Below are 57671 nucleotides of genomic sequence, written 5' to 3' on the forward strand. Positions count from 1 at the left end.
GCCAACCTCCGTCGTCTGGAACGACACCCGCATCAACATCGTCGACACGCCGGGCCACGCCGACTTCGGCGGCGAGGTCGAGCGCATCCTGTCGATGGTCGACGGTGTGGTGCTTCTGGTGGACGCCGCCGAAGGCCCGATGCCCCAGACCAAATTCGTGACCTCCAAGGCGTTAAAACTGGGCCTGCGCCCGATCGTCGTGCTGAACAAGGTCGACAAGCCGGATGCCGAACCTGATCGCGCGCTGGATGAGTGTTTCGACCTTTTCGCCAGCCTCGACGCCACCGACGAACAGCTCGAATTCCCGCATATGTATGCCTCTGGCCGCTCCGGCTGGGCGGATGCCGAACTTGACGGGCCGCGCAAAGACCTCTCTGCACTGTTCGACCTGATCCTTGATCACGTCCCCGCGCCGAAGCAGATCGAAAACGCCGACAAGCCCTTCACGATGCTGGCCACGACGCTCGGCGGTGACCCGTTCCTGGGCCGCCTGCTGACCGGTCGTGTCGAAACCGGCACCCTGAAAGCGGGCCAAACCGTTAAGGCTATGTCGCGCGACGGCACCCAGATCGAGACTTTCCGCGCCACCAAAATCCTTGCCTTCCGCGGGCTGGAACAGACCGCTATCGACGTGGCCGAAGCCGGTGACATCGTCTCCATCGCGGGCATGGCCAAGGCCACCGTGGCCGATACGCTGGCCGATCCTTCGGTGAACGAAGCGATCCCGGCGCAGCCGATCGACCCGCCCACCATCACCGTCACCTTCGGCATCAACGACAGCCCACTTGCAGGCCGTGACGGCAAGAAGGTGCAATCCCGCGTGATCCGCGAGCGTCTGCTGAAAGAGGCGGAAAGCAACGTGGCGATCAAAATCTCCGACACGCCGGGCGGTGAGGCTTTCGAAGTCGCAGGCCGCGGCGAATTGCAGATGGGCGTTCTGATCGAGAACATGCGCCGTGAGGGGTTCGAGCTGTCGATCTCCCGCCCGCAGGTGCTGTTCCAAGAGATCGACGGCGTGCGCCATGAGCCGATCGAAGAAGCCACCATCGACGTGGATGACGAATACTCCGGCGCGGTGATCGAGAAAATCACCGGCACCCGCAAGGGCGAACTGGTCGAGATGAAACCAGCCGGCGCCGGCAAGACCCGGATCATCGCCCATGTCCCCTCGCGCGGGCTCATCGGCTATCACGGTGAATTCCTGACCGATACCCGCGGCACCGGCGTGTTGAACCGCGTCTTCCACGGCTGGGCGCCGCACAAGGGTCCGATCCCGGGCCGCCGCGCGGGCGTGCTGATCTCGATGGAGAACGGCACCTCGGTCGCTTACGCGCTGTGGAACCTCGAAGAGCGCGGCAAGATGATGATCGGCGCGCAGGCGGACGTCTACACCGGCATGATCATCGGCGAGCACAGCCGCGACAACGATCTGGAAGTGAACCCGCTGAAGGGCAAGAAGCTGACCAACGTGCGAGCCTCGGGCACCGATGACGCGGTGCGCCTGACCCCGCCGATGACGCTGAGCCTTGAAGAGGCGATTGCCTATATCGACGACGACGAGCTGGTCGAAGTGACCCCGAACGCCGTGCGCCTGCGTAAGCGTTACCTCGACCCGCATGAGCGCAAGCGGATGGCAAAAGCCAGCTAAGCTACGGTAAATCAAAACAAAACGGCAGCGCATTTTACGATGCGCTGCCGTTTTCATATCCGGGGCTCGGAGACCTCGCGGCGTTAAGTATCGCTTTCCTCGCGATCGATATGCCCACGCCTCGCCAAACTCAACGCCGCAATCAGGCAAAGGATGGCCCAAGCCCCGCCGCCAAGCCAGCCCGCCGCCACATCCGTCGGCCAATGCACCCCCATATAGACCCGGCTGATCCCAACGAGCAGCGTGAGCAGGACGGCAACCGCCAGCGTATAGACCTTGAGCGCCCAGCGTTTCTGCGCCCGCGCCACCATCGCGCCAAGGGTAAGGTAAGCCACCGCCGCCATCATCGAATGCCCCGAGGGGAAGCTTGCCGTATGCACGAGTGAGCCATGCGGCACGAGGTCAGGGCGCGGACGGTCGAAAAACTCCTTGGCGATGCTGCTCAGCACGATGCCCCCGCCAACGGTGGCGAGGATGTAAAGCGCGGTCGACCACCGCCGTTGCAGCAGGAAAAAAAGCGAGACGACGACGGTCGTCAGTACCAGCACCGCGACCCCGCCCAACGCCGTCAAATCGCGGCCAATTTCCTCCACCCACCACGGGCCGATGGGATCGGACAGGTCGCCGGGCGTGCGCAAGAACAACAGGATGTCACGGTCAAGGCTGCTGGTGCTGCCTTCGACGACCTCTTCAGTCAGTTCGGCCAATGTCCAAACGGCTGTGATCGAAAGCCCCATCAGAGCCAATGTCGTCACCTCCACATGGCGGCGGCACCATTGGGCGAAAGCGGATAGTCGGTCGAAGTTCATGAGGGATCAACCACCCTCCCCTTAGAAGGTTCCGCCCCGGCAATGCAAGACGCCCCGCCTGTCATTCAGGCGGGGCGTTTCAGGATCATTCGTCGGTTTCGACGATCATTAGTTCACGCTCGGAGGCTCCGCGCGCATGGCTCAACGCCGCTTGATAAGCATCGGAATGGTAACATTTTTCGGCTGTTTCGACATCGGGGAAACGCGCCACCACGTTGCGCGGTCGCTCTTTACCCTCAAGCTGAACGAACCGCCCGCCGCGGGCGATGAACTTACCGCCATGTGCCGCAATGGCCTCGGTGGCGCCGGCGGCGTATTTCTTATACGCCTCCTCATCGGTGACGGTAACATGTGCAATCCAAAGTGCGCCCATGGGCCTTATCCTTTCAAGATGTTCTCAGCCGCGGCAATCGCCGCCTCGGCATTCTCCGCCGAAGCGCCGCCCCCCTGCGCCATGTCGGGACGGCCACCGCCGCCCTTACCGCCCAGTTCGGCCACCGCCGCTTTCACCATGTCGACCGCCGAGAGACGATCTGTCAAATCCTTCGTCACACCGCCTGCGACTGCGGCCTTGCCGCCGGTGTCGGCGATCAACAAAACCGCGCCTGAGCCGAGCTTGGCCTTATGTTCATCCACCAGACCCGGCAGGTCTTTGCCCGTGATTCCGCTCAGCACTTGGCCTACGAATTTCACGCCGCTCACCTCGCGCGCTTCGGGCGCAGCCGCGCCGCCGCCCGACATCGCTAATTCACGACGCAGTTGCGCCACTTCGTTGGTCAAGCTGCGACGTTCGTCCAACAATGCACGCACCCGTTCCGGCACGTCACTGGCCGAGGTTTTCAACTCCGCCGCGACCCGGCTCAGCGCCGCCTCCTGTTCGCGCAGCCATGCCAAAGCCTCGGTCCCGGTCAGCGCTTCGATCCGGCGGATGCCCGCGCTGCTCGCGCTATCTCCCAAAAGGACGAAGGCGCCGATATCGCCTGTCTGCCGCACATGGGTGCCGCCGCAAAGCTCCAGCGAATAGGTTGACTTGTCGCTGCCCTTGCCGGACCCTTCCAACTGCCCCATCGAGACGACACGCACCTCGTCGCCATATTTCTCACCAAAGAGCGCCTGCGCCCCCATGGCGCGCGCATCGTCCGGCGTCATAATCCGGGTCTCAACCGGCGTGTTTTGGCGGATGTAATCATTCACCTCACGCTCGACTTGGCTCAACTCTTCCTGCGTCAACCCCTTGGCATGGGAGAAGTCAAACCGCAGACGATCATGCGCATTCAGCGAACCGCGCTGCGAGACATGGTCCCCAAGCGCGTTGCGCAGGGCCTCATGCAGCAAGTGCGTGGCCGAGTGGTTGGCGCGGATGGCACTGCGCCGCAAACGATCCACCTCAAGAACAGCGGTCTGCCCCGGCTTCACCTCGCCTTCGACCACATGGCCGAAATGCACGAAAACGCCCGCCGATTTCCGCGTATCGGTCACGTTCACGATACCGGTCTGCGTCCGGATCACGCCGGTATCGCCGACCTGCCCGCCGCTTTCCGCATAAAACGGTGTCTGGTTCAGCGCGACCTGCACGTCGCTGCCCACTGCGGCTGTTTCGACCTGATCACTGCCCTGCACCAAGGCGACGATCTGCCCCTCAGCACTTTCGGTGTCATAGCCCAAAAACTCGGTCACGCCGCTTTTGTCGGCCACATCGAACCAAACGGTAGCATCCGCAGCCTCGCCGGAGCCGGCCCAAGCCGCACGGGCCTTGGCCTTCTGCGCCGCCATCGCCTTGTCGAACCCCTCGGTATCGACCGCACGGCCCTTCTCGCGCAGCGCATCCTGCGTCAGATCAAGTGGGAAGCCATATGTATCATAAAGTTTAAATGCCGCCTCCCCCGGCAGGGTCGCCCCCTCGGGCAAACCGCTCAACTCATCATCCAGCAGCTTCAGACCGCGATCCAGCGTTTGGCGGAAACGGGTTTCCTCCAACAGCAAAGTCTCACGGATAAGCGATTGCGCCTGCCCCAACTCAGGGTAAGCCGCGCCCATCTGCTGCACCAAGGATGGTACCAGCTGATGCATTAAAGGATCCTTAACGCCGAGCAGATGCGCATGGCGCATGGCGCGCCGCATGATCCGGCGCAGCACATATCCACGGCCCTCGTTGGAAGGCATTACCCCATCGGCAATCAGGAAGGAGGTCGACCGCAGGTGATCCGCGATCACCCGGTGATGGGTCTTGCCCGGCCCGTCGGGATCGGTCGAAGACGCATGGGCGCTCGCCTCGATCAGGTTGCGCATGAGGTCGGTGGCATAGTTGTCATTCGTGCCCTGCAACAACGCGGCCACCCGTTCGATCCCCATCCCGGTATCGATCGACTGGTTGGGCAGCGGCTGGCGCGTGCCGTCTTCGAACTGCTCGTATTGCATGAAAACGAGGTTCCAGATCTCGACGAAACGGTCACCGTCTTCCTCGGGCGATCCCGGAGGGCCACCCCAAATGTGATCGCCGTGATCATAGAAAATCTCGGTACAGGGCCCGCAGGGGCCGGTGGGTCCAGCGGACCAGAAGTTATCATCCGTCGCGATGCGAATGATGCGCTCATCCGGCAGTCCGGTATGCGCCTTCCAGATCTTAACCGCCTCTTCATCGGTATGGTACACTGTGACCAAAAGGCGGTTCGGGTCGATGCCGAACTCCTTGGTCAGCAGGTCCCAAGCAAAGGGGATCGCTTCGGCCTTGAAGTAATCGCCAAAGCTGAAATTTCCGAGCATCTCGAAAAACGTGTGATGCCGCGCGGTATAGCCGACATTGTCGAGGTCATTGTGCTTGCCGCCCGCCCGCACACATTTCTGCGCCGATGTGGCACGGCTGTAATCGCGCGTCTCGACCCCGGTGAAGAGGTTCTTGAACTGAACCATACCGGCCGCGGTGAACATCAATGTCGGGTCGTTGCGCGGCACCAGCGGGCTGGAGGGCACGATCTGATGCCCCTGCGCATCGAAATAATTCAGAAAAGTTGAGCGAATTTCATTCAGCGTCTTCATGGCGAGGCCTTCCGGGGCAGATTTGATCGGTCCCAAATACCCCTCAGCCCCGGCGCTGTCCACCGTTCCCGCTCATGAAAAAGGGGCGCAGCCTTTGGCCACGCCCCTTCGTAAATTCAAATTGTCAAAGCAGGTTAAGCTTCGAGAATATCCGCGTCGTCACCGCCGGAGCCTTCGAAGTCCAACCCGTGGGCCGCGCGGATCTTATCTTCGATCTCCGACGCCATGGCAGTGTTCTGTTTCAGGAAGTTCTTAGCGTTCTCACGCCCCTGCCCGATCCGCTCATCCCCATAGCTGAACCACGAGCCGGATTTATCGACCACACCGGCCTTCACCCCAAGGTCCAGCAACTCGCCCATTTTGGAGATGCCTTCGCCATACATGATATCGAATTCGACCTGTTTGAAAGGCGGCGCGACCTTGTTCTTGACGATCTTGACCTTCGTCGCGTTGCCAACAACCTCGTCTCGGTCCTTCAGGGCGCCGATCCGGCGGATGTCGAGACGGACGGAGGAGTAGAATTTCAGCGCGTTACCGCCAGTGGTGGTCTCAGGAGAGCCGAACATCACGCCGATCTTCATCCGGATTTGGTTGATAAAGATAACCATACAATTGGACCGGCTGATTGACCCGGTGAGTTTGCGCATCGCCTGGCTCATCAAACGGGCCTGAACACCGACATTGCTGTCGCCCATCTCACCTTCAAGCTCAGATTTCGGCGTCAGGGCCGCGACGGAGTCGACGATCACCATATTGACCGCGCCAGAGCGTACCAGCGTATCGGTGATCTCAAGCGCCTGTTCACCCGTGTCGGGCTGGGAGATCAACAGCTCGTCGATGTCCACGCCAAGCTTTTTCGCATATTGCGGATCAAGTGCATGTTCCGCGTCGACAAAGGCGCAAACGCCCCCCGCCTTCTGCTGCTCTGCCACGCAGTGCAGGGTCAGAGTTGTCTTACCCGAGGATTCCGGGCCATAAATCTCAATGATACGCCCCATCGGCAAGCCGCCGATGCCAAGCGCAATATCAAGGCCAAGCGAGCCTGTGGAGCTGGCTTTGATATCCTGGATCGCCCCTTCGGCCCCCAGTTTCATAATCGACCCTTTGCCGAACTGACGTTCGATCTGGGCCAGCGCGCTGTCGAGCGCCTTTTGCTTTTCTGCGGTTTTCTTGCTGTCCATCGTCAAAAGATCTGCCGTTGCCATTAGGTTCATTCCTTAGTGTCACAGTGGCGCCCCGGCGGCAATCGCCTGCGCGCTGCGCCGCTTATGTTCCTCTAATGTTCCATATGAGGGTAAATGTGGAACATTTCAATGACTTTGTTTGTCCTTTATGTTTTGGCGAGAATGGTAAAGAAATGGTTTACCCGAACCAGAAAGGGCCGCCTGCAGCCCAAGGTAAGACGCAATTGATTGTTTTTTTTAAAGAACGGCTGGCTTTTCTGTCGGTCCCAAAGACCGGAACCACGGCCTATGAGAAAGCACTGGCGCCGCGGGCGGACATGGTGATTTCCGATCCGCCCATGCTGAAGCATGCGCCTGTTTATCGCTATAATCGTTTCATTCGGCCAATGTTTCTAAAGGTTTGCGATGCCGAGCTTGAGCTGATGGCAGTGATGCGCGAACCGATCTCTTGGCTGGGCAGTTGGTATCGCTATCGGCAGCGCCCCTTCATGAAGGGCAAGCCGAACAACACCTTCGGGATCACTTTCGACGAATTCGTTCTCGCCTATATGAAGGGCGACAAGCCGGGCTTCGCCGATGTGGGGAGCCAGCTGAAGTTCATGGAGACCCAACCGAACGGCACCGGGATCACTCACCATTTCCGCTATGAAGATCAGACGCGGCTCCGTCGCTTTTTGGAAGAGCGGCTCGACGTGACGCTGACCTTGGGGCAGGAGAATGTCTCTCCCAAGATGGAGCTGGCGCTTTCCCCGAATGTGGAAAAACGCTTTCGCCGTAAGTTCGCGGCGGAGTTTGAGCTTTACGAGTCGATTACATAACCCTGCCCCAGGCGATGCTTAATGTAGCTGATTGTGGACCGTTGTGGTCAGGTCGGTGAGAGAGAAGGGTTTGGGCAGGAAGACAGAATTCGGAATTTTCGACTGTTCCTGACCGAAGTTATCCTCCGCATAGCCGGAGACGAAAACAACCCGCACATCCGGGCGTTGTTTGAGCGCTTGGCGCACCCAGCTTGGCCCATCCATGCCGGGCATAACGACGTCTGTTACGAATACATCGATATCCAAATCCTTATCTTCGAGCATCTTTAACGCGGCTTCGGCGGATTCGGCTTCGAGCACCGTGTAGCCGCGGAGCCGTAATGCGCGGCTTGCGAAGGCGCGCACGGGCGCTTCATCCTCCACCAGAAGGATCACCCCGTCGGACCGCTGAAGCGGGCTTTGATCCGGCGATGCCGGGGGCTTTTTCGCGACCGCAGTGGGCTGGCCCTCCAGCACGGGGAAGTAGAGGGTAAAACATGTGCCCCTGCCCAACTCACTGTCGATAAAGATGAAACCGCCCGTTTGTTTGACGATACCATAGGCAGTGGAGAGGCCAAGGCCGGTGCCCTCGCCGGTTCGCTTGGTGGTGAAGAACGGCTCGAACACCTTTTGCAGCTTATCCTTCGGAATGCCCGTGCCATCGTCATGCACCTGCACCGTGACGTAGCGGCCTGCTGGCACGCTGACCCGATCTCTTTCAAGTGGTTGGTCGAGGGCCGTCACCTCGGTCACGATACGGATCTCGCCCCCGGCGGGCATGGCATCGCGGGCGTTGACGACAAGGTTCATCAAAACCTGCTCCAACTGGCGTTTATCCGCCCGGATCGGCGCAAGTACCGGGTCATGACTGAGGGTCAGCGTTACTTTTTCGCCCACCAGTCGGTTCAGCAAATGCGTGAGATCGGCGAGGGTATCGCGCATGTCGAGCGTCTCTGGCCGGAGGGTTTGTTTGCGCGAAAAGGCGAGGAGTTGCCCCACAAGCGCGGCCGCCCGGTTGGCGTTCTGGTTGATCTGCACCAGATCGCTGAAATCCGGGTCTCCCTGATCGTGCCGCAGCAAGAGGAGGTCACAATGCCCAGAAATTGCCGTCAAAAGGTTGTTGAAGTCATGCGCGACGCCCCTGGCCAACTGCCCGATGGCTTGCATTTTCTGGCTCTGCACGAATTGTGCCTCGAGCGATTTGAGTTCGGTCGCGTCCTGCAGCACCGCGATGAGGGCCGCCTCGCCTGCTTCGGATATGCGGTTGAGTGAGACCTGAACGAAGACCTCCTGATCCGTTCGGGTAAGCCTGAGGAATTCCGACTTCTGAACTAACCGCCCCGCCAGACTGTCTTGCAGCCAGTCCGAGATCGAGCGGCCGAGCCCCTCCATCAGATGCGAAAGATGACTGTCGCGCCGCAGCGACACGCCAAGCAATTTCCCCGCCATACGGTTGAAGGCCAATACCGTTCCATCGGGGCGCAGTTTGATCATCGGCACGGGGAGGTCTTGAAAGGTTTCCCAGCCTAATTCATTGGGAGAGGCAGCCCCTTCGGGCGGCGGCAGAAGATAGAGCGCGCGGCGGTTCGCACCGGCTTCAACCTCGGCCACCAGTACCTGCCGGTTTCCTTCCGCGGTGGCGATTTCAGTCACGGTTCCGGGGGTTAGTGGTAGGGAATTAAACAATCGGTCCAGTGACTTCACCCGTTCCCCGACTAGCATGCGCGCTGCTTCATTCATGAAAAGGATCGTCCCGCCGCGGCCCAGCATGACCATTGGCAAGGCCATGCTTTCGTGCGTACTGCGGGGGCCCTCGCGGGTGGCCACGCTTTCAATCCGCCAAAGCAGGCGGTCGGCTGATAACTGGTGCACCGATAGGCGCATGGGGCCGGACCGGGTAATCACCTCTTCCCGCGCGTTGCCGCTGGCGGTGGCGCGTGATTGCAGGCGGTAGAGAAGGCCCACGGGATTGGCGAAATGCGCTCGTAAGGCCTGCGCGAGGGTTTCTTCGCCGCCCTCGCCGAACTGCTTCAGAGCCGCCTCATTGCGGTAAATGACTTGCCGATCGGAGGTGGCGATGAAACTGGGTGCGGCGTCTTTTGCGATGAAGTCCGCGACTCCATCCGCGCTGACCCGATTCCGGCCCCTATCCCATAGAAGAAAGACGATGTAACCAGTTGAAATAAAAACCAATGTGGCCGACGAGGCGGCAAGGGCAAGCTGCAACGTCGCATCGGTGCTGCGCAGCGCAAGCGCGCCAGCGGCAATGGCCGTCACTACAAGCAGCCAAAGCCGCCTGAGCCCCGCCTGCCCCCCAATCCCTGAATGCCCAACGCCCTGCTGCACGCACATCCCCTAACAACCGAATCATACGACTATTACGTGCGACAGAGGTTAAGCAGGCTTTAACCGAAATCGGTTTGCACGCATTGGTTGATTATGGGTAAATTTACTCGCGCGTCAACTGTGCTGAGAAGAAACCGTCGCCATCGGGAGTTACCTCATAGCGATCCATGCGGGCGACTCGCCACTCGGGATGGCGGGCCAAGAAGGCTTCGACCCGCGCCTCGTTCTCTTCGCGAAACAGGGAGCAGGTGGCATAGGCCAAGACTCCGCCGCGTGCTGTAAGTCCTGCTGCGGTATCGAGAATCTGGTCCTGAATGGTGGTCAGCTCGGTCAAGCGCTCGGGGGTCAGGGTCCATTTCCCCTCCGCCGCGCGGCGCCATGCGCCCGAGCCGGAACAGGGCGCATCGCAGAGGACGAGATCATAGGGGGCGCCCGCTTTGGCCTCTTCTGTATCGGCTAGGGAAATCGCGACGCCCGCGCGATCGGCGCGGGGGGGAAGGTCGCTCATTCTGCGGGGGTCTATGTCGTGTGCCGTGATCTCACGCGCGGAGTCCATGGCCAGCGCAAGCGCTTTGCCGCCGCCGCCGGCGCAGTAATCAAGCACCCGGCCCCCTTGCGGCAGAGCGGCGACGACAGCTTGGCTCGCTGCGTCTTGCAATTCGACGTAACCGTCGGTGAAGGCGGCGGAATTTCGGATGCGGCGCGCGCCTTCGGTCACGGTCAGCGCGGCTTCGGCAAGCGGGTTTGCGCGGGTTTGGACACCCTCTTCGGCCAGCAGTTCTTGCGCGGCGGGCACGGCGATCCGCGCCGTGTTGACCCGCAGGCAGATCGGCCCGCGCTCTTGAAGCGCGAGGGCCGCGGCATCCGCATTCTCCCCAAGCGCCGTATCGAACAGGGGGAGCAGCCAGTCGGGCAGGTTCAGCCGCGTTGCGCGATCCTCGGGCGCTGGCGGGAAGGCCCGTTCAGCCTCGGTCAGCGGCGCGGGCGCATGGCCCGCCCCTGAGAAGAGCGCGTCAAGGTCGCCCCCCTGCCCGTGCAGCACACCGATCATCAGCGCGCGGCCCGTCTCCCCCTTGCCATAATGCGCCGCGCTGCGTTTCTGGCGCAGCACGTCGAACACGTGATCGCGCACGGCGGCACGGTCTTTGGAGCCCGCGAAACGGCTCTGACGCGCCCATCGGGTCAGCGCTTGTTCGGCGGCCAGCCCCCCGGCAATTGCGTCCAGAACTTCTATCGCAGCGGATACGCGCGCGCCGGGGGTCATGGCATTTTCCTTTTGCAAAGAACGGGCCGCGGGCCGTTGCTTTATGGGTTAACCGATACGGTAGTTCGGGCTTTCGCGGGTGATCTGCACGTCATGCACATGGCTTTCCTTCAGTCCCGCGCCGGTGATCTTCACGAAGTTGCAGTTGCGGCGCATCTCATCGACGGTGGCGCAACCGGTATAGCCCATGGCCGCGCGCAGACCGCCGACCAATTGGTGCAGCACATTGCCCGCGCTGCCCTTGTAAGGCACCTGACCTTCGATCCCCTCGGGCACCAGTTTGTCAGAGGCGGCGTCTTTCTGAAAATACCGGTCTGCCGAGCCGCGCGCCATGGCGCCCATGCTGCCCATGCCACGGTAGCTCTTAAAGCTACGCCCTTGATAAAGAACGACTTCGCCGGGGCTTTCGTCCGTCCCGGCGATCATGCTGCCGACCATGGCGCAGGAGGCACCGGCGGCAATCGCCTTGGCGAAATCGCCGGAGAACTTGATGCCGCCATCGGCGATGATCGGCACGTCTCCCGCAGCGGCCACGCAGTCCATGATCGCGGTCAGTTGCGGCACGCCCACGCCCGCCACCATCCGCGTCGTGCAGATGGAGCCCGGCCCGATGCCGACCTTGACCGCATCGGCGCCTGCGTCGATGAGCGCCCGGGTGGCATCGCCGGTGGCCACATTGCCCGCGACGACCTGCACATCGCCGAACTGTTTCTTGGCCCGGGTCACCGCATGGGCCACGCCTTCGGAATGGCCATGGGCGGTGTCGATCACGATCATATCGACGCCCGCATCGACCAGCGCCTCGGAGCGCTCGAAGCCCGCGTCGCCCACTGTCGTCGCCGCGGCGACACGCAAGCGGCCCAGATCATCTTTGCAGGCGGTGGGGTTCAGCACGGCCTGTTCGGTGTCGCGCAGGGTCAGCAGCCCGGTGAGCTTGCCTTCGGCATCCGTCACCAACAGTTTCTCGATCCGGCGCGATTTCATCAGGCTAATCGCCTCGTCCCGGTCCGCAGGCTCTTGCAGGATCGCCAGCCGTTCAGAAGTCATCATCACCGACACCGGCGTGCGGTCGTCAGAGGCAAAACGCATGTCGCGGTTGGTGACGATGCCCAGCACGCGGCCATTTTCGTCTACAACCGGGAAGCCGGTCACGCGGTAGCGTTCTTGCAGGTCCTTGGCATCCGCCAGGGTCTGGTCGGGACGCAGGGTGATCGGGTTGTAAACGATGCCGGATTCAAAGCGTTTCACCCGACGCACTTCGCGGGCCTGTTCTTCGATCGTGAGGTTGCGGTGCACCACCCCCATGCCCCCGGCCTGCGCCAGCGCGATGGCCATGCGGCTTTCGGTCACCGTATCCATGGCCGAGCTGAGCAGCGGGATATTGAGCGCGATGCTCTGCGTGACGCGGGTTCGCGTATCTGCGGTGGACGGCAACACAGAAGACGCTGCGGGAACCAGCAGGACGTCATCAAAGGTCAGGGCCTCACGAATCTCCATTTAACACCTCGGGTCTGGATGGGTTCATTTGGCGGTTTCCTATTTCACGGATGGCCGGGATTGGAAAGACCTATTCCCCCGCGTAAGGCGTGGACACGGAATGCCGCGCGCGCGGCATGAATTGCCGCCCCGCATCTTTCCCCCGCCGCGCGGAACGCTATGGTGACACAAAGAAACAAAGGACGGCCCCGATGAGCAGTGACCCCCTCGTGATTTTCACGCCCTCCGGCAAGAGAGGGCGCTTTCCCAAAGGCACCCCGGTGCTGACCGCCGCGCGGCAGTTGGGTGTCGATCTTGACTCGGTCTGCGGCGGGCGCGGCATCTGTTCGAAATGTCAGGTCTCGCCGGGCTATGGGCAGTTCTCGAAACATGGGGTGACCGTCGCGCCCGATGCGCTGAGCCCATGGAACGCGGTGGAAGAACGCTATGACGAGAAGCGCGGCTTGAAGGAGGGCCGCCGTCTAGGCTGTCAGGCCACGGTGGAGGGCGATGTGGTGATCGACGTGCCGCCGGAGAGCCAAGTTCACAAACAGGTCGTGCGCAAACGCGCCGAGGCGCGGGAGATCGTGCTGAACCCGTCCGTCAAACTCTTCTACGTCGAAGTGACGGAGCCCGACATGCACGAACCCTCGGGCGATCTGGAACGTCTCAGGGCTGCGCTCGCCGAGCAGTGGAAGCTGGAGAAAGTCACCGCCGATCTGCACATCCTGCAAATGATGCAGCCGGTTCTGCGCAAGGGCGATTGGAAGGTCACGGTCGCCGTCCATCTGGGCGATCAGGAGAATGCCGCGCGGATCATGAACATCTGGCCGGGGTATTACGAGGGCACTGTCTATGGTCTGGCGGTCGACCTCGGCTCCACCACCATCGCGGCGCATCTTTGCGATCTGCAAACCGGTGAGGTCATGGCCTCTTCCGGTGTGATGAACCCGCAGATCCGTTTCGGCGAAGACCTGATGAGCCGCGTCAGCTATTCCATGATGAACCCAGACGGCGCGCAGGAGATGACCCGCGCGGTGCGCGAGGGGATGGCTGCGCTTTTCACCCAGATCGCCGCCGAGGGGAATGTCGCGCCCGATCTGATCGTCGACGCGGTCTTCGTCTGCAACCCGGTGATGCACCACCTGCTGCTGGGCATCGACCCCTTCGAGTTGGGCCAAGCGCCCTTCGCGCTTGCAACCTCCGGCGCGCTGCGTCTGCGGGCCGAGGATTTGGACCTGAACATCCACCCCTCCGCCCGCGTCTACCTGCTGCCCTGCATCGCGGGCCATGTCGGCGCGGATGCCGCCGCCGTCGCCCTGTCGGAGACGCCTGAGAAGTCCGACGAGTTGATGCTGGTGGTCGATGTGGGCACTAATGCGGAAATCCTGCTGGGCAACAAGGAAAAGGTGCTGGCCTGTTCCTCTCCCACCGGGCCCGCTTTCGAGGGTGCACAGATCAGCTCGGGCCAGCGCGCGGCTCCGGGGGCGATCGAGCGGGTCGAGATTGACCCGGAAACCAAGGTGGCCCGGTTCAAGGTGATCGGCTGTGATCTCTGGTCCGACGAGGACGGCTTTGAAGAGGCGGTGGCGAGCACCGGCGTCACGGGCATCTGCGGCTCCGGCATTATCGAAATGGTCGCCGAGATGCGCATTCACGGCATCGTCGACGCGCCGGGTCTGATTGGCAGTGCTGCGCAGACGGGCTCCGCCTCGGTCTTTGCCGATGGGCGCACCAACAGCTATCTGGTCTATGACGGCACCGAAAAGGGCGGGCCCAAGATCACGGTGACCAACCGCGACATTCGCGAAATCCAGATGGCCAAGGCCGCGCTCTATTCCGGCGCGCGGCTGCTGATGGACAAATTCGGCGTCGACAAGGTTGACCGCGTGGTGTTGGCGGGGGCCTTTGGGGCGCATATCAGCCCCAAACACGCGATGGTGCTGGGCATGATCCCCGACGCGCCGCTCGACAAAGTCACCAGCGCGGGCAATGCCGCAGGCACCGGCGCCCGGATCGCCCTGCTCAATACCGAGGCCCGGGCCGAGATCGAGGCGACCGTGGGCGCGATCCACAAGATCGAAACCGCCGTCGAACCGCGCTTTCAAGAGCATTTCGTCAATGCTTCTGCCATCCCCAACGCGGTAGAGCCTTTCCCCATCCTCAACAGCCTCGTCGCCCTGCCGGAGGTGACCTTCAACACCGGCGGCAGCGGCGAAAGCGAACGCGGCGGCCGTCGGCGCAGAAGAAAGGCGACGTGATGACTGCCTCGGGCAACAGCGATCAGGTCGAATTCTGGAGCGCCTCTGCGGGGCAGAGATGGGCCGCGCGGCAGGCTGAGTTGGACATTCTGATGCAGCCTGTGCTGGATGGCGTGCTGGCGCGCGCCGAACTGGCGCCGGGGCTGAGGGTGCTCGACATCGGCTGCGGCGCGGGGGCGGGCTGTCTCGCCGCCGCCGAGGCGGTGGGCGATGCAGGCGCGGTGCTGGGGGTCGATGTCTCTGCCCCGCTGCTCGACCTCGCGCGGCAACGGGCCGCCGCCCTGCCCCATGTCGCCTTTCACCACGGTGATGCAACGACGCTAGCGCTTTCCCCTCCCTATGATCGGCTGATCTCGCGCTTTGGCGTGATGTTCTTTGCCGATCCGGTGCTCAGCTTCACGCGCATGGCCGCGCAACTCAGCCCCGGCGCGAAGCTCAGCTTTGCCGCTTGGGGCCAAATCCCCGAGAACCCTTTCTTTACCCTGCCCGCCCGCGCGGCCCGGGCCACCATCGGCGCCATGCCGAAAAGCGATCCCGACGGCCCCGGACCTTTCGCCTTTCGCGACCCTGAACGCGTGGTATCGATCCTCGCCGAGGCAGGCTTTGTCGATATCGCCTGCAAGGTGACACGGCTTGACCTCACCCCCGCGGGCACGGTCGATGACCTTGCCCAGCAGATGTGCGACATCGGCCCGGCCAGCGGCGCAATTAATCATTTCGAGGCGGACCCAGCACAGGTCGCGGAACTTCGGCAGACCATCGCCGAAGCCCTGCGTCCCTATGCGGAAGACGGCCCCCTGCGCCTGCCTGCCGAAATCAATTTCGTCACCGCGACGAAACCCTGACTTGACCTTCCCCCGCGCGCCGATTATCTCACCCTCAGCGCGCGGGTATGGTGAAAAGGTATCACGGCAGCTTCCCAAGCTTTAGTTACGAGTTCGATTCTCGTTACCCGCTCCACGCTCCCCCCTCCGCCTTTGTGATCCCGCCACATGGCCCCACACAGGCCGCGCAGGGTTCCCCAATGTCACACCCATGAAAAGCCTAATCTGGTCCGAATTTCGCCATGATTGCCCGCAAAAGTAGCAATCAACAGGGAAGTAACTTACGCGCAAATGGCCCAACGATGTCGGATGCGCATTGAGGCAAAGGAAAAAAGCGTGGCAAACGCGTTTCGGGACTACGCGACATCCAAGGCGTATATCATCGTCAATTTCATCGTGCTGTGCTGCGTCGCCGGCATCAGCTATTCGATCGTCAAACTGGATTACGAACAGCATATCGCCAGCATCCGCCAGGACGCGCGGCAGACGCTGCATGAAGTCAGCAATCAGGTGCAGCATCAGTTCCAAGAGACCATTCTGGTCACTAAGAACATCGAGAATATCCTGCTCTCCGGCGAAGCCTTCAAAGACAAAAAGATCGAACTGCTGGTCAAGGAGTTGCGCGACCGGAACCCCGGCATTCAGGCCTTCGCCCTCGCCCCGGACCTCAAGATCACCCATAGCTATCCCAAGACCCAGAATGGCGAGACGATTGGCCTGGAATACAAGAACATCCCGACGCAGCTTTCCGGCGTCGCCAATGCCTACCGCCGCCAAAGCCCGACCATCGAAGGGCCGCTGAACCTTGTTCAAGGCGGCAAGGGCTATATCATGCACTACCCGGTGTTCGAGCGCCCCATCGGCCTTGGCGCGCCGCGCTTTTGGGGGGTGATGTCCATCGTCTTTCAGCCCGACCGGCTGTTCGAGCCGCATCAAAACCCGCATCAGGCCGCCGACTACATCTATAGCCTCCGCGCCTTCCCCACGGGCGTCATGCCGCCTGAGATTGAGCCTGCGGCGGTCGACCCCACAGCGCCTGTGCGCACCCGGTTCGAGCTTTTGGGCAAGACATGGGAGGCGACGGCCAGCCCCGCCAACGGTCTGCCCCCCTATGCCCCGCAAAGCCCCTACCTCGTAGCCTTCGCCCTGATCGCGACCATCGCGCTGATGGCGGGCCTCTGGGCCTTCCGCCGGGTCACGCTGAAAAAGCAGGAAGCCCATGCGCTTTTGGCTGAGGGCATTGGATCGATCCAAGAGGGGTTCATCGCCTTTGACGAGAAAGAACGCCTTGTCACCGTCAACAGCAAGTTTCTGGAGTATCACCCTGAAATCGCTGACCTTCTGATCCCCGGCAAAACCATCGAAGAGCTCTTGCGCCATTGGGTCGGCCGCCATCAGCACCCTGAGCAGGTCGAGGAGCGTGAGGCATGGATTGCCAAACGCCTCGCCCGGTTCCGCAACCCGACCGGCGCCTTCATTCTGGAAGTCTCAGATAACTTCTGGCTCAAAGTCACGGAATCGCGCACGCCGCATGGCTATACTGTGGGCATCTGGACCGATGTGACGGCCGAGAAACGCGCGCTCGACGCGGCCAAGGCGGCGGACCGCGAAAAGACCGAATTCCTGAACAACGTCAGCCATGAGCTGCGCACGCCGTTGACCGTGATCTCGGGCCGGGCGACCTTCTTGCAACATGCCGAGAAGCTGCCCCAAGCCCGGCGTTTGCAGACCGCGCTGAACAACAGCGCCAATGCCACGCCCGACATTCGCCACAGCGTCGATGAGTTCCAAAACTTCGTCTCTGACCAAGCGGGCGGCATCGCGGGGTCGTCAAAACATATGCTGCGCCTTGTCGAAGACCTGTTGGATTGGACCAAGGTCGCGCGCGGCAAGATGGAGCTTGATCTTCAAGAGGTTGAGACCAGCGAGATCGCCCTTTCCGTCGCCGATGACCTGCGCCCGGATGCCGAGGCCAAGGGGCTGACGCTGACCTATGAGGACAATGGCACGGCCCTCGCCAATGCCGATCCGGTGCGCCTGCGCCAGATCCTTTACAACCTGATTTCAAACGCGATCAAATTCACCCGCAGCGGCAATATTCATCTGCAGATGCAGCAGGATGACGAAGAGATCACCTTCTCGGTCTCCGACACGGGCTGCGGTATTTCCGAGGACAATCTCGAGCGGGTTTTCCTGCGGTTTCAGCAGGTTGACGGCTCAATGTCGCGTGAGAATGGCGGCTTGGGATTGGGCCTTGCGATTGCCGAGCAACTGGCCAGCCTGCATGGCGGCAGCCTGTCGCTGGAAAGCAAAGTCGACGTGGGCAGCACCTTCCGGCTGACCCTGCCCCGGCCCGTGGCTGATAGTGAGATGCGCCGTTCGGCCTGATGGCAAAACGCCCCGGCCCAAAGCGGACCGGGGCGGATTACCTTAGCTCTCGCCCTGCGTCAGCACATCGCCAAAACGGTCCCGCAGATCGCGTTTCAGCACTTTGCCCGTCGCGTTGCGCGGCAGTGCCTCGGCGAAGACCACCCTGTCGGGCACCTGCCATTTGGCGATCTGATCCTCGAAAACCTTAAGGATATCCGCCTCTGACGGATCGGCCCCTTCGGCCTTCACCGCGACCAGGACCGGGCGCTCATCCCATTTGGGATGGGTGGCCCCGATGACGGCGGCGTCGGCCAGTTCGGGATGGGCGATGGCGATATTCTCTAACTCGACCGAACTGATCCATTCGCCACCCGACTTGATGATATCCTTTGCGCGGTCCCGAATGGTGATATAGCCGTCGGCGTCCATCGTCGCGATATCGCCTGTGTCGAACCAGCCATCGCGCAGGGTGCTGTCCCGGTCGGATTGGTAATAGGCATCCAAAATCCAATGCCCGCGGGTGACCAGCGCGCCTTGGGTCTCGCCGTCATGGGGCAGCGGCTTGCCTGCGTCGTCCCAGATCTCAAGCTCAACACCAAAGACCGGGCGGCCTTGGTTCTCGCGCAGCTTGTGCTGGGCGTCCTCGGGCAATTCACCGTGTTTCGCCAAGGGCTTGTTGACGCTTCCCACCGGCGACATCTCGGTCATGCCCCAAGCGTGAATGGTCTCCACCCCATAGTCTTCGCGGAACGCCTTGATCATCGACGGCGGACAGGCCGAACCGCCGACCACGGTACGCTCTAGGCTGGGCAGTTCGCTGCCGGATTTCTTTGCCGCCGCCAAGAGCCCTTGCCAGATCGTCGGCACGCCAAGCGCCAAGGAAACGCGGTAATTGTCGATCAGCCCCACCAGCGAGGCACCATCGAGGTTCGGCCCCGGCAGCACCATCCGCGCGCCGGTCATGGCGCTGGCATAGGGGCAGCCCCAAGCATTGACATGGAACATCGGCACCACGGCCATCACGATGTCCCGCGCGGAGATCGCGATGCTGTCGGCCATGTTGATGCCAAAGGAATGCAACACGGTCGAGCGGTGGGAATAGAGCACGCCCTTGGGATTGCCCGTGGTGCCAGAGGTGTAGCAAAGGCTCGACGCCGTGTTCTCATCCAGATCGGGCCAGTCGAACCCGGCATCGCCCGAAGCCACCAATTCGTCGTAGAAAATCAGCCCCGGCAGCGCCTCGGCTGCCTCGGCATCGGGGCCGGACATCAGGACGAGATGCTTGAGATGCTCAAGCTTGTCGCGGATCGCGGCGACGAGCGGGACGAAGGTCTTGTCGATGAAGAGCACCTCATCCGCGGCATGATTGAGGATATAGACCAGTTGATCGGCAAAAAGCCGCGGGTTGATCGTATGGCAGACAAAGCCCGCGCCGGAGGTGCCGAAATAGATTTCCAGATGCCGCCGATTGTTCCATGCGATGGTCCCGCAACGCGCCTGCGGCGACAGCCCCAGATCGGTCAAGGCCGCGCCCAAACGCCGCGCATTCTCGGCCACCTGTCCCCAATTGGTTTCCTCGACCCCGCCGGTGGTCGAGACCGAGATAATCTCGCCCTCGGGGTGATAGCGTTCGGCATGAGAAATCAGGCATGAGATCAGCAGCGGCTGCGTCATCATCTGGCCAAGCATAGGGGGTCCTCCAATCATTTGCTTTGAGACTGTCCAAAGGTCAGGGCAGTTGCAAGCCTTCCCCTCCGGCAAGTCGTAAGAGCGCTCACGGACAGGACGACGGCACCGCGCAGGCGGCTATCGCCCGCGCGGTGCCTCGTTCAGTTCGAAGGGCAGCCCCTAGCCGCGATGCTGGTGGATATAGCCGATCAGCCCTGCGGTAGAGCCGTCTTTCCCCTCGGCAGAAACCTCGCCTTCGACCAGCGGTTGGAGCGATTTAGCCAGTTCCTTGCCCAGTTCCACGCCCCATTGATCGAAAGAGTTAATGCCGAGGATCACCCCTTCGACAAAAACGCGATGCTCATAAAGCGCGATGATCTGGCCCAGCGTGAAGGGATCAAGCGTTTCATAGGCCAGCGTGGTCGAGGGCCGGTTGCCGGGGAAGACACGGTGGCGGGCTTGCCGTTCAAGCGCGTCGCCCGAAAGCCCCGCGTCGCGCATGATGGCGCGCGCTTCGACCAAAGACCGCCCGCGCATCAGCGCCTCGGATTGGGCGAGGCAATTGGCGATCAGCAGATCGTGGTGATGCTGCAACTCCGGCTCATGCCCCTTGGCCGCCACCAGAAACTCGCAAGGGATCACCCGCGTGCCTTGGTGGATCAACTGATAGAAAGCGTGCTGCCCATTGGTGCCCGCCGCGCCCCAGACCACCGGGCCAGTGTGGCGCGGGCTGTCGGTGCCGTCCATCTGCACGCCTTTGCCGTTCGATTCCATCTCAAGCTGTTGCAGGTAATCGGGCAGCATCTCAAGCCGTTGGTCATAGGGCAGCACCGCGCGGGTGGCATGGCCGCAGATTTGGTTGTGCCAGATGCCCACCAGCGCCAGAAGGATCGGCATATTCTCAGCCGGATCAGCGGCGCAGAAATGGCGGTCCATCTCCTGCGCGCCGCGCAGGAAGCTGTCGAAAGCCTTCGGGCCAATGGCGATCATCAGCGAGAGCCCAATCGGCCCCCAGACGGAATAGCGCCCGCCGACCCAATCCTCGAAACCGAAGACGCCAGCCGGGTCGATCCCAAACTCGGCGGTCTTGTCATCTGCGGTGCTGAGCGCGGCGAATTGCGTCGCCGGATCGCCGCCGTGCTCCTGCATCCACGCCCGCGCCGTGCGCGCGTTGGTCATGGTCTCGATGGTGGTGAAGGTCTTGGAGGCGACGATCACCAGCGTTTTCTCGGCATTTAGGCCCCGCAGCGTATCCGCGATATGCGCCCCATCGACGTTGGAGACGAAGTGGCAGCGCGGCCCATCGTGATAGGGTGTCAGCGCGCGGGTCGCCATGGCGGGGCCAAGGTCGGAGCCGCCGATGCCGATGTTGACCACATCCGTAATGTCGCCGCCGCGCACCTGATCGGCAAAGCTGCGCATCCGCGCCAGCGTGTCGCGCACCTGCGGCATCACATCCTCGCCCGCGACTTCTACCGGCCCGCCATCGAGATTGCGCAGCGCAGTGTGCAGCACCGCGCGGCCTTCGGTCTCATTGATCGGCGCGCCCGCGAACATCGCATCGCGGCGTTCGGTGACCTTGGCGTTTTCGACCAGTTGCAGCAGCGCCGCGCGGGTCTCGGCGTCGATATTCGTCTTGGCGTAGTCGAACAGCATATGTTGCGTGCGCAGCGAGAAGTCCTCGGCCCGATTGGGATCATCGAACAGTGCCGTGATCTTGCGGTCCGCCACGGTGTTCTGCCGCTCTTGAAGGTCTTGCCAAATGTTCATCATGCCGCCCAGTAAACTTCGATTTCATCCAGCACCGCTGCAATCGGCGCCTCTTCGGGGGAAAGCCCCTGCGCGCGCTCAAGGGCCGCGCGTTTCTCATCCCCGAAAATCACGAGATGTTTGTTCAGCGCCCCGTCGAGCACATGCGCCGGCAGCGTGACCCGCGCAGTGGGCTGGCCCTCGGGATAGACCGGGCACAAAAGCGGGGCATCGGCGGCCAAAGCGTCAGGCAGGCTGGGGTCGCCGGGGAAAAGCGAGGCGGTGTGCATGTCGTCGCCCATGCCAAGCAGCAGGACAGAGATCGGCACATGATCCGTCAGACTGGGGGCCACCACCTCTGCCCCCTCGCCCGGAGAAAGCCCGGGGCGGAAAAAGGGGATGAACTGCGCCGCTGCGGCACGGTCGTTCAGCAAATGCTCGCGCACCAGACGCGCGTTCGACAGCGGGTCATCCACGTCCACCCAACGCTCATCGGTCAGCATCACATCCACCCGGCTCCAATCCAGATCGGTCGCGCTGAGCATCTCAAAGATCGGCCCGGGGGTAGAGCCGCCCGGCACCGCGAAAGACACGCGGTCATTGCCCGAAAGTGCCGATTTCAACTTGCCCGCCAGTTTGTTGGCGACATTCATCACCAGCATTTCGCGGTCCGCATATTCGATGATGTTCATGGGGATACCTTTCGCCATTCACGGCCATCGCGCCGCATCATTTCTGTCGCATCCGTCGGCCCCGCCGAGCCGCTGTCATAGGGTTTGGGCACGTCGTGACGCGCCTCCCAGCCTTGGATGATCGGATCGGTCCAGGCCCAGGCGGCCTCGACCTCGTCGTCGCGCATGAACAATGTCTGGTTGCCCCGGATCACGTCCATGATAAGCCGCTCATAGGCATCGACCTGATCGCCCCCATCGGGGCCAAGCGCTTCGGCAAAGGTCATGTCGAGCGGCACATCGACCAGACGCATGCCCCCCGGCCCGGGTTCCTTGATCGTCACGCCAAGGGTGATGCCCTCGTTCGGCTGCAAGCGGATCGACAGCACGTTGCGATGACGGCCAGCGTCTTCGGCAAAGATGGAATGCGGCGTGTCTTTGAAAACCACCGTGATCTCGCTCGACCGCGCCACCATGCGCTTGCCGGTGCGCAGATAAAACGGCGTGCCATGCCAACGCCAGTTGCTGATATGGGCCTTCAGCGCCACGAAACTCTCGGTCCGCGACCGTGGGTTGCCGACGGCATCGCGGTAGCTGGGGGCATCTTCTTCATTGCCCCCTTCAGCCTCATACTGTCCGCGCACGAGGTGATGCGGCAGCACCGGATCAATCGCGCGGATCACTTTCAGCTTTTCATCGCGCACCGCATCGGGATCAAAACGCGCGGGAGGCTCCATCGCGATCAGGCACAAGAGTTGCATCAGGTGGTTCTGCACCATGTCCCGCATCGCGCCGGATTTGTCGTAATACTCCCCACGGCCGCCGACGCCAACCGTCTCGGCCACGGTGATCTGGATGTGGTCGACGTATTGGCGGTTCCACAACGGCTCGAACAGCATATTGCCAAAGCGCACCGCCATGAGGTTCTGCACCGTCTCTTTGCCGAGATAGTGATCGATCCGGTAGATCTGTTGTTCTTTGAAATAGGTGGCCAGCGTCGCGTTGAGGGCGCGCGCACTCTCCAGATCGCGGCCAAAGGGTTTTTCCACGACAATGCGACATTCTTCGCCCGCCATGCCCCATTGCTGCAACCGTTCGGCCAGATCGCCGAAAAGCCCCGGCGCGACAGAGAAATAATAGACCTCGATCCGGTCCTTGCCGGACATCAGCCCCTGCAGCTCGGCCCAGCCGGTCTCTCCGCGTGCGTCGATGGCGACATAGTCAAGCTTGGCCAGAAAGGCATCGAGGTTGTCACAGGCGTCTTTCCCGCCGAACTCTTCAATCGCTTCGGCCACCATCTCGCGGTAGCCTGCGCCGTCCATCTCGGTGCGCGCAGCGCCGATGATCCGCGCCTCTTCGGGCATTTGTCCCGCACAGTAACGGCGATAAAGACCCGGCAAAATCTTGCGCCGGGCCAGATCGCCGGTGCCGCCAAAGATGACAAGATCGAAGGGGTCGACAGGGATAACACGCGAAACCATTGATTAATCCTTGTCCGGGCAGAGTGGCAGAGTTAGCGCAAACATACTTATTTTTCCCTACATCACAAGACTGTGCGCCCCGGTGCTTGGACTTTTAGGGTGCGCCGCAATAGCTTACCACAACAGGAACACACGGGATCACGCAAGGAACAATCATGAAAGATATTGCGCAAGCAAACGAGGGCAAGTTCCAGAACCCGGCGGTCACCGCCAAGGGGGAACCCCGCGCCACCGTGGCCCTGCGCGGGGCGGAAACGCTTTGGTTCAACACAGGCACCCTGTGCAACATCGAATGCGTGAACTGCTACATCGCCTCTAGCCCCAAGAACGACGCGCTGGTCTATATCACCGCGGATGAGGTGCGCGACTATCTCGACCAAATCGAGGAGCGTAGCTGGCCGGTGCGCGAGATTGCCTTCACCGGCGGCGAGCCCTTCATGAACCCCCAGATGATCGAGATCACCGAAGCCTCGCTAGAGCGCGGATACGAGGTGTTGATCCTGACCAACGCCATGCGTCCGATGATGCGCAAATCGGTGCAAAAGGGGCTGTTGCGGCTGCGCGATGCCTATCCCGGCAAGATGACCTTCCGCATCTCCGTCGACCATTATCGCCGCGATCTGCACGACGCGGAACGCGGCGAAGGCGCTTTCGACAAGACCCTGACCGGCATGGAATGGCTCCGCGATAACGGCTTTCGCATGGCCGTGGCGGGGCGGTCGATCTTTGCCGACAGCGATGCCGACAGCCGCGCGGGCTATGCCGCCTTCTATGCCGAACACGGCTTTGACATCGACGCGCAGGACCCCGCCATGACCGTTCTCTTCCCCGAGATGGACGAGGCCGTGGAGGTGCCCGAAATCACCACCGCCTGCTGGGGCATCTTGGACAAGTCCCCTGACGCGGTGATGTGCGCCTCCTCCCGTATGGTGGTCAAACGCAAGGGGGCCGAGAAACCCGCCGTGCTGGCCTGTACGCTCTTGCCCTACGACCCTGAGTTTGAACTCGGCACCACATTGGCCGAGGCAGAGCGCGACGTGGCGCTGAATCACCCGCATTGCGCGAAGTTCTGCGTGTTGGGCGGGGCAAGCTGTTCGGCCTGACGCCCTGCCCTTTGCCCTGCGGGCTCAATGCAGCGTGAACTCCCCCACTTGGTTTTGCCATTCGCCGGTGCCGATCAGCTTGCGGTGGGTGAAGCGGACCGAATGCAGCGGCCCGTCCAACTCCGCGCGCCAGAATTCGACGAACTCGAACAGGCGCGGATGGTCCGGTGCGATGTCGTAATCCTGCCAGATATAACTGTTCAGCACATGGCTATAATCGGGCATGTGGTAAAAGAACTCTGCCGTGGTCAGCCCGTAACCTTTCAGCATCAATTCGGTTTCACTGCGGGGCATGTTGCGCCTCCCTTGCTGCCTCTGTAGAACAAGTTTGCGCGGTCAGAATTACTTTTCAATGAAAACAGTGTGTTGGCACTTCGCCCCAAGTGCTGCTAGTGCGTTTCGGCCACAGCCATTGCACCTGATATGCCCCGTCTGCTATAGAAAACCCCAAGATATAGAACCATAAAAATGGTGGGCAAGATACGTGACCGATACGCCGGATACCCCTGAAAACGCAGACGAAAAGCCCATCTTTCACGGGCCGTCGGTGACCATCGAACACGAGATGCGCACGTCCTATCTGGACTACGCAATGAGCGTGATCGTCAGCCGCGCGATTCCCGACCTGCGCGACGGTCTGAAACCGGTGCACCGCCGCATCCTCTACGCGATGCATGAGACCGGCAACACGCATGACAAACCCTACCGCAAATCCGCCCGTCCCGTGGGCGACGTGATGGGCCAGTACCACCCCCATGGCGACAGCGCGATCTATGACGCGCTGGTTCGGATGGCGCAGGATTTCTCCATGTCGCTGCCGCTCTTGGACGGTCAGGGCAACTTCGGCTCGATGGACGGCGATAACCCGGCGGCCATGCGCTATACCGAAGTGCGCATGGACAAGCCCGCCGCCTATCTTCTGGCCGATATCGACAAAGAGACCGTCGATTTCCAAGACAACTACGACGGCAAGCAACAGGAACCCACGGTTCTGCCCGCGCGCTTCCCGAACATGTTGGTCAACGGCGCGGGCGGCATCGCCGTCGGTATGGCGACAAACATCCCGCCGCATAACCTTGGCGAGGTGGTTGATGCCTGCCTCGCGCTGATCGACGATCCGGACCTGACTTCGGAACAGCTCATCGAATACGTCCCCGGCCCCGACTTTCCCACTGGCGGCATCATGCTGGGCCGCTCCGGCGCACGCAAAGCCTACCTTGAGGGCCGCGGCAGCGTGGTGATCCGCGCCAAGACCCGGGTCGAGGAAATCCGCAAAGACCGCTGGGCCATCGTCATCGACGAGATCCCCTATCAGGTCAACAAAGCCACGATGATCGAAAAGATCGCCGAACAGGTTCGCGAGAAGAAGATCGAGGGCATCGCCCACGTTCAGGATGAGAGCGACCGCAACGGCGTGCGTGTGGTGATCGAGCTCAAACGCGACGCCACCGCCGAAGTGGTGATGAACCAGCTTTACCGCTTCACCCCGATGCAGACATATTTCGGCTGCAACATGCTGGCGCTGAACGGCGGCCGGCCTGAGCAGCTCACTTTGCGCAAATTCCTGAGCTACTTCATCGACTTCCGCGAAGATGTCGTGGCGCGCCGCACGGCCTACTTGCTGCGCAAGGCGCGCGAGCGCAGCCACATCCTTTGTGGTCTCGCGGTCGCGGTCACCAATATCGACGAAGTCGTCGCCACCATCCGCTCCTCCGCCGACGCCGCCGAGGCGCGCGAGAAGCTGATGACCCGCCGCTGGCCCGCCGAGGACATCCTGCCCTATATCGCGCTCATCGACGACCCGACCCATACGGCGAACGAAGACGGCACCTACAACCTTTCCGAAGCGCAGGCCCGCGCCATTCTGGAACTGCGCCTACAGCGTCTGACGCAGATCGGCGTCAAGGAAGTGACCGACGAGCTGGAAGAGCTGGCAGGCAAGATCAAGGAATACCTTGAGATTCTGGGCAGTCGCGAGCGCATCCTCGGCATCATCTCGGACGAGTTGCGCGAGGTGCGCGAGCAATTCGCCGTGCCACGTCGGACCGAGATCGTCGACTGGTCGGGCGACATGGACGACGAAGACCTGATCGCCCGCGAGGAAATGGTCGTGACTGTGACTTCCGGCGGCTACATCAAGCGCACGCCCTTGGCCGACTTCCGCGCGCAGCGCCGCGGCGGCAAGGGTGTCTCAGGCATGCAGACCAAGGAAGAGGATGTCGTCACCAACCTCTTCGTCGCCAACACCCATACCCAGCTTCTCTTCTTCACCACCGATGGCATGGTCTACAAGCTGAAGACATGGCGCCTGCCGCAGGGCGCGCGCACCGCCAAGGGCAAGGCCATCGTGAATATCCTGCCCATCCCCACCGGCGTCTCCATCGCGGCGATCATGCCGGTGGACCGGGATGAGAAGGAATGGGACGACCTGCAGGTGATCTTTGCCACCTCCGCCGGCACCGTGCGGCGCAACAAGCTGTCGGATTTCACCAACGTGAAGTCCAACGGCAAGATCGCCATGAAGTTTGAGGGCGAGCATGAGGGCACCACGCTGATCAACGCGCGCATCGCCTCGAACGACGATGACGTGATGCTGGTCACCGACGCGGGCCGCGCGATCCGCTTCCCGGCGACCGACGTGCGGGTGTTCAACTCGCGCAACTCCGTCGGCGTGCGCGGCATCCGTCTGGGCGAAGGCGACAACCTCGTCTCCATGTCCGTGATCCGGCATTTCGAAGCGAATTCGGAAGAGCGTGTCGCCTACCTCAAACAGCGCCGCCTGATGGCGGGGCTGACCGATGAGGACAGCAGCGATGACGAGGAAGAGCAGGTTCAAGCCGGACAGCTCAGCACCGAACGCTATGCCGAAATGTCCGCCGCCGAGGATCTGATCCTGACGATCACCGCCAAGGGCGCGGGCAAGGTTTCCTCGGCCCATGACTACCCTGTGCGGGGCCGCGGCGGCATGGGCGTGACGGCTTGGACCAAGGCCATGGCCCACGGTCCCATCGTCGCCTGCTTCCCGGTCGAGATGTCCGATCAGGTGATGCTGGCGACCTCCAAGGGCCAGTCGATCCGCGTGCCGGTCGAAGGCATCTCCTTCCGCTCGCGCAGCGCAGGTGGTGTCAAAGTGTTCAGCACCGGCAAGAACGAGGAAGTCGTCAGCGTGGCTTGGATCGCCGATCAGGGCAACGAAGAGGACGAAGCCGAGGGTGACAGCGCCGCCGAATGATCGGCGCCCCCCCTGCCCCATGCATATGCTTTGGGGCGGGGGCTTTTTACCAAAACATCATCGAACAACAAAAAATCCCCCGCGCCATCAGCGCGGGGGATTTTCTAATCTTAAACTTCCGTTAGGAAATTAGTTGGTAGTAGTGGTCGAAGAAGAGGAACCGGATGCCGCGACTGCAACCAGAACCAGAGCAGCACCAGCTGCCGCCGCGCCGCCACCAAGACCAGCACCAGCAGCAAAGAGCCCTGCACCATCTGCAGCGGCAGGCACGCAAACGCGCGCAGTGTTGCCGTCTACGGTGACCGGATCAGGCTTACAGTTATAGACCACACCATTGGCACCTTGAACCTGAAGCGAATAGACCGCATCGTCAGACGCCCCAAGAACAGCCGCTTGAGAAGTGGTTTGGGCGAAAGCAGCACCCGAAAGAGCGATAGTTGCCGCCACCGTTGCAAGAATTTTCATGTCTAGGTACTCCTATATCTCGTCAAAAATTAAACTCACCGCAGCATCGCATATAATCTTATCCGGCGCAAAGGCGAAATATTAAGCTATGGTTAGGATTTATAGCGATGCCCGTTGTTTAAGCAACATCCAAAATGGCGAATTGTTCCCCATCTCGGATGCCTAAATTCCATACAGTTCCGTGAACTTGTTTTCTAGGTAGGTCAGCAACGGTGCCTCGGTCGGCGGCTTCCCGCAAGCGCGGGTGATTACCTCACGCGGCTCGTAAAGGCCCCCATGCTTTTGCACGTTTTCACGTAGCCAACCGGTGGCTGTGCTCGTATCTCCCCGTTCCAAGGCTTCGTCGAGATCGGGTACGGCCTCCCGCAGTGCCTCGTGCAGGCATCCCGCATAGACGTTGCCGAGGCTGTAGGTCGGGAAATAGCCCAGAAGCCCGACCGACCAATGCACGTCCTGCAAGACGCCGTTTGACGGGCGGTCGACCGGATAGCCGAAATCAGCCTCGAAGCGATCGTTCCACGCCACTTCCAACCCGTCGACCTCCAAGTCGCCCGACATCAGCGCCCGTTCTAGATCGAAACGCAGCAGAACATGGAGGTTGTACTGAAGCTCATCCGCCTCGGTCCGTATGAAACCGTCGGACACGCGGTTGACGATCCGGTAGAAGGTCTCGGCATCCGGTACGCCGAACTCGCCATAGACCGCCGTCATCTCACCAAAGAGCCACCCGGTGAAGGCACGGCTGCGGCCGATTTGGTTTTCGTAGATGCGGCTTTGGCTTTCATGCACCCCCATCGACACGCCCCGGCCCAAAGGCGTCAGCAGATAGGCGCTGTCGATCCCCTGCTCATAGGCCGCATGGCCGACCTCATGCACGGTGGAATAAAAGCAATTGAACGGGTCGAGGGCATTGGTTCGCGTGGTGATCCGCACGTCCAGCCCCGACCCGGAGGAAAAGGGATGCACCGCCTTGTCGATGCGCCCGGTGGCCAGATCATAGCCAAAGCGCCGCGCCAGCTTGGCGGTCAGCGTCATCTGCGCCGCTTCGTCAAAGGCACCCTCCAACACCGGCGGCGCTTCGGCTTCGCGGACGGCGGCGCGCAGTTCGGAGAGTTTTGGCCGCAGCGCGCCAAACATAGCTTCGAGGTCCGCCGCCGTGGTGCCGGGCTCGTAATCCTCCAGCATCGCGTCATAAACCCCGATCCCGCGCCCTTCGGCCAGCGCGGCCCCCTCTTCGCGTTTGAGCGCGATCACTTCTTTCAGAGTGGGGGCGAAGGCCGCGAAGTCATCAGCGGCGCGGGCTTCGGCCCAAGTGCCTTGGGCGGCGGAGGTGACGCGGGCGATACGCGCCGCCAAATCGGCGGGTACGCGGGTGGCGCGGTCAAAATCGCGTTTGATGTGGCGCAGGTTCGCCTGCCCGACCGCGTCCAACGCCGCGGGCTCGATCTGGGCCAGCCAATCAGCGATGCGCGGGTCGATGCGGCGGGCGTGGAGGACGCTTTCCATCGCCGCCATCTCCTCGGCCCGCTGCGGGGCCGCGCCCCGAGGCATGACCGTTTCCTGATCCCAGCCCAAACGGCCTGCGACCTGCGCCAGCGCCTCGGTGTCGCGCTGAAAAGCCATCAAATCATCATATGCAGTCATGTCTCAGCCTCTCAGCGATGTGGCGACGGGATAGGCCGCGAGGAAGCGCGCGCGCAGGATCAGCACCCAAAGCAGCACGGCCAGCGCCTGATGCGCGAGCGCCAGATGCACGGGCGCGGCATAGAGCACGGTGGTGATGCCCAGAACCACTTGCAAAGACAGCGCCGCCATCACGGCGTTGAAAGCAAAACGCGTGCGGGCATGGGCCGAGCGGCGACCGCGCAGCCAGACGACCACCCCGAAAGCAAAGAGCAGATAGCCCGCCATCCGGTGCATGAATTGCACCAACCCCGGATTCTCAAAAAAATTCCGCCATGTCGGCGTGATGTCGAATGCCTCGGGCGGGAAGAACTGCCCCTGCATCAGCGGCCAGTCGACGAAGTAGCGCCCCGCGTCGATTCCTGCGACCAAGGCGCCCAGCAGGATCTGCAATGCGGCGAAATGCAACAGACCCGTTGCCATGCCGAATTGCTTGGCCTCCTTGGCGCGGCGGGCCTGAATCAGATCGCGTTCGCTGCGACCCAGCAGGAGCACATACCAAGTGATGAAACCGAGGATGACAAAGGCCAGCCCCAGATGCGTCGCCAAACGGTAGGAGGCCACATCCGTCACCCCCTGCCCGCTGGTCACGCCGGAGGCGACCATCCACCAGCCAATCGCCCCCTGCGCGCCGCCCAAAGCGCCGATAAAGAGCAGCCGTTTGGTCCAGCCGACAGGGATTTGTCGACGCAGGAGGAAGTAGAGAAAGCCCAAGACCCAGACGAGGCCGATCACCCGGCCAAGCTGCCGATGCCCCCATTCCCACCAGTAGATGCTTTTGAAATCAGAGAGTTCCATCCAGGAGTTCTGGACCTGAAACTCGTCGATCTGCTTGTATTTCTCGAATTCTGACTGCCAGTCGGCCTCGTTCATCGGCGGCAAGGCACCGGTCACCGGGCGCCATTCCGTGATGCTGAGGCCGGAGTCAGTGAGCCGCGTCAGCCCACCCACGGCGATCATGACAAAGACCAGCGCAAAGAGGATCATCAGCCAGACCCGGATCGGCCCGCGCGCGCCGCCCCGGCCCTTGTCGATCGTGCCGGTTTGCACCGGTGCACGGCTGGGTTGGTCGGTGCCGACCTCTTCGAACAGTTTGCGTTTCTCCGCCATGGCGCGCCTCTTTTTCCGTTTGGATAGAGTGGTATGACATGGGCAGAGAAAGGTCTAGCGGGGTGGGTTATGTTGCCGCATGCGCCGCCAACCCCGGCCCGGAATCAAGCCGAAGGCGCCGGGCCATCGCCTGCCCGCCCCACGGGTAGGCGATTTGGCAAGGACAGGCGCGACACTGCGGCAAAGCATTGATGCTGCACCATAAAGTGGCAGAAAAACCTTCAGGATCGCCACCCCACGGGCAGCCGATGGCCCTCAGTTCCTCAGCCCTTCTCCTTCCAGCGGACCATTTGCCGCAGGATGCCGTGCAACATCTGCACATCCGCCCGCGTCAACGGCATCCGCGACCACATGTTGCGAAGGTTAAGCTTCATAGAGGCGACCTTATGCTCGGGGAAGAAGAACCCGGCCTCGGTCAACTGTTCCTCGTAATGCCGCGCCAAATGGTCAACCTCGGCGCCCTTGGCCCAATCGGTGCCCGCCATCTCGACGACCTCATGGGTCACCTCGCCCTGCGCCCGCATCCATTCGTAAGACATCAACAGCACGCATTGCGCGAGATTGAGAGAGGCGAACTTCGGATTCACCGGGACCGAGACAATGGCATTGGCCTGCGCGATATCCTCATTCTCAAGCCCTGCCCGCTCGGGTCCGAACAGCACCGCAACCCGTTGGCCCGCCGCGATTTTCTCTGCCGCCAGCCGCATCGCGGCTTCGGGGCTGCAGACCGGTTTCGTCAGATCGCGACTACGCGCCGTGGTGGCAAAGGTGAAATCGCAATCGCCAAGCGCGTCGGGCAGATCGGCGCAATGCTGTGCCTCGTCCAACAGCCGCCCCGCCCCCGAGGCCATGGCCACGGCGGATTGGCTCGGCCAGCCGTCGCGTGGGGCCACGACCCGCATGTGATCGAGGCCAAAATTCCACATCGCGCGCGCCGCAGCGCCGATGTTCTCGCCCATCTGGGGGCGGACAAGCACGATGGCCGGGATCGGCGCGGGCTGAACGGGGGAGGATGATGTCTCTGTCATGCGCGCCTCATAGCCCCTGCGCCTGCGCACCGCAAGAAAGCCCGCGCGACGCACGCATATCCGTTTTCTTTTGCAACGCCCTGCGCTAGTCAGGCTCCCAGACCCGATTAAGGACAGTGACCATGGACGCGCCAGAACAGCCGCAGATTTACCTTATTACCCCGCCCGAAGTTGAGCTGAGCCAATTCCCCGCGCAACTCGCCGCCGTGCTCGACGCCCATCCGGTCGCCTGTGTGCGCATGGCGCTTTCGACCCGGGATGAAGACCGCCTCGCCCGCGCCGGTGATGCGCTGCGCGAAGTGACCCATGCGCGCGACGTGGCCTTGGTGATCTCGGATCATCTGCTGCTGGTCGAAAAGCTCGGCCTTGACGGTGTGCACCTTAGCGATGCCGCCCGCACCGTGCGCCATGCCCGCAAAGAGCTGGGCGATGATGCCATCGTCGGCGCCTTCTGCGGCACATCGCGGCATGAGGGGATGGCGGCAGGCGAAGCCGGGGCAGACTACATCAGCTTTGGCCCGACCCAAGCCAGTGCGCTCGGCGATGGAAGCTTTGCCGAGGCCGATCTGTTCCAGTGGTGGTCCGAAGTCATCGAAGTGCCTGTCGTCGCCGAAGGCGCGCTTGACATCAACATGATCCGCGACCTCGCCCCCCGGACTGACTTTTTCGGCATCGGGACCGAGATTTGGGACAAGGACGATCCGGTGGCCGAACTCGCAACCCTGATCGCCGCCATGCAGGGCTAAGCGGCCCTTGGGGCAGCCCGGTCAAGGGCTGCCCGCTCGCTTACAGAAACACCCGTTCGATGAACCAATAGGCCCCGACCGCCGCGATGACGCAGGAGGCGGGGACCGCGATGACGCGGCGATACCAATCGCGCTTCATCGCCCAGCCGACCAGCACGAAGGCGATGGCGATCACCGCAAGCTGGCCCAGTTCCACCCCGATATTAAAGCCAATAAGCGCCGGAACGAATTGCCCCGCAGGCAGGCCAAAGTCCCCCAGCACCGAGGCAAAGCCGAGCCCGTGCAGCAGGCCGAAGCCAAAGATCACCAAGGGCCGCCAACGGTTCAGCGCGGAGTGAAAGATATTCTCGACCGCGACATAGGTGATCGAGGCGGCGATCAGCGGCTCGACGATGGCACCGGGCACGTTAACCCAGCCCAAAGCGCCAAGCGCCAGCGTGACCGTATGGGCCAGCGTGAAGGCGGTGACCTGCCAGATCAAAGGCCGCAGACGGGTCGACAGAAAGAACAGGCCCAAGACGAATAGGATGTGATCCAACCCTTTGGGCAGGATGTGGTCGAACCCAACCGGGATGTAGCTGACGAAAACCTGCCAGCCGCTTTCAGCATCGCCGCCCCCAAGGGCGATTTCGGGGCTGGTCTCACCGCCCGACAGATAGCCGGTATAGGGCGCCTCCACCCCTTGCTGGCGCAGCACCAGCGCGCCCGCGCCATCCGGCCATGTCACTTGCACCTCTTCGGCGCCTGCCGGCACCGCGCCCTCTAGTCGCCATTGACTGTCGCGCGGCAGTTCGGCGTCGACCCCTTCGGGCACTTCGAGTGTCACACTCTCCAACGGCACGGCGGCGCCATCGACGCTGAGCAGCGGCAGGCTGTTCCAGTTGAGCAAAAGCTCGGGCGCGCGGTCGGCGATGCGCGCGGCGGGCAGGCTGCGCAGCGCATCGTAATCGCCCGCATTCTCGGCATTGTCGGTGTCTTCGACGGTATCGAGGTCGATGCCCGCCAAGAGCGCTTCGAGGTTGACCTCCAGCGCCAGCACCGCCCGTCCGTCGACCACGGTCAGATCCGCGATGGTAGGTTTGACCTCATGCGCCTGTGCACCCGCGCCTGCCGAAAGCAGTACCGCGCTTGACAACAGCCACAGCAACGCCAGCTTGGTTCTTAACAAAATGAAAGTTCGCTTCATGAAACTGTCCCAGTTGTCCGCTATTATTTTCAGTATCTTATCGGCAGTGCCTGCCTTTGCACATGAATACTGGCTGTCGCCGGTGAACTATCAAGTGGAAAGCGGTGAAAAGATCGCGGCGCATTTTCGCAATGGTGAGGAATTTACCGGCGCGACTTTCCCCTATCTGCCCAACCGGCTCACACATTTCGAGGTCAAAATCGGCGGGAAAGAGGTCCCGCTATCGCCGCGCGCGGGCGACAGCCCTGCCCTGACGCTCCCCGCGCCCGAGGGTGACGCGCTGGTCGTGGCGGTGGCCGAAACGACGCCCTCCAAAGTCACCTATGAGGACTTCGACAAGTTCCTCCGGTTCGCCAAGCATAAGGATTTCCCCGAGGCTGAGAGCGATCACCGCGCGAACGGATGGTCGACCGATAAGGTTGTCGAAAGCTACACCCGCCACGTCAAAACCCTGATCGCCCTCGGCGCGGGCACGGGGCAGGATGCGCCCACCGGCATGGCGACGGAGTTCGTGGCGCTGACGAATCCCTATGACGCAGATTTCGCGGGTGAGATGAAGGTGGCACTCCTCTATCAAGGCGCCCCTCGCGCCAACGCGCAAATCGAAGTGTTCGACCGCGCTCCAGATGACAGCGTGACCATCACCCTTCACCGCACCGATGCGGCGGGCGAAGCACTGGTTCCGGTCACGGCGGGGCATGAATACCTCTTTGACGCGGTGGTGCTGCGCGCGGCAGCAGAGGCGCAAGCGAGCGCGGGCTACGACCCCGATCAACCGGTCTGGGAAACGCTCTGGGCGGCGCTGACATTCGCGGTGCCACAATAACGCCGCTTGCGCGTGGGGAGATTTGGCGGCTAGAAGCGCCGCATGACCAAGACAGCTGACATCCTTTGCATCGGCTCCGTCCTTTGGGACGTGATCGGCCGCTCTGAAAACGCCATGCGCCAAGGCTCTGACATGCCGGGGCGGATCAGCCGCCTGCCCGGCGGCGTGGCCCTGAACATAGGCATGGCGCTGGCGCGCTTTGGGCTGACGCCCGCGCTGCTCTCTGCCGTGGGGCGCGATGCCGAAGGGGATGAGTTGATCGCCGCCTGCGCCCTGCGCGGGCTGATCACCGATCACGTCTACCGCTCGGACGATCTGCCAACCGACCGTTACATGGCCGTCGAAGGGTCCAACGGGTTGATCGCCGCGATTGCCGATGCCCATTCGCTGGAGGCTGCGGGCGACAAGATCCTGCGCCCGCTGGAGGATGGCAGCCTGCCCAGCCCCTATGAAGGGGCCGTGGCGCTGGACGGCAACCTGACCGTCGAACTGCTGGCCCGCATGGCGCAAAGCCCGCTGTTGGCAAAGGCCGACCTGCGCGTCGCGCCCGCCTCTCCCGGCAAGGCGCTGCGGCTCACACCTTTCCTCAAGGCCGGGCGCGGTACGCTTTATGTGAACCTTGAAGAGGCCGGGCTGCTCTGCCAGTCGAGCTTTGACGATTCCCCCACCGCCGCCCGCGCCCTACTGGCCCGTGGCGCACGCCGCGCCGTGGTGACCGACGGCGGCAACCCCGCCACCGTGGGCCAAGGCGACGAGATCATCACCCTCACCCCGCCGCAGGTGCATGTCGCCCGGGTCACGGGTGCAGGCGATACATTCATGGCGGCCCATGTGGCCGCTGAACTTGGCGGTGCCGTTGCGCAATCCGCCCTCAAGGCAGCACTTGATGCCGCCGCCCTTTACGTTTCCGGAGAGACCAAGATATGACCACCGCCACATCCGCCCTGCCCCTGACCTTCAGCGCCGAGGTGGCCAAGGCCCGCGAAAACGCCGCGCCGATCGTGGCCTTGGAAAGCACCATCATCACTCATGGCATGCCCTATCCGCAAAACCTCGAAGTGGCGCGGCAGGTCGAACAGGACATCCGCGACGCAGGGGCCGTTCCCGCCACCATCGCCGTGATCCGTGGCGCGCTGCACATCGGTCTGGACGATGACCAACTGAGCGATTTGGCCCAGGCCAAGGATGTGGCCAAACTGTCGCGCGCCGATATGGCCGTCTGCATCGCCTCGGGCGGGACAGGTGCCACCACCGTCGCCGCCACCATGATCGCCGCCAATCTAGCGGGCATCGAAGTCTTCGCCACCGGCGGCATCGGCGGCGTGCATAAGGGCGCGGAAGACAGCTTTGACATCTCCGCCGACCTCATGGAACTGGCCCAAACCCCCGTCACCGTCATCGCGGCGGGCGCCAAGGCGATCCTCGACGTGCCGAAGACGCTGGAAGTGCTGGAAACCCAAGGCGTGCCGGTCATCACTGTGGGCCAAGACAGCTTCCCCGCCTTCTGGAGCGCAGGCTCGGACCTGCAATCGCCGCTGCGCCTTGATGATGCCGCAGCCCTTGCCAAAGCCCACCGCACCCGCGCCGCCATGGGCCTGCCCGGTGGCCAGTTGGTGGCCAACCCGATCCCCGCGGCAGAGGAAATCCCCGCCGCCGAACTCGCCCCGATCATCGCGCAGGCCCAGTCCGAGGCCGATGCCCAAGGGGTCCACGGCAAGGGCGTGACCCCCTTCTTGCTGCAACGCATCTTCGAGCTGACCGAGGGCCGCTCGCTGACCGCCAATATCGCGCTGGTGCGCAACAATGCCCGGCTGGGGGCCAAGATCGCCGCAAACCTCGTCAACCTGCCGCGTTAAAGGCGAAAAACACCGGGGAGCCATTGCCGGGCCGGGGCATACGCCTTAGCTATGTTGCGATTAACTCTTCGGAAAACGGCGCAGATGAACACACCTTTTGATCCCGACCCAACGCAGGTCCGGCGCAGCCTTGTCGCAAGGCTGCGCGCGTCTTTCCTGACCGGTCTGGTCGTGATTGCGCCTGTCGGGCTGACCATTTGGCTGATCTGGAGCGTGGTCGGCTGGATCGACGGTTTCGTGCTGCCATTGGTGCCCAAAGCCTACCATCCCGACCGGCTGCTCCAAGATTTCTTGGGCCTCGACCCGTCGATGCAGTTCAACGTGCGCGGCCTTGGGGTGGTGATCTTTCTGATCTTCACCGTCATGGTGGGCTGGGCCGCGAAAGGGCTGATTGGCCGTTCGATGATCCGCTTCGCCGAAAGTCTGGTGGAACGCACCCCCGTCGTGCGGACGATCTATTCCGGCATCAAACAGATTTCCGAGACGATCTTCGCCCAGTCCGAGCGGAGCTTTGAGACTGCCTGCCTGATCGAATACCCCCGGCGCGGCATCTGGGCGCTTGGCTTCATCTCGACCGAGGCGAAGGGAGAGGTCTTGGCCCGCACCAATGCGGGGGGCGAGATGCTCTCGGTCTTCCTGCCGACCACGCCGAACCCCACTTCGGGCTTCTTGCTGTTCCTGCCACGCGAGGATGTGATCGAACTTGACATGAGCGTCGAAGACGCGGCGAAGCTGGTGATCTCTGCCGGGCTGGTCTATCCGCCGCGCCCCGGTGCCGATCTGCCCGAGGCGCTGGCGCTGTCGGACCCTGAAAACTCAGCCGAACATCGCGGGTAGATCGACGCTGCTGCGCTGGTTCAGATCGTCGAAGTGCTCCTCTAGAAACCGGTCCGCCGCCGCCACGCCTGCCTCATGCAGCGCCCGGATCACCGCCGGGTTGGGCATCAGTTTCGTCGCCACCGACAGCTGCGCCATCAGCGCGTCATCGGCGATCATATGCATGTGCACCCGCTTCATCCGTCCCTCCGGCAGGGTGCCATCCGCAATCAGCCGCTGAACGAAGTCAATCGCCCGCATCTCGCGCAAGAGGCTGGAGTTAAAGCTGATCTCATTGATGCGGTTCTGGATTTGCTGCGGCGTGACCGGCAGGTCTTCGCGGTCGAGCGGGTTGATGTTCACCACCACGATATCTTCGGGCAGGTCATCGCGGAACAGCGGAAACAGCGCCGGGTTACCGGTATAGCCGCCGTCCCAAAACGCCTCGCGCTGGCCGGTCTGGGCGTCGTCAATCTCAACCGCCTTGAAGATCGTCGGCAGGCAGGCCGAGGCGAGCAAAGCATCAGGCCCGATCTCATCCCCCTCAAACACCCGGATCTTGCCGTTGCGGACCCGTGTGGCGCAGACGAAAAAGAACGGCGGCTTATGCGCGCCCACTTTGCCGTAATCGAACCGGGCCACGACATCTTCGAGCGGGTTGCGATAGAACGGGCCGTAAGCATAGGGCGAGACGACCCGCGTCAGCGAATCCGAGATTGCCATGGGCAGCGAATATTCCATCGCCTGACTGAGCTTGTCCAAACCGAAAGGCGCCAGCCAATGCGACAGCCGCAGGTCCGAAATGCCAGAGACCTGCGCCCAAAGCCAATCGAGATTCTCCCGCGCGCCCTCGCGACCGCCCGAGATCATCCCCGATTTCAAGGCCGCGCCGTTCAGCGCCCCCGCCGAGGTGCCCGAGATCCCGCAGATATCCAGATCGTCCTGCTGCAACAGCCGGTCGAGCACCCCCCAAGTGAAAGCGCCATGTGCGCCGCCACCTTGGAGGGCGAGGTTAATGCGTTTCTTGACCGCCACGGCGCTTACAAGGCCGTCCAGCCGCCATCGACACTGATCGTCGTGCCGGTGATCTGCGCCGCTGCATCCGAGCATAGGAAGGTTGCCGTGCCGCCCATCTGCTCAACAGTGGCGAATTCGCGCGAAGGCTGACGGGTGAGCATGACCTGTTCGATCACCTCTTCGCGGCTCATGTCGTATTCCTTCATGGTGTCGGGGATCTGCTTCTCAACAATCGGGGTCAGCACATAGCCGGGGCAAATCGCGTTGCAGGTGATCGGGTCTTTCGCCGTCTCAAGCGCTGTGGTCTTGCTGAGGCCGACAATCCCGTGTTTCGCGGCGATATAGGCGGATTTATAGGGCGATGCGGTCAGACCATGGGCGGAGGCGATGTTGATCACACGGCCCCAGCCCGCTTTGCGCATCATTGGCAAAGCCTCGGCGGTGGTGTGAAAGGCCGACGACAGGTTGATCGCGATGATCGCGTCCCATTTCTCGGCCGGAAACTCAGGGATTGGCGCGACATGCTGGATGCCCGCGTTGTTCACCAGAATGTCACAGGCCCCCGCTTCGGCAATCAAACGCCGACAGTCCGCCCCCTTGGACATGTCGGCCTTGATGTAGCGGGCCGTTACGTTGCATGTCTGCGCAATCTCCTGCGCCAGCGCATGATCCGCCTCGTCATCGGTAAAAGAGTTCAACACGATATCGGCCCCGGCCCGCGCCAGTTCCCAGGCGATGCCCAGTCCGATTCCAGAGTTCGATCCCGTGATGACGGCTGTCTTGCCGGACAGGTCGATGGTGAAAGCCATGGCGCGTCTCCTTGTTCATGCTGCGCCTGCATCATGTACTGCGCGCGCGCCAAAGGGAAAGGGTTTGCGCGAAGGAGCTTAAGGGTCGGTGAAAATTGGCCAAAAAAAACGCCCGCGCGAGGCGGGCGTAAGTTATTGAGGCAGGTTTCATACAGGCAAGAAACCTATCGAGCAGTGACCTCTGTATACGCCTTTCACGCTCACAATCCAAGCTAAAAGTTTGATAAGGCGAGAATCCGCGGGTATGGAATAACTCCAACAAAATAAGGGCAGATCGTGATTGTTTCAAAAATGAGCTGGGAATTTTTCTCGAAAGCACGGGGCGTTGCGGCCCTTTCTTCACTGATTCTGCTCTCGGGGGCGGCATGGGCTGCCCCGCAACATGGAATCGCCATGTATGGCGAGCCTGCTCTACCGGCCGATTTTGACGCCCTCCCTTACGTGAACCGCGAAGCCCCCAAGGGGGGTGAGATCGTTCTGGGCAATACCGGGGGATTCGACAGCCTCAACCCCTTCGTCCGCAAGGGCACCGCGCCTTGGCAGTTGCCGCATTTCACCCATGAGACCTTGATGGGGAGGTCCTGGGATGAACCCTTCGCGCTTTACGGCCTGCTGGCCGAGACGATCGAGGTGCCCGAAGACCGCGCGTGGGTGGAATTCACCCTGCGCGAGGAAGCGCGGTTTTCCGACGGCACGCCGGTCACGGTCGAGGATGTGATCTTTTCCTTCGATCTGCTCGGCACCGAAGGCCACCCCCGCTACCACGGGCTGCGCCAACAGATCGACAGTATCGAACAGACCGGCCCGCGTAGTCTGCGCATGACTTTCAACAGCGACAACCGCGAGCTTGCCCTGCTCGCCGGGATGCGCCCCATCCTGAGCAAGGCGCAATGGGAGGGGCAGGACTTTGCCAATGCCCCCCTGTCCGAAATCCCCTTGGGCAGCGGCCCCTATACCATCACCGACTATCAGGCGGGCCGCCATGTCACGCTGACGCGCAACCCCGATTACTGGGGTGCAAAGGTGCCCTTTCGCCAAGGCACGCATAACTACGATGAGGTAAAGATCGACTTTTACGGCGATGCCAATGTGCTGTTCGAAGCCTTCAAGGCCGGTCAAATCTCTGCCGTGCGCGAATTCAACGCCGAGACTTGGGCCACGCAATACGACTTCCCCGCGATCACCCGGGGCGAGGTGGTGAAATCGACCTTCCCGCATAGCAAACCGTCGGGCATGACCGGTTTTGTCATGAACGCCCGCCGCGCGCCTTTCGACGATTGGCGGGTGCGCGACGCGCTGATTTCGGCCTTCAACTTCGAGTATATCAACGAGACGCTTACCGGCGGCACCCTGCCCCGGATCACCTCTTATTTCTCGAACTCTGATCTTGCCATGCGCGACGGTCCGGCGTCAGGGCGGGTTTTCGATCTGCTGGCCGATTACGTCGACACGCTGCCGCCCGGCGCGGTGGATGGCTATCGGCTGCCGGTGGGTGACGGCTCTGCCCGCAACCGCGCGGGCATCCGCGCCGCGATGCAGCAGTTGAATGCCGCAGGTTACGAGGCCGAAGGCGGCGTCATGCGCCGGGGCGACGGCACGCCGCTGACCTTTACCATCCTTCTGTCCAAGGGAAGCCGTGAAAACCTAGCGATTGCAGAGCTTTACACGCAGGCCCTCAAGCGGCTTGGCATCACCGCCGAGATCGAAACCGTGGATGATGCGCAATTCGTCGCACGGCAGAACAGCTATGATTTCGACATGACAACCTTCCGCCGCGCCCTGTCGCTCAGCCCCGGTACAGAGCAGCGTTTCTACTGGGGGTCGGAGGCCGCCGATCTGCCCGGCACACGCAACCTCATGGGCGTGCGCTCTCCGGCGGTGGATGCGATGATCGACAGGATGTTGCAGGCCCGCGAAACGGCGGATTTCGTCGCCGCGACCCGCGCGCTCGACCGTATCCTCACTGCAGGGCGCTATGTCATCCCCTTTTGGCAATTCGACGAAGGGCTGATCGCCCATGACGCGCGCATGGCCTACCCCGAGACGATCCCGCTTTACGGCGATGGGCCGAACTTCATGCCCGAGGTCTGGTGGTGGCAACCGGCGGAGGGGTCAGACCAGTGAGGTCACCCAGAGGATCGTCGCATCCTCATCACTGAGCGAGACGACATTGTGCCCCATGGTAGCGTCGTAATAGGCGCTATCGCCGCGGCGCATGTCGACAGGCTCGTAGAACTCGGTAAAGAGCCGCACCATGCCAGTCAGCACATAGAGGAACTCCTCCCCGTCGTGGCGCACCCAGCCGTCGAACTCCTCCATCCGGCGGGCGCGGATGCGGGCGCGGTAGGGCAGCATCTGCTTCTTGCGCAACGCGTCGGCCAGTAGGACATGCTCATAGGTGCCGGTGGCCTTGGGCGCGCCTTCCTCGGCGCGGGTCACGGCCATGCGGCCGGTGATCTTCTCCCCCGCGGGCGGGGTGAAAAGCTGCGGCACGGTGATCTCTAGCCCCACGGCGAGCTTCTTCAGCGCGTCATAGGTGGGCGACATCAGCCCGTTCTCGATCTTGCTCAAGGTCGAGCGCGCCAGCCCCGCCTGCCGCGCGGCCTGTTCCAGCGTCCAATTACGCGCCTTGCGCAGCTCGCGCACCCTTGCGCCAAGGTCGACCGGCGGGGCGGTCTCGCTCGCGCCGCTTTCGCGGGCGATCTGGATCAGGGAACGGGGCGACGTATCTGTCATGGACCTGCTATAGCCGCGCCCCGGGGCGCTTGCAACGCTGCCCGCTTGCGATACCGGCCCCGGCCCGCTATGCCCATTGCGCAGCAATAGATGGGGCGCATCATGGCCGAAGCGATCAAACTCGATATCATGTCAGACCCGATCTGCCCGTGGTGCTATATCGGCAAGGCGCATCTGGACCGCGCTTTGCAAGACCATCCCGACCACCCCTTTGCCATCGAATGGCACCCGTTCCAGCTCAACCCCGACATGCCGCGCGAAGGCATGGACCGGCGCAGCTATCTTGAACGTAAGTTCGGCGGCAAGGAAGGCGCCGTGCGCGCCTATGCACCGGTTGTGGAACATGCCGAGAAGGCCGGGCTGAATATCAACTTCGAGGCCATGCAGCGCACGCCCAACACGCTGGATGCGCACCGTCTGATCCATTGGGCCGGGATCGAAGGCCGCCAGACCGCCGCCATCTCTGCCCTTTTCAAAGCCTATTTCGTCGATGCCCGCGACATTGGTGACGCCGAAGTGCTGGCCGATATCGCCGACAGTATCGAGATGGACGCCGGCGTCGTCACCCGCCTGCTGAAATCCGATGTCGACGCGCAGGACATCCGCGACCGCGATGCCCATAGCCGCAAGATGGGCGTGAACTCGGTGCCGACCTTCATCGTTGCCAACACCCATGCCGTCCCCGGCGCGCAGCCGCCCGAGCTATGGGCGCAGGTCATTGCCGATCTGACCAATCAGCAGGACTAAACAAGGCGGCAATCATTGCCAAGTTAAGCGTTCTCGACTATCGAGAGCGCAACCACAAGTTATTCCCTGAATCCTGCCCAAACGGATCCGCCGTTCGGGACAATCGCCGGAGTGCGCCTTCGTGACCACCGAAAAACCAGAATTCTCCATGGGGCGGATCGAATTCGTCGGCCTTATCGCGATGATGATCGCCACCATCGCCTTTTCCATCGACGCGATGCTGCCCGCCCTGCCCGAGATCGCGGCGGAACTCTCGCCCGAGATGGCCCACCGTGCCCCGCTGATCCTGACAGCCTTCGTGCTGGGCATGGGGCTGGGCACATTCTTTAGCGGCGCGCTGTCGGATGCATTCGGCCGCCGCAACGTGGTCTTCGGCGGGGCGGCGCTATATTGTCTTTCGGCCTTCGTCGCTTGGATGAGCAACTCACTCGAAGTCATGCTCGTGGCACGCATCTTCCAAGGGCTTGGCGCTTCTGGCCCGCGTGTGGTCGCCGTGGCGATCATTCGTGACCTCTATGCGGGGCGCGAGATGGCGCGGATCATGTCGGTGGTGATGATGGTCTTCGCGCTGGTGCCCGCCTTGGCCCCGATGCTGGGCGCGGGGATCATCCTCACGGCGGGCTGGCGCGCGATCTTCATCGCCTTCATGGCCTTCTCGCTCATCTCGGTCATCTGGATGGCCCTGCGTCTGCCCGAAACCCTCGCCCCCGAAGACCGCCGCCCGTTGCGGGCGCGGCTGATCATTGGCGCGGTGCGCGAGTTGGTGGGCCACCCCACGGTGCGCCTGTCGATCCTTGTGCAGTCGCTTGCCATGGCGATGCTCTTTTCGATGCTGATGCTGGTGCAGCCGATCTATGACACCGTCTATGGCCGGGGCGAAAGCTTCCCGTTGTGGTTCGGCGGCATCGCCGTGGTGGCGGCCAGCGCCAGCCTGATCAACGCGCTTTTGGTCGTGCGCTACGGCATGCGGCGGCTGGTGACCATTGCCTTGGGCGTGCAAATCCTGCTGTCGGGCGCCATGTATTTCCTCAACCTCGGCGCCCTGCCCGACCCTTACGGCTTCGCCGCCTTCGTGTTCTTCCAGACCTGCCTGTTCTTCCAAGCGGGGCTGACATTGGGCAACCTCAACGCCATCGCGATGGAGCCGATGGGCCATATCGCAGGCATGGCGGCTTCGGTCGTGGGGGCAATTTCCACCGTGCTGGCGGCGCTGATCGCCTCTCCGGTGGGGTTGATGTTCGACGGCACGACCAAGCCGCTGGCGTTGGCCATGCTGCTGATGGCAATCGCGGCCTATGCGCTGATGCTCTACATGGGGCGGGTCGAGAACCGGCAGCCGGCGGCGGCGGAATAACCGCCGCCTTTCGAAGGGCTTAGCCCTTCGCCTTGGCCTTTTTTGCGGTCTTTTCCTTGGCGATTACATGTTCGGCCAAGTCGCGTGCGATGGCAAAGGCGCCTTTGATCTTATCGGCATCCGTCTTCCAATCCCGGCGCACGACGATCTTGTTGTCCTTCACCTTCGCCAGCCCGCGCTGGTCTTGAATGAACTTCACCAACCCCTCGGGCGAGGCGAACTTGTCGTTGTGGAACTGGATCGTCGCGCCCTTTGGCCCGCCGTCGAGCTTAGCGATCCCGGCGCGTTTGCACATCGCCTTGATCCGCACCACCAGCATCAGCGTGTTGACCTCCTTCGGCAGCTTGCCGAAACGGTCGATCAGCTCGGCGGCGAAGCCTTCCAGCTCAACCTTGGTCGAAAGCTCGCTGAGACGACGGTAGAGGCCGAGCCGCACGTCGAGGTCAGGCACATAGTCTTCGGGAATCAGCACCGGCACGCCAAGGTTGATCTGCGGCGCCCATTGCTCGTCGGCCTCCGACAGCCCCTCAAGTTCGCCCGCCTTGATCTTGGCGATCGCCTCTTCCAGCATGGACTGATAAAGCTCGAAACCCACGTCGCGCATCTGGCCGGACTGTTCTTCGCCCAGCAGGTTGCCCGCGCCGCGAATGTCGAGGTCTTGGGAGGCCAGCGTGAAGCCCGCGCCGAGCGTGTCGAGGCTGCCCAGCACCCGCAGGCGTTTCTGCGCCGTGTCGGTCAGCTTCGCGCGTGGCTTGGTCGTGAGATAGGCATAGGCGCGGGTTTTCGAGCGCCCCACGCGGCCCCGGATTTGATAAAGCTGCGCCAGTCCGAACATATCCGCGCGGTGCACGATCATCGTGTTGGCGGTGGGGATGTCGAGGCCGGATTCCACGATGGTCGTGGCCAACAGAATGTCGAACTTGCCGTCGTAGAAAGCGTTCATCCGGTCGTCGAGCTCCCCCGGCGCCATCTGGCCGTGGGCGACGACGTAGGTCAACTCTGGCAGCTGCGCCTTCAGGAACTCCTCGATCTCGCGCAGGTCGCTGACGCGCGGCACGACATAGAAGCTCTGCCCGCCGCGGTAATGCTCGCGCAGGAGCGCCTCGCGGATGGTTACCGCGTCGAACTCGCTGACATAGGTGCGGATCGACAGACGGTCCACGGGTGGCGTGCCGATGATCGACAGATCGCGCACGCCCGTCAGCGACAGTTGCAGGGTGCGCGGGATCGGCGTGGCGGTGAGGGTCAGCACATGGATGTCCGTGCGCAGCGCCTTCAACCGCTCCTTATGGGTGACGCCAAAGTGTTGTTCTTCATCAATAATCAAAAGGCCGAGGTCGTTGAAACGAATCCCCTTTGCCAGCAGCGCATGGGTGCCGATCACGATATCGACCGTGCCCTTGGCCATCCCCTCACGCGTCGCCGCCGCCTCCTTGGCCGAGACGAAGCGGCTGAGTTGCCGCACGTTGATCGGGAAGCCGCGGAAACGTTCCGCGAAGCTCTTGTAGTGCTGACGCGCGAGCAGCGTCGTCGGCGCGATCACCGCGACCTGCACGCCCGACATGGCCGCGACGAAGGCCGCGCGCATCGCCACCTCGGTCTTGCCGAAACCCACATCGCCGCAGACCAGACGGTCCATCGGGTTGCCGGAGGTCAGATCGTCGATCACATCACCGATGGCGCGAAGCTGGTCGTCGGTTTCCGTGTAAGGAAAACGGGCCGAGAAGGCGTCCCACATCCCCGGCGGCGGGTCGAGCACGGGCGCTTTGCGCAGGCTGCGTTCGGCGGCGATGCGGATGAGCTTATCCGCCATCTCGCGAATGCGCTCTTTGAGCTTGGCCTTTTTCGACTGCCATGCCCCGCCGCCGAGCTTGTCGAGAAGCCCTTCCTCATGGCCGTAGCGCGAGAGCAGTTCGATATTCTCCACCGGCAGGTAAAGCTTTGACTGTTCGGCATATTCGAGCACGAGGCATTCATGCGCGGCCCCGGCGGCGGTAACCACCTCCATCCCGTGATAGCGCCCGATGCCGTGGTCGACATGGACCACCAGATCGCCGGGGCTGAGGCTTTGCGCCTCGGTCAGGAAGTTCTCGGCCCGGCGCTTGCGTTTTGGCGCACGGATCAGACGGTCGCCCAGCACGTCCTGTTCGGAGATCACCGTCATCCCCGGCGCCTCGAACCCATGTTCCAGCGCCCAAACCGCCAGATGCAGCCCGCGCTTTCCGATGCGGGTGGCATCCATCACCGGGATCGCCTCGGCCAGACCTTCGTCTTCGATCAGCCCGGTCAGGCGCTCCCGCGCGCCTTCGGAGTAGCTGGCGATTAGCACCGGCCCAACTTCAAGCTTTGCTTTAATATGCGCGGCCAAAGCACCGAAAAGACTAACGGATTCCTGCTGACGCTCAGGGGCGAAGTTGCGCCCGAGCCGCGCGCCTGCATCCAGCACCCCCGGCCCCGTGGGCTGCGGCAGCGGATTGAACTGGATCACCCGATGTTCCAGCAGCGCTTGGGTCCAGGCCTCATCGGTCAGGTACAGCCCCTCAGGTGGGGCCGGTTTGTACACGCTGTCCATCTTCGAGCGCGTCTTCATCGCCAATTTGCGGGTCTCATACTGGTCTTCGATGGTTTCCCACCGCGCAATCCGCATCGGGGTCAGTTGATCGTCCAGAGTGACCGTCGCCTTGGGCAGATAGTCGAAAAGCGTTTCCAGATCGTCGTGAAAGAACGCCAGCCAATGTTCCGCGCCCTGATGTTTGCGGCCCGCGCTGATCGCCTCGTAAAGCGGATCATCGGTGCCCGCGGCGCCGAACTCGATGCGGTAGTTCTGCCGGAAACGGGTGATCGCTGCCTCGTCGAGAATGACCTCGCTCACCGGGGCAAGTTCCACCAGATCAAGCTTTTCGGTCGTCCGCTGCGTCGCCGGATCAAACCGCCGCGCACCATCCAGCACGTCGCCGAAGAGATCAAGCCGTACCGGGCCAAGATCACCGGGCGGGTAAATGTCGATGATCCCGCCGCGCACGGCGTAGTCGCCCGGCTCCATCACCGTGGGGCTTTGCACAAAGCCCATGCGCACCAGAAACGCGCGCAGCGCCTTTTCGTCGATCCGGCTGCCGACGCGGGCGGCAAAGGCCGCGTCGCGCAGGGTGTCGCGGGCGGGAATGCGTTGGCTGGCCGCGTTCAAGGTCGTCAGCAGGACGAACTGATCGGGCATCCCATGCACCAGCGCCGCCAGCGTCGCCATCCGCCGGGCCGAGATATCGGCATTGGGTGACACCCGGTCATAGGGCAGACAATCCCACCCCGGGAAGGTGACGACCGGCATGTCGGGGGCGTAGAACCGCAAGGCGGCCTGCATCGCCGCCATGCGTTTGTCATCGCGCGCCACATGGACCACCGGCTGGCCGCCCTTGGCGATTTCATCAAGGATGGCGCGGGCATCATAGCCTTCGGGAACGCCGGAGAGGGTGATATAGCGCGGATCGTTCATCGGGTCTCAATTGGCCCTCAGAGGGGGGCTGTCAACCCGCCAGCGGGCCGATGCTTAGATTTTGATACATTCCCCAAAGCGCGGTCACGAAGATCGAGACCATGCCGATGATCTGGGTGTAAAGCCGGTGCCGCATCAATCGCCGCCGCAGCACCTCACCGGTTGACCCTTCGATGCGAATGAGCCGCGCGGTCGACAGGCTCAAAAGCCCCACCAGCGACATGGGAAAACCCAACAGCAGCAAGGCTTGGGCGAACTCGATGCCATAGACGAACCCCAAGAGCACCAGAGAGGTCAACGCGAAGAACCCCAGCCCCAAGAGCCACAGCCCCGAGACCTGCGAGATATAGAGCATCCGGTTCACGTTGATCCGCACGATGTCTTCCAGATCGGCCTCGGCCTCTCCGCCATAGCGGCGGGCGCGCAGGACCATGTCGAAGGGCACGCCGAGCACCCAGTGGCTTGCCGTTGACCACATCACAGCCAGCGCGATCCAGAACCAAAGGTTCGAGAAAGAGCGCATGTCGATCATTTCGAAAAGGGTTTGATACCAGTCCAAGGCGTGCTCGTCCGAATATTGAGTTCGGATCTCTTAGCGGTCCGGCGCGACAATTCATAGGGTTGAGGCGTTCAAAAATACATGGCAAGCCCGTGCCGAGCCATTCTGAGGTATAATTGATGCAACCCGTCCACGCCCCCTTCCCCGCCACACGCCTGCGCCGTACCCGTGCCAATGCCGGTATCCGCGCGTTGGTGCGCGAGAATGACCTGCACTTGGGCGATCTGATCTGGCCGGTTTTCGTGCGCGAAGGCGAAGGCGTGGAAGAGCCGATCCCCTCCATGCCCGGTGTCATGCGCCGCTCGGTCGACACCTTGGTCCCGGCGGTGCGCGCAGCCGCGGATCTGGGCATCGGCACGGTCTGCGTCTTTCCCTATACCGGGCCTGAGGACCGGACCGAAGATTGCGCCCGCGCATGGGATCCGCAGAACGCCACCAACCGCGCCATCGCCGCGATCAAAGAGGCGGTGCCGGAGATGGTGGTGATGACGGATGTGGCGCTCGATACCTATAACATCAACGGCCATGACGGTTTCGTCGAAGACGGCATCATCGTGAATGACCGCACGGTCGAGGCGCTGGTCAAGATGGCGCTGGCCCAAGCCGAAGCAGGGGCGGATATCATCGGCCCTTCGGATATGATGGACGGGCGCATCGGCGCGATCCGCGCAGGTCTCGAAGAGGCCGGGCATCAAGATATGATGATCCTGAGCTATGCCGCGAAATACGCCAGTGCCTTCTACGGCCCCTTCCGGGACGCGGTCGGCGCCTCCTCGGCGCTGACCGGCGACAAGAAGACCTATCAGATGGATCCCGCCAATAGTGACGAGGCGCTCCGGCTGGTGGCACGCGACCTCTCGGAAGGGGCGGATATGGTCATGGTCAAACCCGGCATGCCTTACCTTGATATCTGCCGCCGCGTGAAAGACGCCTTTGGCGCGCCAACCTTCGCCTATCAGGTCTCGGGCGAATACAGCATGATCAAGGGCGCGGCAGACCAAGGTTGGATCGACGGCGAACGCGCGATGATGGAGAGCCTTCTGGCCTTCAAACGCGCGGGCTGCGACGGCGTGCTGACCTATTTCGCCCCCGACGTCGCCCGGCTTTTGCTCAAAAGCGCGTGACCTAAGGGCGTAAATCTGCGCAAAGGGGCCAATCAACATGACAAGCCGCGTGATTATGCGTAATCTCGCGCATAAGTCGGGAAAACCGGCAGCAGGCAACCGATCTTGAATATACAGGCAGAAAAGATGACCAATCAGACATATAACCGGCGCTTCGTGACATTGGGCGCCCTTTCGGCGCTCGGCGCGACGGCGGCCTGCGGCAATGGCGTGGGCGGACGCGGCAGCGCGATGATCGACGCACGCGTGGACGCGACACTGGCCGAGATGTATCGCGGCTATCCCAACACCCGGCAATTGGCCGAAAAGGCCAATGGCATGTTGGTCATGCCGCTGGTGACGGAAGCGGGCCTCGGCTTTGGCGGTGCCTACGGGCGCGGCGCGCTGCGCGTGAACGACGTGACGGTGGACTATTATTCGGTGACCAAAGCCTCGGGCGGCTTGCAGATCGGCGCGCAGCAATATGCGCATGTGCTGTTCTTCATGACCGAACCTGCCTTGCGCGAATTCCGCAGCTCGCCCGGTTGGGCGGCGGGGGCCGGTCTGGAATATGTGATCTCGGACAAGGGCGACAGCGTCAGCGCGGATACCACCACCGTCATGGCCCCGGTTCTGGCCGCCGTCTTTGGCCGCGCGGGCCTGCGCATCGGCGCGACGCTGGAAGGCACAAAATACACGCGGATCATCCCCTAAGAGGGATCGACCGCTGTGGAAGGCAAACGCCCGGCTCTAGACCGGGCGTTTTTGTTTGAGGCGAGAGGTCAAAGGTGCCCGTCGCGTTTCACCCGAGGTTCTGCAACCGTTTGAACAGGCTCGACGTATCCCAACGCCCGCCGCCCATCTTCTGCACGTCCTTGTAGAACTGGTCGACCAGCGCAGTCACCGGCAGGCTCGCCCCCGTCTCATCCGCCGCGTCCAGACAGATGCCCAAATCCTTGCGCATCCAATCCACTGCAAAGCCGTGATCAAACTTGTCGTCGAGCATGGTCTCATAGCGGTTTTCCATCTGCCATGAGCCTGCCGCACCTTGGCTGATCACCTCGACCACCGCGCGGCCATCAAGCCCCGCCTTCTCGGCGAAATGCAGCGCTTCAGAGAGGCCCTGTACCAGACCGGCGATGGCGATCTGGTTGCACATCTTGGTCATCTGGCCTGCGCCGCTTTCCCCAATGCGGCGGCAAATTTTCGCGTAGACCTCCATGATCGGCAGCGCCCGGTCAAAAGCGCCTTCGTCGCCGCCGCACATGATCGACAATTGGCCGTTTTCCGCGCCCGCCTGACCGCCTGAGATCGGCGCGTCGACAAAGCTCACCTGCGCCTCATCGGCGGCGGCATAAAGCTCACGCGTTACGGCCGCCGAAACGGTGGTGTGATCGACAAAGATCGCCCCCGCCGTCATGCCGCCAAAGGCCCCGTCATCCCCCAAACAGACCGAGCGCAGATCGTCGTCATTGCCCACGCAGGCGATCACGAAATCCGCATCCTTTGCCGCCGCGCGCGGGGTCTTGGCCATGGCGCCGCCATAGGTTTTCACCCAGTCGTCCGCCTTGGCTTCGGTGCGGTTGTAGACGGTCACATCGTGGCCCGCCTTTTGCAGATGCCCCGCCATCGGAGCCCCCATGACCCCCAGTCCCAAAAACGCGAGCTTTGCCATGTGCTTTTCCTTGTCATTCAGTTGCGTTATTCCCTGTCATTACACCTACCACCCTGCGCGCTCCGGTCAATCTGCGCGCCAGTCGAGGATCCCCCGATGGCATTGATGTTTCGCTGGCTTATCCGATTGGCGGTGTTTCTCGTCGCGCTGAGCGTCGTGGTTTTGGTGCTGGTCTATTGGTTCGCCGCGCGGTCCCTGCCCGACTATGATGATACGGTCGAGGTCGCGGGCGTCAGCGCCCCGGTCGAGATCGTGCGCGACAATGCCAACGTGCCGCATATCTTCGGGCAGAGCGATGAGGATGTCTTTTTCGGCCTCGGTTTCGCCCATGCCCAAGACCGGCTGTGGCAATTGATCACCCTGCGCCGCACCGCGCAGGGGCGGCTGTCCGAGGTCTTCGGCACCGCCACCATCACCACCGACAAGCTGATGCGGCGCTATGACATCTACCGCCTTGCCGTGGCGGCGGCGGATAAGCTCGACCCCGAAACCGAGGCGGCGCTTGAGGCTTATTCCGCCGGGATCAACGCGCGTCTCGACCAGATCAACACCGAAGCCTTGGGCCGCGGTGCGCCCGAGATGTGGCTTTTCAATGCGCCCATGGCGCCCTGGCGGCCTGCGGATTCACTCGCGATCACAAAACTCATGGGCCTGCAAATGTCGGGCCATCTGGAGGCCGAGGTGCTGCGCGCGCGGGTCTCGCTAGAGTTGAGCGACCCGGACCGTCTGCGCGACATCCTGCCCGAAGCGCCGGGCAGCGGGGTCGCCGCCCTGCCCGAATATGCCGCCCTCTTCCCCGAGGTCACCCGCCGTCACGCCGCCGCAGCGCCGATGGCGCGCCACCCGCTGTCGCCCTTCAAACGGCAGGCCTTCGCCGGGGCTTCCAACGCTTGGGCCGCCGCGCCCTCGCGCTCTGCCGCGGGGGGCACGCTTTTGGCCAATGACCCGCATTTGGGCTTCACCGCCCCTGCGATCTGGTATCTCGCCCGGATGGAGCTTGAGACCGGCGGCGTAATCGGTGGCACCATTCCGGGGATGCCGGTGGTGCTTACGGGCCGCAGCGCCGATCTGGGCTGGGGGCTGACCACCGCCTATGTCGACGATCAAGACGTCTATATCGAAGAGTTGAACCCCGACAATGCCGAGGAATACCGCACCCCGGACGGGTTCAAGAAGTTCCGCAAACGCGCGTCGATCATCAATATCGCCGATGCCGACCCGATCACCGTCACCCTGCGCTGGACCGACAATGGCCCGGTGCTGCCCGGCAGCCACTACAACCTTGGCAGCATCACCCCGCCGGGGCATGTGGCCTCTGTCGCCTCAACGCTCTTTACCGAAGAAGACACCTCGCTGGCCGCCGCGATGAAAGTGATGCGCGCGAAATCGGTGCAGCAGGCGATCAATGCCGCGACCGACTATGTGGCGCCCGCGCAGAACCTCACGCTGGTCGACCGCGATACCATCGCGATGAAGACCATCGGCGCCATGCCGCGCCGCGATGCCAATCACCAAAGCGAAGGGCGCATGCCCAGCCCCGGCTGGATCGCCGCCAACCGCTGGGACGGGATGTTGCCCTATACCGCGAACCCCGAATTTATCGCCCCCGCAGGCGGCATCCTTGGCAATACCAACAACAAAACGGTCGACCGCCCCTTCCCCAACCACGTCTCCTTTGTCTGGGGCGACACGCAGCGGGTGCAGCGCTGGCAGCGGCTGATGCAGAACCGCGAGGTGCACACCCGCGACAGTTTCATCGAAGCGCAGCTTGATACCGTCAGCCCCACGGCCCGGTCGCTGCTGCCGCTCATGGGTGCCGAGCTGTGGTTCACCGGAGAGGCCGCCCCCGACGGCACGCCGGAGCGCCAGCGCCAGCGCGCGCTCGACCTGCTCGCCGGTTGGTCGGGTGAGATGAACGAACACCTGCCCGAGCCGCTGATCTATGCCGCGTGGATCCGCGCCCTACAGGACCGGCTGATCCGCGATGAGTTGGGACCGCTGGCCCAGGAGTTCACCCATATCCAGCCGCTCTTCATCGAACGGGCCTTTCGCGATGTGCAGGGGGCCGCGAAATGGTGCGACGTGCGCCAATCCGCACCGGTGGAGACCTGCCACGACATGGCGCGGCTGGCGCTCGACGATGCGCTTTTGTGGATCAACGAGACATGGGGCACGCAGCTTGAATCCCTCCGCTGGGGCGACGCGCATCAGGCGACTCATGACCACCCCGTGCTGGGCGACGTGCTGCTTTTGCGCTACTTCGTGAACATCCGGCAGTCGACCTCGGGCGGGGACAACACCCTGCAACGCGGGCTGACACGCGGCACCGGCAAAGACCCCTTCTTTAACGTGCACGGCGCGGGCTATCGCGGCGTTTACGATTTTGCCGATCCCGACAGTTCGGTCTTTGTCACCTCCACCGGGCAATCGGGGCATTTCCTGTCGCGGCATTACGATGATATGGCGCAACTCTGGCGACGGGGCGAATATATCCCAATGTCGCTGGACGCCGAACTGGCCCGCGCCGCCGCCGTGGGCGTGACCCGATTGGAGCCTGCCCAATGACCGCCCGCGTGATCTTGCTGAACAAACCCTATGGTGTGCTGTCGCAATTCACCGACAAGGGCACCGAAGGCAGCACACGGCCCACCCTCTCGGCCTATGTCGATGAAAAGGGTTTTTATCCCGCAGGGCGGCTCGACCGCGACAGCGAAGGACTTTTGGTGCTGACCGACCACGGCCCGCTGCAGGCCCGCATCGCGCATCCGAAATACAAACGGCCCAAAAGCTATTTGGTGCAGGTCGAAGGCACGCCGGATGCCGCGGCGCTCGACGCGCTGCGCAAAGGTGTCGAACTGAAGGACGGTCTGACGAAACCCGCCCAAGTGGATCAGATCGACGCGCCCGAGCCGCTTTGGCCGCGCGACCCGCCGGTGCGTTTTCGCAAGACAGTCCCCGACGCTTGGCTGCGCATCACCATCCGCGAGGGGCGCAACCGGCAAGTGCGGCGCATGACGGCCCATGTCGGCCTGCCCACCCTGCGGCTGATCCGCGAAAGCGTGGGCGACTGGACGCTGGCCGGGCTGCAACCCGGCGCATGGCGCTGGTCAACCGAAACGGGCCGTTAGGTGAAGGCGCGGGTGATCGCCACACCCGCCGTCGCCGCCGTCCCGGTCAGGACCGAGCCCCAAGTGAAGTCGCGCGCGACCATGGCCCATGTCCAATCCTTGAGCGTCGCCAGATTGGTGAACTCATAGGTGCCATAACCCATCGCACCGATCAGCAGCGCATTGCCAAAGACCCACAGCAGCGAATGGTCCTGCGCCAGCGCGGGCCAAGAGACGAACCACAGCACCACCGCCACGAAGAAGGCGTAGAAGATCAGCGCCGGGGCGACGCGGAACTCATTCAAAAGCCAGTCCCCGATATCACGTTCAAACACAGGTTTGATGAGATAGGTCAGGCCAAGGTAGTCCAGCCCGAGGAAGATGACGACGGTTGAGATATAGAGGATGACGAGGGTCATTTGGCGCGCTCCGTTTTTGGTCATAGGACCATATGCGGCGCGGGGCGCGGAATTCGAGCGATTAGCGGCGAATATCGCACAGGCGCCGCAGCCTCCGCCGATGCCTAGGGGCGCGACCGCCGCATCAAAACCTCGTCATAGTAAACGCCATCCACCAAAAACGCTTCTCTATCTACGGCCCACGGGGTGAACCCCATCCGCTTGTAGAGACGCAGCGCGGCTTGGTTCGTGGAAACGACAGATAGGCGGATCGAGGTGCAGGCGCCATCAGCCTGCCCCATAGCCGCCTCCATCAATGCCCCCGCCAGCCCGCCTCCGCGCGCTTCAGGTCGAACATACATACCCCAGATTGTCGCGATATGCCGGGTCTTCGATGTCTGAGACTGCGCAAGACCAACGACGCCCTCAAGACGGCCGGCATCACTGAATCCTCCGAAAACGCAACCTGCCGCCAGCCGCTTTGCCACATCGGCAACTGACAGGCGGGATTCCTCCTCAAAGGACGCGCCAAAGGCTTCGGGGCATGCGCGTAGTCCTTCGAGCCTGAGCGCATGAAACCCCGCGGCATCACTGGCGTGGAGTTTTCGAATCTGCATCTTCACTGGTCCACCCGGCCCTGCAGCACCTGCGCTCAACCCGTTAAAGTTGCTGGAATTCCGCCTCTTGCCGCGCGGACCAGCGCACGGTGATCTCGAACCCGTCGTCGGTCTGGCGCTCGCCCTCGACCACGTCCTGCGCGAACAGCCAAGCGCGTTTCTTGCCGTCGGCGAAACCGAGGGTCAGCACAGCCTCGCGCACTGCACCTTGCAGCGCCTCGGCGATGGTTTCTTGCAGCGTCTCCAGCCCCTCGCCGGTTATGGCCGAGATCGCCAGCACATCATCGTTGCGCGCGGCACGGGCGCGCATGGCCTCGGCCCGGTCTTCGGGCAGCAGGTCGAGCTTGTTCCATACCTCGAAACTGCGGGTCTCTTTCGGGACGCCGAGAGAGGCGAGAATATCGCGCACGTTCTGCGCCTGCTCCTCGGTCTCGGCGTGAGAGACGTCGCGCACATGGCAAATGATATCGGCGGCCAAAACCTCTTCCAGCGTGGCGCGGAAGGCGGCGACGAGTTCCGTGGGCAGATCGCTGATGAACCCCACCGTGTCGCTGAGGATGATCTCAGGCCCGTCGGGCAGCAAGAGGCTGCGCATGGTCGGGTCGAGCGTGGCAAAGAGCATGTCTTTGGCCATAACCTCGGCCCCGGTCAAGCGGTTGAAAAGCGTGGATTTCCCGGCGTTGGTATAGCCCACTAGGGCCACGATCGGGAACGGCACCTTGGCCCGCGCGGCGCGGTGCAGGGCGCGGGTTTTCACGACCTTTTCCAACTGGCGGCGCAAACGCACCAATTGGTCGTCAATGGCACGGCGGTCGGCCTCGATCTGGGTCTCACCCGGACCGCCGACAAAACCCAAACCGCCCCGCTGCCGCTCAAGGTGGGTCCATGCCCGGACAAGCCGCGTGCGCTGATAGTTCAGCGCGGCCATCTCAACCTGAAGCACCCCCTCGCGAGTCGCCGCACGGTCGCTGAAGATTTCGAGAATCAGCCCGGTCCGGTCGAGCAATTTGACGCCCCAAGCCTTCTCTAGATTGCGCTGCTGCACCGGGGTCACGGGGCCATCGACCAGCACGAGGTCGACCTCTGCCCCCTTCATGCGCTGCTCAAGCTCTTCGATCTTGCCCTTACCGAACAGCATACCCGCATGCACCGTGCGCAGAGGCACGACTTCGGAGCCGACGACCTGCAACTCTGGCAGCGCCTCGGCCAATGCCACGGCTTCGGCCAGCGCGGGCTCAGGCGCGCGCCGGTCGTTGTCGGACTTGATATCAGGATGCAGCACCCAAGCGCGCGTTACGCGTGGCCCGTCGCTGTTGTCGATCTGAAATGCTGGACGGCTCAAGAAGCGTCTTCGCCCTCATAAAGGCTGATCGGCTGGCTTGGCATGATGGTCGAAATCGCATGTTTGTACACAAGTTGCGATTGACCGTCGCGGCGCAGCAGAACGCAGAAGTTGTCAAACCAGGTGATCACACCCTGCAATTTGACGCCATTGATCAGGAAAATTGTCACCGGTACTTTGGTCTTGCGAACGTGGTTAAGGAACGCATCCTGAAGGTTCTGTCTGTCTGACGCCATCGTAGTCTCGCCTTTTGTTCTTGCTGGCGTCCGCGTACCGGACCCCCCCATTGCCTCAAGTATGGAGTGCGAAAGCGTGAGTTTCCAGCCCCAATATCAGAGGACTAGGACGGTTCTAGCGCTAAACGTGTCAAGCGCGCCACAAATTCGGGGTCATCAGCGCAATAATCGCCAAGGTTTCCAGCCGCCCCAGCACCATCGCGCCGCTGAGGATGACTTTGGCCGCCAATCCCAGCTCGATCAGTTGAATGGGCTTGTCGGCGGCATGTTCGATCAGCGGCCCCGTGGTGGAGAGCGTAGCCACCGACATGACCACCGCCGCATCGAAGGAGGCGCCGGTCAGGGTCAGCAGCAGGGTCACCCCGGCCAGTGACATGGCGAAGAGCATGAAGAAAATCCAAGCGATGAAAGCCCCGTTGCTTTGCAAACGCCGCCCGGCCGCCCCCGCCCCGCTGACGGAGTTGGGATAGACCAGCCGGTCCATCTCGCGCACGCCGTTTTGGTAAAGCGCAAAAACCCGCAGCAGTTTCACCCCGCCCGCCGTGGTGGCCACCCCGCCGCCGATCAGCGCAAGCCCCATGAGCACCAGCCCCGGCGTGCGCAGCCCCGACCAATTCTGCGCATCGGCCCAATGCTCAGAGACGAAACCGGTGGTCGACAGGAAGGACAGCACCGTGAACAGCCCGCCCCAAAGCGCGTGCAAGGCGCGGGTGCCGTCAACCTCGACCTCTACCTCAAAAGCGCCGATCCAATGGCGCGCGAACAACAGCAGCGGCACGCCGATCACCACCAAAAGACCGATGCGAAACTCAGGGTCGGTCATCAGCCCGCCTTGGGTCGCCGTGA

Annotated in this window: 47 protein-coding genes and 1 tRNA gene (2 of these 48 running past the window's edge); 20 read left to right on the forward strand and 28 right to left on the reverse strand. The window is 62.6% G+C overall.

Annotated elements, in window-relative coordinates; translation table 11 throughout:
- On the forward strand, window positions 1-1648 hold the 3' portion of the coding sequence (typA, locus tag ACGYLD_RS03315; RefSeq protein ID WP_209218798.1) for a translational GTPase TypA. It extends 170 nt beyond the left edge of the window; 1648 of the gene's 1818 nt are visible here — the last part of the coding sequence; its start codon lies off the left edge, out of view; it ends in the stop codon at window positions 1646-1648.
- Window positions 1649-1731: 83 nt separating this feature from the next.
- Here the strand turns inward: typA and ACGYLD_RS03320 are convergent, their stop codons facing one another.
- From ACGYLD_RS03320 to recA, 4 genes are all read right to left on the reverse strand, one after another.
- Window positions 1732-2457 carry a phosphatase PAP2 family protein gene (locus tag ACGYLD_RS03320; protein ID WP_067261800.1) on the reverse strand — a complete coding sequence of 242 codons (726 nt, stop codon included), beginning with the start codon at window positions 2455-2457 and terminating at the stop codon, window positions 1732-1734.
- A gap of 85 nt (window positions 2458-2542) precedes the next feature.
- Window positions 2543-2830 (reverse strand): DUF1330 domain-containing protein, encoded by a 288-nt coding sequence (locus tag ACGYLD_RS03325; protein ID WP_093741992.1) that lies wholly within the window; start codon window positions 2828-2830, stop codon window positions 2543-2545.
- Between the two features lie 5 nt (window positions 2831-2835).
- A complete protein-coding gene (alaS, locus tag ACGYLD_RS03330; protein ID WP_271693718.1) occupies window positions 2836-5493 on the reverse strand; it encodes an alanine--tRNA ligase in 2658 nt (885 codons plus the stop codon).
- A 134-nt stretch (window positions 5494-5627) separates the two neighbouring features.
- Complete coding sequence (recA, locus tag ACGYLD_RS03335; protein WP_067261794.1) at window positions 5628-6698, reverse strand: recombinase RecA; 1071 nt, start codon at window positions 6696-6698, stop codon at window positions 5628-5630.
- A gap of 203 nt (window positions 6699-6901) precedes the next feature.
- Between recA and ACGYLD_RS03340 the strand changes: the two genes are divergently transcribed.
- Window positions 6902-7495, forward strand: a complete 594-nt coding sequence (locus ACGYLD_RS03340) for a gamma-glutamyl kinase (RefSeq protein ID WP_271693818.1) — start codon at window positions 6902-6904, stop codon at window positions 7493-7495.
- Window positions 7496-7513: 18 nt separating this feature from the next.
- Here the strand turns inward: ACGYLD_RS03340 and ACGYLD_RS03345 are convergent, their stop codons facing one another.
- The 3 genes from ACGYLD_RS03345 to guaB all read right to left on the reverse strand — a co-directional run bounded on the left by ACGYLD_RS03345 (window position 7514) and on the right by guaB (window position 12581).
- A complete protein-coding gene (locus ACGYLD_RS03345; RefSeq protein WP_394401142.1) occupies window positions 7514-9826 on the reverse strand; it encodes an ATP-binding protein in 2313 nt (770 codons plus the stop codon).
- A 97-nt stretch (window positions 9827-9923) separates the two neighbouring features.
- Window positions 9924-11084: an RsmB/NOP family class I SAM-dependent RNA methyltransferase gene (locus ACGYLD_RS03350; protein WP_271693716.1), complete on the reverse strand. Its 1161-nt coding sequence runs from the start codon at window positions 11082-11084 to the stop codon at window positions 9924-9926.
- Window positions 11085-11132: 48 nt separating this feature from the next.
- Window positions 11133-12581 carry an IMP dehydrogenase gene (gene guaB, locus ACGYLD_RS03355; protein WP_276154007.1) on the reverse strand — a complete coding sequence of 483 codons (1449 nt, stop codon included), beginning with the start codon at window positions 12579-12581 and terminating at the stop codon, window positions 11133-11135.
- A gap of 191 nt (window positions 12582-12772) precedes the next feature.
- On the opposite strand from guaB, the gene ACGYLD_RS03360 reads away from it, so the two are divergent.
- From ACGYLD_RS03360 to ACGYLD_RS03375, 4 genes are all read left to right on the forward strand, one after another.
- Window positions 12773-14821, forward strand: coding sequence for an ASKHA domain-containing protein (locus ACGYLD_RS03360; RefSeq protein ID WP_394401145.1), 2049 nt, complete (start codon window positions 12773-12775; stop codon window positions 14819-14821).
- A complete protein-coding gene (locus ACGYLD_RS03365; RefSeq protein WP_271693690.1) occupies window positions 14821-15666 on the forward strand; it encodes a methyltransferase domain-containing protein in 846 nt (281 codons plus the stop codon). Before ACGYLD_RS03360 ends, ACGYLD_RS03365 begins: the two co-directional genes overlap by 1 nt.
- Before the next feature lie 41 nt (window positions 15667-15707).
- Window positions 15708-15781, forward strand: a tRNA-Gly gene (locus ACGYLD_RS03370).
- 200 nt (window positions 15782-15981) lie between these two features.
- Window positions 15982-18033: an ATP-binding protein gene (locus tag ACGYLD_RS03375; protein ID WP_394401148.1), complete on the forward strand. Its 2052-nt coding sequence runs from the start codon at window positions 15982-15984 to the stop codon at window positions 18031-18033.
- A gap of 42 nt (window positions 18034-18075) precedes the next feature.
- Here ACGYLD_RS03375 and ACGYLD_RS03380 read toward each other — a convergent pair whose 3' ends face one another.
- From ACGYLD_RS03380 to zwf, 4 genes are all read right to left on the reverse strand, one after another.
- Entirely contained in the window at window positions 18076-19704 is a 1629-nt protein-coding gene (locus ACGYLD_RS03380; RefSeq protein WP_394401151.1) for a long-chain fatty acid--CoA ligase, read from the reverse strand.
- A 159-nt stretch (window positions 19705-19863) separates the two neighbouring features.
- Window positions 19864-21456, reverse strand: coding sequence for a glucose-6-phosphate isomerase (gene pgi / locus ACGYLD_RS03385; RefSeq protein ID WP_394401154.1), 1593 nt, complete (start codon window positions 21454-21456; stop codon window positions 19864-19866).
- Window positions 21453-22124 (reverse strand): 6-phosphogluconolactonase, encoded by a 672-nt coding sequence (pgl, locus tag ACGYLD_RS03390; RefSeq protein WP_271687352.1) that lies wholly within the window; start codon window positions 22122-22124, stop codon window positions 21453-21455. The genes pgi and pgl overlap by 4 nt, the downstream gene beginning before the upstream one ends.
- Window positions 22121-23584 carry a glucose-6-phosphate dehydrogenase gene (gene zwf / locus ACGYLD_RS03395; protein ID WP_394401157.1) on the reverse strand — a complete coding sequence of 488 codons (1464 nt, stop codon included), beginning with the start codon at window positions 23582-23584 and terminating at the stop codon, window positions 22121-22123. Before zwf ends, pgl begins: the two co-directional genes overlap by 4 nt.
- Window positions 23585-23739: 155 nt before the next feature.
- Here zwf and ACGYLD_RS03400 point away from each other — a divergent pair, with 155 nt between their 5' ends.
- Window positions 23740-24687, forward strand: coding sequence for a radical SAM protein (locus ACGYLD_RS03400; protein WP_271687354.1), 948 nt, complete (start codon window positions 23740-23742; stop codon window positions 24685-24687).
- A gap of 24 nt (window positions 24688-24711) precedes the next feature.
- Here ACGYLD_RS03400 and ACGYLD_RS03405 read toward each other — a convergent pair whose 3' ends face one another.
- Window positions 24712-24981, reverse strand: a complete 270-nt coding sequence (locus tag ACGYLD_RS03405; protein ID WP_271693684.1) for an usg protein — start codon at window positions 24979-24981, stop codon at window positions 24712-24714.
- A 190-nt stretch (window positions 24982-25171) separates the two neighbouring features.
- On the opposite strand from ACGYLD_RS03405, the gene gyrA reads away from it, so the two are divergent.
- Window positions 25172-27919 (forward strand): DNA gyrase subunit A, encoded by a 2748-nt coding sequence (gene gyrA, locus ACGYLD_RS03410; protein ID WP_394401160.1) that lies wholly within the window; start codon window positions 25172-25174, stop codon window positions 27917-27919.
- A 129-nt stretch (window positions 27920-28048) separates the two neighbouring features.
- Here the strand turns inward: gyrA and ACGYLD_RS03415 are convergent, their stop codons facing one another.
- The 4 genes from ACGYLD_RS03415 to ACGYLD_RS03430 form a co-directional block, all read right to left on the reverse strand.
- Window positions 28049-28384: a hypothetical protein gene (locus ACGYLD_RS03415; RefSeq protein WP_276154009.1), complete on the reverse strand. Its 336-nt coding sequence runs from the start codon at window positions 28382-28384 to the stop codon at window positions 28049-28051.
- Between the two features lie 162 nt (window positions 28385-28546).
- Window positions 28547-30028: a carboxypeptidase M32 gene (locus ACGYLD_RS03420; RefSeq protein ID WP_394401163.1), complete on the reverse strand. Its 1482-nt coding sequence runs from the start codon at window positions 30026-30028 to the stop codon at window positions 28547-28549.
- A 3-nt stretch (window positions 30029-30031) separates the two neighbouring features.
- Window positions 30032-31177 carry a heme A synthase gene (gene ctaA, locus ACGYLD_RS03425; protein WP_271687360.1) on the reverse strand — a complete coding sequence of 382 codons (1146 nt, stop codon included), beginning with the start codon at window positions 31175-31177 and terminating at the stop codon, window positions 30032-30034.
- Window positions 31178-31440: 263 nt separating this feature from the next.
- Window positions 31441-32205 carry an RNA methyltransferase gene (locus ACGYLD_RS03430; RefSeq protein WP_271693680.1) on the reverse strand — a complete coding sequence of 255 codons (765 nt, stop codon included), beginning with the start codon at window positions 32203-32205 and terminating at the stop codon, window positions 31441-31443.
- A 122-nt stretch (window positions 32206-32327) separates the two neighbouring features.
- Between ACGYLD_RS03430 and ACGYLD_RS03435 the strand changes: the two genes are divergently transcribed.
- A complete protein-coding gene (locus tag ACGYLD_RS03435) occupies window positions 32328-32951 on the forward strand; it encodes a thiamine phosphate synthase (protein WP_168613092.1) in 624 nt (207 codons plus the stop codon).
- Window positions 32952-32991: 40 nt separating this feature from the next.
- Here ACGYLD_RS03435 and ACGYLD_RS03440 read toward each other — a convergent pair whose 3' ends face one another.
- Window positions 32992-34137 (reverse strand): HupE/UreJ family protein, encoded by a 1146-nt coding sequence (locus tag ACGYLD_RS03440; RefSeq protein WP_394401167.1) that lies wholly within the window; start codon window positions 34135-34137, stop codon window positions 32992-32994.
- A gap of 46 nt (window positions 34138-34183) precedes the next feature.
- Between ACGYLD_RS03440 and ACGYLD_RS03445 the strand changes: the two genes are divergently transcribed.
- From ACGYLD_RS03445 to ACGYLD_RS03460, 4 genes are all read left to right on the forward strand, one after another.
- Entirely contained in the window at window positions 34184-34963 is a 780-nt protein-coding gene (locus ACGYLD_RS03445; RefSeq protein WP_394401169.1) for a DUF4198 domain-containing protein, read from the forward strand.
- 42 nt (window positions 34964-35005) lie between these two features.
- Window positions 35006-35890 carry a PfkB family carbohydrate kinase gene (locus ACGYLD_RS03450; RefSeq protein WP_394401172.1) on the forward strand — a complete coding sequence of 295 codons (885 nt, stop codon included), beginning with the start codon at window positions 35006-35008 and terminating at the stop codon, window positions 35888-35890.
- A complete protein-coding gene (locus ACGYLD_RS03455) occupies window positions 35887-36819 on the forward strand; it encodes a pseudouridine-5'-phosphate glycosidase (RefSeq protein WP_394401175.1) in 933 nt (310 codons plus the stop codon). The genes ACGYLD_RS03450 and ACGYLD_RS03455 overlap by 4 nt, the downstream gene beginning before the upstream one ends.
- Before the next feature lie 84 nt (window positions 36820-36903).
- Window positions 36904-37656 (forward strand): DUF502 domain-containing protein, encoded by a 753-nt coding sequence (locus tag ACGYLD_RS03460; RefSeq protein WP_067262054.1) that lies wholly within the window; start codon window positions 36904-36906, stop codon window positions 37654-37656.
- Here the strand turns inward: ACGYLD_RS03460 and ACGYLD_RS03465 are convergent.
- Both ACGYLD_RS03465 and ACGYLD_RS03470 read right to left on the reverse strand, forming a co-directional pair.
- Window positions 37636-38670, reverse strand: coding sequence for a patatin-like phospholipase family protein (locus ACGYLD_RS03465; protein ID WP_067262055.1), 1035 nt, complete (start codon window positions 38668-38670; stop codon window positions 37636-37638). The genes ACGYLD_RS03460 and ACGYLD_RS03465 overlap by 21 nt on opposite strands.
- Window positions 38671-38675: 5 nt before the next feature.
- Entirely contained in the window at window positions 38676-39461 is a 786-nt protein-coding gene (locus tag ACGYLD_RS03470) for a 3-hydroxybutyrate dehydrogenase (RefSeq protein WP_394401178.1), read from the reverse strand.
- A gap of 393 nt (window positions 39462-39854) precedes the next feature.
- On the opposite strand from ACGYLD_RS03470, the gene ACGYLD_RS03475 reads away from it, so the two are divergent.
- Window positions 39855-41585: an extracellular solute-binding protein gene (locus ACGYLD_RS03475; protein ID WP_394401181.1), complete on the forward strand. Its 1731-nt coding sequence runs from the start codon at window positions 39855-39857 to the stop codon at window positions 41583-41585.
- Here the strand turns inward: ACGYLD_RS03475 and ACGYLD_RS03480 are convergent.
- Window positions 41574-42197, reverse strand: coding sequence for a helix-turn-helix domain-containing protein (locus ACGYLD_RS03480; protein ID WP_394401184.1), 624 nt, complete (start codon window positions 42195-42197; stop codon window positions 41574-41576). The genes ACGYLD_RS03475 and ACGYLD_RS03480 overlap by 12 nt on opposite strands.
- 102 nt (window positions 42198-42299) lie before the next feature.
- Between ACGYLD_RS03480 and ACGYLD_RS03485 the strand changes: the two genes are divergently transcribed.
- Both ACGYLD_RS03485 and ACGYLD_RS03490 read left to right on the forward strand, forming a co-directional pair.
- A complete protein-coding gene (locus tag ACGYLD_RS03485; protein WP_271693669.1) occupies window positions 42300-42944 on the forward strand; it encodes a DsbA family oxidoreductase in 645 nt (214 codons plus the stop codon).
- 148 nt (window positions 42945-43092) lie between these two features.
- Entirely contained in the window at window positions 43093-44298 is a 1206-nt protein-coding gene (locus ACGYLD_RS03490; RefSeq protein WP_209218961.1) for a multidrug effflux MFS transporter, read from the forward strand.
- Window positions 44299-44317: 19 nt separating this feature from the next.
- Here ACGYLD_RS03490 and mfd read toward each other — a convergent pair whose 3' ends face one another.
- Together mfd and ACGYLD_RS03500 are read right to left on the reverse strand one after the other, a co-directional pair.
- Window positions 44318-47788 carry a transcription-repair coupling factor gene (gene mfd / locus ACGYLD_RS03495; protein ID WP_394401187.1) on the reverse strand — a complete coding sequence of 1157 codons (3471 nt, stop codon included), beginning with the start codon at window positions 47786-47788 and terminating at the stop codon, window positions 44318-44320.
- A 31-nt stretch (window positions 47789-47819) separates the two neighbouring features.
- Entirely contained in the window at window positions 47820-48347 is a 528-nt protein-coding gene (locus ACGYLD_RS03500) for a component of SufBCD complex (protein ID WP_136720314.1), read from the reverse strand.
- A 119-nt stretch (window positions 48348-48466) separates the two neighbouring features.
- On the opposite strand from ACGYLD_RS03500, the gene hemB reads away from it, so the two are divergent.
- Both hemB and ACGYLD_RS03510 read left to right on the forward strand, forming a co-directional pair.
- Window positions 48467-49471: a porphobilinogen synthase gene (gene hemB / locus ACGYLD_RS03505; protein WP_394401190.1), complete on the forward strand. Its 1005-nt coding sequence runs from the start codon at window positions 48467-48469 to the stop codon at window positions 49469-49471.
- Window positions 49472-49597: 126 nt separating this feature from the next.
- The gene (locus ACGYLD_RS03510) at window positions 49598-50164 is read left to right on the forward strand and encodes a YSC84-related protein (RefSeq protein ID WP_271693665.1); all 567 of its coding nucleotides are present in this window, start codon (window positions 49598-49600) and stop codon (window positions 50162-50164) included.
- Between the two features lie 88 nt (window positions 50165-50252).
- On the opposite strand, the gene ACGYLD_RS03515 is transcribed toward ACGYLD_RS03510, so the two are convergent.
- A complete protein-coding gene (locus ACGYLD_RS03515) occupies window positions 50253-51125 on the reverse strand; it encodes an NAD(P)-dependent oxidoreductase (protein ID WP_394401193.1) in 873 nt (290 codons plus the stop codon).
- Window positions 51126-51221: 96 nt separating this feature from the next.
- On the opposite strand from ACGYLD_RS03515, the gene ACGYLD_RS03520 reads away from it, so the two are divergent.
- Complete coding sequence (locus tag ACGYLD_RS03520) at window positions 51222-53690, forward strand: penicillin acylase family protein (protein ID WP_394401196.1); 2469 nt, start codon at window positions 51222-51224, stop codon at window positions 53688-53690.
- The gene (locus ACGYLD_RS03525) at window positions 53687-54253 is read left to right on the forward strand and encodes a pseudouridine synthase (protein ID WP_394401199.1); all 567 of its coding nucleotides are present in this window, start codon (window positions 53687-53689) and stop codon (window positions 54251-54253) included. The genes ACGYLD_RS03520 and ACGYLD_RS03525 overlap by 4 nt, the downstream gene beginning before the upstream one ends.
- On the opposite strand, the gene ACGYLD_RS03530 is transcribed toward ACGYLD_RS03525, so the two are convergent.
- The 5 genes from ACGYLD_RS03530 to ACGYLD_RS03550 all read right to left on the reverse strand — a co-directional run.
- Window positions 54250-54651: a DUF2177 family protein gene (locus ACGYLD_RS03530; protein WP_394401202.1), complete on the reverse strand. Its 402-nt coding sequence runs from the start codon at window positions 54649-54651 to the stop codon at window positions 54250-54252. The two genes, ACGYLD_RS03525 and ACGYLD_RS03530, sit on opposite strands and share 4 nt — an antisense overlap.
- A gap of 104 nt (window positions 54652-54755) precedes the next feature.
- On the reverse strand, window positions 54756-55247 hold the full coding sequence (locus ACGYLD_RS03535) for a GNAT family N-acetyltransferase (RefSeq protein ID WP_394401331.1): 492 nt from the start codon (window positions 55245-55247) through the stop codon (window positions 54756-54758).
- 43 nt (window positions 55248-55290) lie between these two features.
- The gene (hflX, locus tag ACGYLD_RS03540; RefSeq protein WP_394401205.1) at window positions 55291-56589 is read right to left on the reverse strand and encodes a GTPase HflX; all 1299 of its coding nucleotides are present in this window, start codon (window positions 56587-56589) and stop codon (window positions 55291-55293) included.
- Complete coding sequence (hfq, locus tag ACGYLD_RS03545) at window positions 56586-56825, reverse strand: RNA chaperone Hfq (protein WP_007119530.1); 240 nt, start codon at window positions 56823-56825, stop codon at window positions 56586-56588. The genes hflX and hfq overlap by 4 nt, the downstream gene beginning before the upstream one ends.
- Window positions 56826-56955: 130 nt before the next feature.
- Window positions 56956-57671, reverse strand: partial view of a TrkH family potassium uptake protein gene (locus tag ACGYLD_RS03550; protein WP_394401208.1) — the final stretch only. The gene runs 835 nt beyond the window's last position; the window shows 716 of its 1551 coding nt (coding positions 836-1551); its start codon lies beyond the right edge, outside the window; the stop codon is at window positions 56956-56958.

Source organism: Sulfitobacter sp. 1A12056, from assembly GCF_043558125.1.
GTDB lineage: Bacteria > Pseudomonadota > Alphaproteobacteria > Rhodobacterales > Rhodobacteraceae > Sulfitobacter > Sulfitobacter faviae.

Excerpts from the sequence above, each read along its gene's own strand:
- ACGYLD_RS03320 (WP_067261800.1), bottom strand. The coding sequence starts at position 2,457 with ATGAACTTCGACCGACTATCCGCTTTCGCCCAATGGTGCCGCCGCCAT.
- ACGYLD_RS03325 (WP_093741992.1), bottom strand. The coding sequence starts at position 2,830 with ATGGGCGCACTTTGGATTGCACATGTTACCGTCACCGATGAGGAGGCG.
- alaS (WP_271693718.1), bottom strand. The coding sequence starts at position 5,493 with ATGAAGACGCTGAATGAAATTCGCTCAACTTTTCTGAATTATTTCGAT.
- recA (WP_067261794.1), bottom strand. The coding sequence starts at position 6,698 with ATGGCAACGGCAGATCTTTTGACGATGGACAGCAAGAAAACCGCAGAA.
- ACGYLD_RS03345 (WP_394401142.1), bottom strand. The coding sequence starts at position 9,826 with ATGTGCGTGCAGCAGGGCGTTGGGCATTCAGGGATTGGGGGGCAGGCG.
- ACGYLD_RS03350 (WP_271693716.1), bottom strand. The coding sequence starts at position 11,084 with ATGACCCCCGGCGCGCGCGTATCCGCTGCGATAGAAGTTCTGGACGCA.
- guaB (WP_276154007.1), bottom strand. The coding sequence starts at position 12,581 with ATGGAGATTCGTGAGGCCCTGACCTTTGATGACGTCCTGCTGGTTCCC.
- ACGYLD_RS03360 (WP_394401145.1), top strand. The coding sequence starts at position 12,773 with ATGAGCAGTGACCCCCTCGTGATTTTCACGCCCTCCGGCAAGAGAGGG.
- ACGYLD_RS03365 (WP_271693690.1), top strand. The coding sequence starts at position 14,821 with ATGACTGCCTCGGGCAACAGCGATCAGGTCGAATTCTGGAGCGCCTCT.
- ACGYLD_RS03380 (WP_394401151.1), bottom strand. The coding sequence starts at position 19,704 with ATGCTTGGCCAGATGATGACGCAGCCGCTGCTGATCTCATGCCTGATT.
- pgi (WP_394401154.1), bottom strand. The coding sequence starts at position 21,456 with ATGATGAACATTTGGCAAGACCTTCAAGAGCGGCAGAACACCGTGGCG.
- pgl (WP_271687352.1), bottom strand. The coding sequence starts at position 22,124 with ATGAACATCATCGAATATGCGGACCGCGAAATGCTGGTGATGAATGTC.
- zwf (WP_394401157.1), bottom strand. The coding sequence starts at position 23,584 with ATGGTTTCGCGTGTTATCCCTGTCGACCCCTTCGATCTTGTCATCTTT.
- ACGYLD_RS03400 (WP_271687354.1), top strand. The coding sequence starts at position 23,740 with ATGAAAGATATTGCGCAAGCAAACGAGGGCAAGTTCCAGAACCCGGCG.
- ACGYLD_RS03405 (WP_271693684.1), bottom strand. The coding sequence starts at position 24,981 with ATGCCCCGCAGTGAAACCGAATTGATGCTGAAAGGTTACGGGCTGACC.
- ACGYLD_RS03415 (WP_276154009.1), bottom strand. The coding sequence starts at position 28,384 with ATGAAAATTCTTGCAACGGTGGCGGCAACTATCGCTCTTTCGGGTGCT.
- ACGYLD_RS03420 (WP_394401163.1), bottom strand. The coding sequence starts at position 30,028 with ATGACTGCATATGATGATTTGATGGCTTTTCAGCGCGACACCGAGGCG.
- ctaA (WP_271687360.1), bottom strand. The coding sequence starts at position 31,177 with ATGGCGGAGAAACGCAAACTGTTCGAAGAGGTCGGCACCGACCAACCC.
- ACGYLD_RS03430 (WP_271693680.1), bottom strand. The coding sequence starts at position 32,205 with ATGACAGAGACATCATCCTCCCCCGTTCAGCCCGCGCCGATCCCGGCC.
- ACGYLD_RS03435 (WP_168613092.1), top strand. The coding sequence starts at position 32,328 with ATGGACGCGCCAGAACAGCCGCAGATTTACCTTATTACCCCGCCCGAA.
- ACGYLD_RS03440 (WP_394401167.1), bottom strand. The coding sequence starts at position 34,137 with ATGAAGCGAACTTTCATTTTGTTAAGAACCAAGCTGGCGTTGCTGTGG.
- ACGYLD_RS03450 (WP_394401172.1), top strand. The coding sequence starts at position 35,006 with ATGACCAAGACAGCTGACATCCTTTGCATCGGCTCCGTCCTTTGGGAC.
- ACGYLD_RS03455 (WP_394401175.1), top strand. The coding sequence starts at position 35,887 with ATGACCACCGCCACATCCGCCCTGCCCCTGACCTTCAGCGCCGAGGTG.
- ACGYLD_RS03460 (WP_067262054.1), top strand. The coding sequence starts at position 36,904 with ATGAACACACCTTTTGATCCCGACCCAACGCAGGTCCGGCGCAGCCTT.
- ACGYLD_RS03470 (WP_394401178.1), bottom strand. The coding sequence starts at position 39,461 with ATGGCTTTCACCATCGACCTGTCCGGCAAGACAGCCGTCATCACGGGA.
- ACGYLD_RS03475 (WP_394401181.1), top strand. The coding sequence starts at position 39,855 with ATGTATGGCGAGCCTGCTCTACCGGCCGATTTTGACGCCCTCCCTTAC.
- ACGYLD_RS03480 (WP_394401184.1), bottom strand. The coding sequence starts at position 42,197 with ATGACAGATACGTCGCCCCGTTCCCTGATCCAGATCGCCCGCGAAAGC.
- ACGYLD_RS03485 (WP_271693669.1), top strand. The coding sequence starts at position 42,300 with ATGGCCGAAGCGATCAAACTCGATATCATGTCAGACCCGATCTGCCCG.
- ACGYLD_RS03490 (WP_209218961.1), top strand. The coding sequence starts at position 43,093 with ATGGGGCGGATCGAATTCGTCGGCCTTATCGCGATGATGATCGCCACC.
- mfd (WP_394401187.1), bottom strand. The coding sequence starts at position 47,788 with ATGAACGATCCGCGCTATATCACCCTCTCCGGCGTTCCCGAAGGCTAT.
- hemB (WP_394401190.1), top strand. The coding sequence starts at position 48,467 with ATGCAACCCGTCCACGCCCCCTTCCCCGCCACACGCCTGCGCCGTACC.
- ACGYLD_RS03510 (WP_271693665.1), top strand. The coding sequence starts at position 49,598 with ATGACCAATCAGACATATAACCGGCGCTTCGTGACATTGGGCGCCCTT.
- ACGYLD_RS03515 (WP_394401193.1), bottom strand. The coding sequence starts at position 51,125 with ATGGCAAAGCTCGCGTTTTTGGGACTGGGGGTCATGGGGGCTCCGATG.
- ACGYLD_RS03520 (WP_394401196.1), top strand. The coding sequence starts at position 51,222 with ATGGCATTGATGTTTCGCTGGCTTATCCGATTGGCGGTGTTTCTCGTC.
- ACGYLD_RS03525 (WP_394401199.1), top strand. The coding sequence starts at position 53,687 with ATGACCGCCCGCGTGATCTTGCTGAACAAACCCTATGGTGTGCTGTCG.
- ACGYLD_RS03530 (WP_394401202.1), bottom strand. The coding sequence starts at position 54,651 with ATGACCCTCGTCATCCTCTATATCTCAACCGTCGTCATCTTCCTCGGG.
- ACGYLD_RS03535 (WP_394401331.1), bottom strand. The coding sequence starts at position 55,247 with ATGCAGATTCGAAAACTCCACGCCAGTGATGCCGCGGGGTTTCATGCG.
- hfq (WP_007119530.1), bottom strand. The coding sequence starts at position 56,825 with ATGGCGTCAGACAGACAGAACCTTCAGGATGCGTTCCTTAACCACGTT.